General features: G+C 72.7%; 56 protein-coding genes and 1 pseudogene (2 of these 57 only partly in view). 20 read left to right on the forward strand and 37 right to left on the reverse strand.

Annotated features, from left to right (window positions below; genetic code table 11):
* Positions 1–953 carry the 5' portion of a glycosyltransferase family 2 protein gene (locus DEH69_RS08080; protein WP_181727318.1) on the reverse strand. Its footprint begins 778 nt before the window's first position, so only the first 953 of its 1731 coding nucleotides appear in the window; it begins with the start codon at positions 951–953; its stop codon lies off the left edge, out of view.
* Positions 954–1134: 181 nt separating this feature from the next.
* Positions 1135–1479 carry a DUF3817 domain-containing protein gene (locus DEH69_RS08085; protein WP_113686210.1) on the reverse strand — a complete coding sequence of 115 codons (345 nt, stop codon included), beginning with the start codon at positions 1477–1479 and terminating at the stop codon, positions 1135–1137.
* Positions 1480–1549: 70 nt separating this feature from the next.
* Between DEH69_RS08085 and DEH69_RS08090 the strand changes: the two genes are divergently transcribed.
* Complete coding sequence (locus tag DEH69_RS08090; RefSeq protein ID WP_113686211.1) at positions 1550–2029, forward strand: MarR family winged helix-turn-helix transcriptional regulator; 480 nt, start codon at positions 1550–1552, stop codon at positions 2027–2029.
* Between the two features lie 58 nt (positions 2030–2087).
* Here DEH69_RS08090 and DEH69_RS08095 read toward each other — a convergent pair whose 3' ends face one another.
* Both DEH69_RS08095 and DEH69_RS08100 read right to left on the reverse strand, forming a co-directional pair.
* Complete coding sequence (locus DEH69_RS08095; protein ID WP_113686212.1) at positions 2088–3659, reverse strand: cell wall metabolism sensor histidine kinase WalK; 1572 nt, start codon at positions 3657–3659, stop codon at positions 2088–2090.
* Complete coding sequence (locus tag DEH69_RS08100) at positions 3652–4320, reverse strand: response regulator transcription factor (protein ID WP_113686213.1); 669 nt, start codon at positions 4318–4320, stop codon at positions 3652–3654. Before DEH69_RS08100 ends, DEH69_RS08095 begins: the two co-directional genes overlap by 8 nt.
* Positions 4321–4446: 126 nt before the next feature.
* On the opposite strand from DEH69_RS08100, the gene DEH69_RS08105 reads away from it, so the two are divergent.
* Positions 4447–5256, forward strand: coding sequence for a PepSY domain-containing protein (locus DEH69_RS08105; RefSeq protein ID WP_181727319.1), 810 nt, complete (start codon positions 4447–4449; stop codon positions 5254–5256).
* Between the two features lie 228 nt (positions 5257–5484).
* Here the strand turns inward: DEH69_RS08105 and meaB are convergent, their stop codons facing one another.
* Positions 5485–6453: a methylmalonyl Co-A mutase-associated GTPase MeaB gene (gene meaB, locus DEH69_RS08110; RefSeq protein WP_258534527.1), complete on the reverse strand. Its 969-nt coding sequence runs from the start codon at positions 6451–6453 to the stop codon at positions 5485–5487.
* Positions 6454–6460: 7 nt separating this feature from the next.
* On the reverse strand, positions 6461–7669 hold the full coding sequence (locus tag DEH69_RS08115; protein ID WP_113686215.1) for an acetyl-CoA C-acetyltransferase: 1209 nt from the start codon (positions 7667–7669) through the stop codon (positions 6461–6463).
* A 113-nt stretch (positions 7670–7782) separates the two neighbouring features.
* Between DEH69_RS08115 and mce the strand changes: the two genes are divergently transcribed.
* The 7 genes from mce (at position 7783) to DEH69_RS08150 (ending at position 16862) form a co-directional block, all read left to right on the forward strand.
* Positions 7783–8235: a methylmalonyl-CoA epimerase gene (mce, locus tag DEH69_RS08120; RefSeq protein ID WP_113686216.1), complete on the forward strand. Its 453-nt coding sequence runs from the start codon at positions 7783–7785 to the stop codon at positions 8233–8235.
* 119 nt (positions 8236–8354) lie between these two features.
* On the forward strand, positions 8355–11675 hold the full coding sequence (locus DEH69_RS08125) for a hypothetical protein (protein ID WP_113686217.1): 3321 nt from the start codon (positions 8355–8357) through the stop codon (positions 11673–11675).
* A 241-nt stretch (positions 11676–11916) separates the two neighbouring features.
* A complete protein-coding gene (locus DEH69_RS08130) occupies positions 11917–12861 on the forward strand; it encodes a cellulose-binding protein (protein ID WP_113686218.1) in 945 nt (314 codons plus the stop codon).
* Positions 12862–12942: 81 nt separating this feature from the next.
* Positions 12943–13854 carry an ABC transporter ATP-binding protein gene (locus DEH69_RS08135; RefSeq protein WP_113686219.1) on the forward strand — a complete coding sequence of 304 codons (912 nt, stop codon included), beginning with the start codon at positions 12943–12945 and terminating at the stop codon, positions 13852–13854.
* Positions 13851–14624, forward strand: a complete 774-nt coding sequence (locus tag DEH69_RS08140) for an ABC transporter permease (protein ID WP_113686220.1) — start codon at positions 13851–13853, stop codon at positions 14622–14624. Before DEH69_RS08135 ends, DEH69_RS08140 begins: the two co-directional genes overlap by 4 nt.
* Positions 14625–14706: 82 nt before the next feature.
* Positions 14707–15930, forward strand: a complete 1224-nt coding sequence (locus DEH69_RS08145) for an ABC transporter ATP-binding protein (RefSeq protein ID WP_113686221.1) — start codon at positions 14707–14709, stop codon at positions 15928–15930.
* Entirely contained in the window at positions 15927–16862 is a 936-nt protein-coding gene (locus tag DEH69_RS08150) for an ABC transporter permease (protein ID WP_113686222.1), read from the forward strand. Before DEH69_RS08145 ends, DEH69_RS08150 begins: the two co-directional genes overlap by 4 nt.
* A 32-nt stretch (positions 16863–16894) precedes the next feature.
* On the opposite strand, the gene DEH69_RS08155 is transcribed toward DEH69_RS08150, so the two are convergent.
* On the reverse strand, positions 16895–17209 hold the full coding sequence (locus DEH69_RS08155; protein ID WP_113686320.1) for an ATP/GTP-binding protein: 315 nt from the start codon (positions 17207–17209) through the stop codon (positions 16895–16897).
* Between the two features lie 257 nt (positions 17210–17466).
* Between DEH69_RS08155 and DEH69_RS08160 the strand changes: the two genes are divergently transcribed.
* Positions 17467–18540, forward strand: a complete 1074-nt coding sequence (locus DEH69_RS08160; protein ID WP_113686223.1) for an LLM class flavin-dependent oxidoreductase — start codon at positions 17467–17469, stop codon at positions 18538–18540.
* Here DEH69_RS08160 and DEH69_RS08165 read toward each other — a convergent pair.
* A complete protein-coding gene (locus DEH69_RS08165; protein WP_113686224.1) occupies positions 18509–18901 on the reverse strand; it encodes an SCO5389 family protein in 393 nt (130 codons plus the stop codon). The genes DEH69_RS08160 and DEH69_RS08165 overlap by 32 nt on opposite strands.
* Positions 18902–19190: 289 nt before the next feature.
* On the opposite strand from DEH69_RS08165, the gene nucS reads away from it, so the two are divergent.
* Positions 19191–19868, forward strand: a complete 678-nt coding sequence (nucS, locus tag DEH69_RS08170; RefSeq protein WP_113686225.1) for an endonuclease NucS — start codon at positions 19191–19193, stop codon at positions 19866–19868.
* Between the two features lie 24 nt (positions 19869–19892).
* Here nucS and DEH69_RS08175 read toward each other — a convergent pair whose 3' ends face one another.
* The 4 genes from DEH69_RS08175 to DEH69_RS08190 form a co-directional block, all read right to left on the reverse strand.
* Positions 19893–22172, reverse strand: a complete 2280-nt coding sequence (locus DEH69_RS08175) for an ATP-binding protein (protein ID WP_113686226.1) — start codon at positions 22170–22172, stop codon at positions 19893–19895.
* Between the two features lie 113 nt (positions 22173–22285).
* Positions 22286–22579, reverse strand: coding sequence for an STAS domain-containing protein (locus tag DEH69_RS08180; RefSeq protein ID WP_113686227.1), 294 nt, complete (start codon positions 22577–22579; stop codon positions 22286–22288).
* Between the two features lie 197 nt (positions 22580–22776).
* The gene (locus DEH69_RS08185; protein ID WP_113686228.1) at positions 22777–23625 is read right to left on the reverse strand and encodes a 3-hydroxyacyl-CoA dehydrogenase family protein; all 849 of its coding nucleotides are present in this window, start codon (positions 23623–23625) and stop codon (positions 22777–22779) included.
* Positions 23626–23738: 113 nt separating this feature from the next.
* Positions 23739–24380 carry a TetR/AcrR family transcriptional regulator gene (locus tag DEH69_RS08190; protein ID WP_113686229.1) on the reverse strand — a complete coding sequence of 214 codons (642 nt, stop codon included), beginning with the start codon at positions 24378–24380 and terminating at the stop codon, positions 23739–23741.
* Between the two features lie 93 nt (positions 24381–24473).
* Here DEH69_RS08190 and DEH69_RS08195 point away from each other — a divergent pair, with 93 nt between their 5' ends.
* Complete coding sequence (locus DEH69_RS08195; RefSeq protein ID WP_113686230.1) at positions 24474–25046, forward strand: cob(I)yrinic acid a,c-diamide adenosyltransferase; 573 nt, start codon at positions 24474–24476, stop codon at positions 25044–25046.
* A gap of 21 nt (positions 25047–25067) precedes the next feature.
* Here DEH69_RS08195 and DEH69_RS08200 read toward each other — a convergent pair whose 3' ends face one another.
* On the reverse strand, positions 25068–25661 hold the full coding sequence (locus DEH69_RS08200) for a hypothetical protein (protein WP_113686231.1): 594 nt from the start codon (positions 25659–25661) through the stop codon (positions 25068–25070).
* Between the two features lie 149 nt (positions 25662–25810).
* Here DEH69_RS08200 and DEH69_RS08205 point away from each other — a divergent pair, with 149 nt between their 5' ends.
* From DEH69_RS08205 to DEH69_RS08240, 8 genes and pseudogenes are all read left to right on the forward strand, one after another.
* Positions 25811–26995 (forward strand): sensor histidine kinase, encoded by a 1185-nt coding sequence (locus DEH69_RS08205; RefSeq protein ID WP_113686232.1) that lies wholly within the window; start codon positions 25811–25813, stop codon positions 26993–26995.
* Positions 26992–27657, forward strand: a complete 666-nt coding sequence (locus DEH69_RS08210; RefSeq protein ID WP_113686233.1) for a response regulator transcription factor — start codon at positions 26992–26994, stop codon at positions 27655–27657. Before DEH69_RS08205 ends, DEH69_RS08210 begins: the two co-directional genes overlap by 4 nt.
* 149 nt (positions 27658–27806) lie before the next feature.
* On the forward strand, positions 27807–28055 hold the full coding sequence (locus DEH69_RS08215) for a gas vesicle protein (RefSeq protein WP_113686234.1): 249 nt from the start codon (positions 27807–27809) through the stop codon (positions 28053–28055).
* Positions 28056–28066: 11 nt separating this feature from the next.
* Positions 28067–28276, forward strand: coding sequence for a hypothetical protein (locus DEH69_RS08220; protein ID WP_113686235.1), 210 nt, complete (start codon positions 28067–28069; stop codon positions 28274–28276).
* Between the two features lie 2 nt (positions 28277–28278).
* Positions 28279–29034: a GvpL/GvpF family gas vesicle protein gene (locus tag DEH69_RS08225; protein ID WP_113686236.1), complete on the forward strand. Its 756-nt coding sequence runs from the start codon at positions 28279–28281 to the stop codon at positions 29032–29034.
* Between the two features lie 112 nt (positions 29035–29146).
* Positions 29147–29374, forward strand: coding sequence for a gas vesicle protein GvpG (locus DEH69_RS08230; protein ID WP_258534528.1), 228 nt, complete (start codon positions 29147–29149; stop codon positions 29372–29374).
* A pseudogene (locus DEH69_RS08235) lies at positions 29278–29520 on the forward strand (gas vesicle protein K); the annotation flags it as partial. The gene DEH69_RS08230 and the pseudogene DEH69_RS08235, both read left to right, overlap by 97 nt.
* Before the next feature lie 171 nt (positions 29521–29691).
* On the forward strand, positions 29692–30936 hold the full coding sequence (locus tag DEH69_RS08240; protein WP_258534529.1) for a glycoside hydrolase family 18 protein: 1245 nt from the start codon (positions 29692–29694) through the stop codon (positions 30934–30936).
* 142 nt (positions 30937–31078) lie between these two features.
* Here DEH69_RS08240 and DEH69_RS08245 read toward each other — a convergent pair whose 3' ends face one another.
* The 24 genes from DEH69_RS08245 to DEH69_RS08360 form a co-directional block, all read right to left on the reverse strand.
* Complete coding sequence (locus DEH69_RS08245; RefSeq protein ID WP_113686239.1) at positions 31079–31528, reverse strand: DUF2550 domain-containing protein; 450 nt, start codon at positions 31526–31528, stop codon at positions 31079–31081.
* Between the two features lie 72 nt (positions 31529–31600).
* Positions 31601–31984 carry a F0F1 ATP synthase subunit epsilon gene (locus DEH69_RS08250; protein ID WP_113686240.1) on the reverse strand — a complete coding sequence of 128 codons (384 nt, stop codon included), beginning with the start codon at positions 31982–31984 and terminating at the stop codon, positions 31601–31603.
* Between the two features lie 116 nt (positions 31985–32100).
* Positions 32101–33549 carry a F0F1 ATP synthase subunit beta gene (gene atpD / locus DEH69_RS08255; protein ID WP_113686241.1) on the reverse strand — a complete coding sequence of 483 codons (1449 nt, stop codon included), beginning with the start codon at positions 33547–33549 and terminating at the stop codon, positions 32101–32103.
* Positions 33550–33551: 2 nt separating this feature from the next.
* Entirely contained in the window at positions 33552–34481 is a 930-nt protein-coding gene (locus DEH69_RS08260; protein ID WP_113686242.1) for a F0F1 ATP synthase subunit gamma, read from the reverse strand.
* Positions 34482–34483: 2 nt separating this feature from the next.
* Complete coding sequence (gene atpA, locus DEH69_RS08265; protein WP_113686243.1) at positions 34484–36055, reverse strand: F0F1 ATP synthase subunit alpha; 1572 nt, start codon at positions 36053–36055, stop codon at positions 34484–34486.
* Between the two features lie 96 nt (positions 36056–36151).
* On the reverse strand, positions 36152–36976 hold the full coding sequence (locus DEH69_RS08270) for a F0F1 ATP synthase subunit delta (RefSeq protein ID WP_113686244.1): 825 nt from the start codon (positions 36974–36976) through the stop codon (positions 36152–36154).
* Positions 36973–37542, reverse strand: coding sequence for a F0F1 ATP synthase subunit B (locus DEH69_RS08275; RefSeq protein WP_181727329.1), 570 nt, complete (start codon positions 37540–37542; stop codon positions 36973–36975). The genes DEH69_RS08270 and DEH69_RS08275 overlap by 4 nt, the downstream gene beginning before the upstream one ends.
* A 43-nt stretch (positions 37543–37585) precedes the next feature.
* Positions 37586–37810, reverse strand: a complete 225-nt coding sequence (gene atpE / locus DEH69_RS08280) for an ATP synthase F0 subunit C (protein WP_113686246.1) — start codon at positions 37808–37810, stop codon at positions 37586–37588.
* A 99-nt stretch (positions 37811–37909) separates the two neighbouring features.
* Entirely contained in the window at positions 37910–38719 is an 810-nt protein-coding gene (gene atpB / locus DEH69_RS08285; RefSeq protein WP_258534530.1) for a F0F1 ATP synthase subunit A, read from the reverse strand.
* 226 nt (positions 38720–38945) lie between these two features.
* Entirely contained in the window at positions 38946–39371 is a 426-nt protein-coding gene (locus tag DEH69_RS08290; protein ID WP_113686247.1) for a hypothetical protein, read from the reverse strand.
* A 191-nt stretch (positions 39372–39562) separates the two neighbouring features.
* Positions 39563–40933 (reverse strand): MraY family glycosyltransferase, encoded by a 1371-nt coding sequence (locus DEH69_RS08295; protein WP_113686248.1) that lies wholly within the window; start codon positions 40931–40933, stop codon positions 39563–39565.
* A 101-nt stretch (positions 40934–41034) separates the two neighbouring features.
* Positions 41035–41694, reverse strand: a complete 660-nt coding sequence (locus DEH69_RS08300) for a protein-tyrosine-phosphatase (RefSeq protein WP_181727330.1) — start codon at positions 41692–41694, stop codon at positions 41035–41037.
* Positions 41695–41726: 32 nt separating this feature from the next.
* Positions 41727–42371 carry an L-threonylcarbamoyladenylate synthase gene (locus DEH69_RS08305; protein WP_113686250.1) on the reverse strand — a complete coding sequence of 215 codons (645 nt, stop codon included), beginning with the start codon at positions 42369–42371 and terminating at the stop codon, positions 41727–41729.
* Between the two features lie 31 nt (positions 42372–42402).
* Positions 42403–43272 carry a peptide chain release factor N(5)-glutamine methyltransferase gene (prmC, locus tag DEH69_RS08310; RefSeq protein ID WP_113686322.1) on the reverse strand — a complete coding sequence of 290 codons (870 nt, stop codon included), beginning with the start codon at positions 43270–43272 and terminating at the stop codon, positions 42403–42405.
* Between the two features lie 25 nt (positions 43273–43297).
* Positions 43298–44368, reverse strand: a complete 1071-nt coding sequence (gene prfA / locus DEH69_RS08315; protein ID WP_113686251.1) for a peptide chain release factor 1 — start codon at positions 44366–44368, stop codon at positions 43298–43300.
* 183 nt (positions 44369–44551) lie between these two features.
* Positions 44552–44776: a 50S ribosomal protein L31 gene (gene rpmE / locus DEH69_RS08320; RefSeq protein ID WP_113686252.1), complete on the reverse strand. Its 225-nt coding sequence runs from the start codon at positions 44774–44776 to the stop codon at positions 44552–44554.
* Positions 44777–44895: 119 nt separating this feature from the next.
* Entirely contained in the window at positions 44896–46020 is a 1125-nt protein-coding gene (locus tag DEH69_RS08325; protein ID WP_113686253.1) for an LCP family protein, read from the reverse strand.
* A 153-nt stretch (positions 46021–46173) separates the two neighbouring features.
* Complete coding sequence (rho, locus tag DEH69_RS08330) at positions 46174–48111, reverse strand: transcription termination factor Rho (RefSeq protein WP_113686254.1); 1938 nt, start codon at positions 48109–48111, stop codon at positions 46174–46176.
* Between the two features lie 400 nt (positions 48112–48511).
* Positions 48512–49438, reverse strand: a complete 927-nt coding sequence (thrB, locus tag DEH69_RS08335; protein WP_113686255.1) for a homoserine kinase — start codon at positions 49436–49438, stop codon at positions 48512–48514.
* Between the two features lie 289 nt (positions 49439–49727).
* Complete coding sequence (gene thrC, locus DEH69_RS08340) at positions 49728–50801, reverse strand: threonine synthase (protein WP_113686256.1); 1074 nt, start codon at positions 50799–50801, stop codon at positions 49728–49730.
* A 52-nt stretch (positions 50802–50853) separates the two neighbouring features.
* A complete protein-coding gene (locus DEH69_RS08345; RefSeq protein ID WP_113686257.1) occupies positions 50854–52215 on the reverse strand; it encodes a homoserine dehydrogenase in 1362 nt (453 codons plus the stop codon).
* A 210-nt stretch (positions 52216–52425) separates the two neighbouring features.
* Positions 52426–53820 (reverse strand): diaminopimelate decarboxylase, encoded by a 1395-nt coding sequence (gene lysA, locus DEH69_RS08350; RefSeq protein ID WP_113686258.1) that lies wholly within the window; start codon positions 53818–53820, stop codon positions 52426–52428.
* A gap of 25 nt (positions 53821–53845) precedes the next feature.
* Positions 53846–54595, reverse strand: coding sequence for a DALR anticodon-binding domain-containing protein (locus tag DEH69_RS08355; protein ID WP_258534531.1), 750 nt, complete (start codon positions 54593–54595; stop codon positions 53846–53848).
* Positions 54592–54829: the 3' portion of a response regulator transcription factor gene (locus DEH69_RS08360; protein WP_113686259.1), read on the reverse strand. It continues 197 nt past the right edge of the window; only the last 238 of its 435 coding nucleotides appear in the window; its start codon lies beyond the right edge, outside the window — the gene reads right to left on this strand; its stop codon occupies positions 54592–54594. The genes DEH69_RS08355 and DEH69_RS08360 overlap by 4 nt, the downstream gene beginning before the upstream one ends.

The following is a 54829-nucleotide window of genomic DNA, read 5'->3' on the forward strand; positions in this document are numbered from 1 at the left end:
AGCTCGAAGCCGGTGGCCATGTCCTCGGTGACGGAGTCAACGAGGCCGCCGATGTCCTTGAGCGCGCAGACGCGGACGGCGTTGTTGGTGCCGACGAGCATCGGCGAGCCGTAGCGGTTCCCGGCCCGCTGGACGAGGGCGTGGAAGAGGAACTGCTGGCTCTCCGCCGCCTTGGTGACCGGGGCGGTGTAGTTGCCGTAGACCTGGGGCCCGACGACGAACGCGACGTCGGGGTCGCGGAAGTAGCCGAGCATCCGCTCCAGGTAGTCGGGGAGCGGGACGTGGTCGGTGTCGACGGAGGCGAAGAAGTCGTAGTCGTCGCCGTGGGCGTCGAGCCAGGCGTTGTAGTTGCCGTGCTTGGTGCGGGCGCGGTGCGGCCCGGTGGGCTGGTTCCAGCGGGCGACGCCCCTGCGGCTGAAGTGGCGCACGCCGAGCTCGGCGCACAGCGCGCGGGCGGCCACGTCGTCGCCCTCGTCGAGCAGCCAGATGTCGAGCGGGCCCTGGTGCCGCAGCAGGACCGCGGCCTCAAGGGTGGCGCGCACCATGGAAAGCGGCTCCTTGCCCGGCACGAACGTCGTCAGGAACGCCACCCGCGTCCCGGTCTCGGGCACGACGGGCACCGGGTCGCGGGCGACCAGGGTGGCGTGCGCGACGGAGACGACGTTGACGAGCCGGAACAGCTCGACCAGGCCGACGCTCACGAGCATCACGGCGTCGGCGGCCAGCAGCCACCCGGGGGCCCCTTCCCTGTCGGTCCAGTGGTCGGGGTGGATCAGCCAGACGAGCAGCACCGCGGAGAGCAGCGGCGCGAGCGTCATCAGGAGGGCGGCTCGTATGTGGTGCGGCTCGCGCGAGATGAGGGTCCGGTACCCGACCCGGTAGCCGGGGCCCGGCTCGGTGAGGGGGCCCGCGAGGCGGCTGAACGTCTCGTAGTCGTAGGCCGGACGCCGCACGGTGCCCTCCTCGGACGGGTGCAGAAACGACAAAGGCCACGGAAGTGACGTCTCAACGACACGTCAGGGCCGTGGCTCTGTCGAACGGGAGGGGTCCGAGCGGGGGAGGGCGTCCGCTGCCCGGGGCAGGCGGCCGGGAGACGGGCCGCGTGTCAGCCTTCCGGGTCGGTGAAGGGCGGGGTCAGGCGTTGACGACGCCCTCGCGGCGGGCGCGCGCCGCGATGACCGCGTCCTCCTGCGCCCTCCGCAGCCGCCGCTCGGCGAAGAAGCCGCCGACGGGCAGGACGGACATCAGGAAGTACCAGGCCGCGGTCGGCAGCGGCCACTTGGCGCGGTTCCAGGCGTCGGCCCAGAACAGCACGTAGAGGATGAAGAGGAGGCCATGGATGGCGCCCATCACGGGGACGGCGTCGAAGTCGGTCGTCCGCCTGAGGACGGAGCAGACCAGGAGCACCAGGAAGGAAACCGCCTCGGGGGCGGACACCAGCCGGAGCCTGCGCAGGGCGGAGGCGGTCTTGAGGTCCATGGGTCCCGATTGTCGCAGCCCCGAAACGGATCAATCAGGGCGGGTCCCCGGCGTTGGCTAGAGTGCCGGTATGGACACGGAAAGCGGCACCACCCGCTGGCTCAGCGAGTCGGAGCAGCGCGCCTGGCGCACCCATCTGGAGGTCAGCAAGCTGCTCACGCACCGCCTCGAGCGCGATCTCCAGCCGTTCGGCCTGACCATGAACGACTACGAGATCCTGGTGATCCTCTCCGAGTCGGACGAGCGCCGCATGCGCATGAGCGACCTGGCCGCAGGGACGCTCCAGTCCAAGAGCAGGCTGTCCCACCAGATCACGCGCATGGAGCGCGCGGGCCTGGTCCGCCGCGAGGACTGCGACTCCGACAAGCGCGGCCTCTTCGCCGTCCTGACCGAGCGCGGCTGGGAGACGATGCGCGAGGTCGCCCCGCACCATGTGGCGTCCGTCCGCCGCCACTTCGTGGACCTGCTCACCCCCGACGACCTCCAGGCGCTGCGGCGCTCCCTGACCCCGGTGGCCGAGCACCTGCACCGCGAGCGCGGCCGCCTGTGAACGCTCCGGCGAGCGTCCGGGAGAACGTCCTGGAGAACGTCCTGGAGAACGCCCCGGCCTAGGCCGCCTCGCCCACGTCGTCGGGGTCGCCGCCGGGGCGCGGGGCCGCCGTGCCGAGGGGCAGGCGCAGGGCGAACAGCGCGCCGCCCTCGGGGGCGGCGCCCGCCGTGAGCGTTCCGCCGTGCCGCGTGGCCACGTCGCGGGCGATCGCCAGGCCGAGCCCCGCGCCGCCCTCGTCCCTGCCGCGGGCGTCGTCGAGGCGGACGAAGCGCTGGAAGATCCGCTCCCGGTCGGCCTCGGGCACCCCCGGCCCGTCGTCGGCGACCTCGAGCACCGCGTCGGCGCCCTCGGCGCGCAGTGAGACCCGCACGGCGGAGGCGGCGTGCCGCTGGGCGTTGTCCACCAGGTTGGCAAGGACGCGCGAGAGCTGACCGGCCGAGCCCGAGACGGTCGCCTCGCCCAGCTCGGCCAGGCGGACGGGGTGCCGGTCCCCGACGCGCTGGTCGAGCTCCTCGGCGACCAGCTCGGCGAGGCCGACCGTTCCGGCGAGCGGGCGCTCGCCCGCGTCGAGCCTGGCGAGCAGCAGCAGGTCGGCGGCCAGCGCCTGGAGGCGCACGGTGTCCTTGACCGCGCCCGGCAGGTCGAGCAGCTCGGGGTGGGCCTCGCCGACCTCGAGCTGGGTGCGGAGCGAGGCGATCGGGCTGCGCAGCTCGTGCGAGGCGTCGGCGACGAAGCGCCGCTGCCGCTCGACGGACGCCTCGAGCGCGGCGAGCGTCTCGTTGGTGGTGACGGCGAGGCGCCCGATCTCGTCCCTGGTCTCCGGCTCGGGAACGCGGCGTGAGAGGTCTTCGGAGTGGGTGATGGCCGCCATCTCGCGGCGGATTCCCTCGACCGGGCGGAACGCGCGGCGGGTCGTCAGCCACGTCACGCCGCCGACGACCGCGACCAGCGCGGGCACCCCGGCGAACATCGAGGTGCGGACGCTGTCCACGGCCGCCTGCTCGACGCTGAGCGGGGCACCGGCGAAGACGATGGCCTCCGTGCCGCTCGGCATCGTCACCTCGACCGCGGCGAAGCGGTACTCCTCGCGCTCGCCCCTGACGGTCGCGGCGCCGTTGATGAGACCGATCTCCTCGTCCATCTCGCCGGGCGGCAGGCCGTCCTCGCCGCCGTCCACCTCCTCGTCGTCGCTGTCGCTGTCGTCGCCGTCCTCGTCATCGTCGTCGTCGCTGGCGTCATCGTCGTCGTCGCTGGCGTCATCGTCGCTGGCGTCGTCGTCGTCGGCCCTGGCCGCGGCGGTGGTGACGGGCGGCGGCTCCTCGTCGACGTCGACGTCGGTGCTGCGTGTGCCCCAGATCGCGTCAAGCCCTTCGGTGACCGCGATGGCGGTGTCGTCCGAGCGGTCGATGACCTGCACGGGGCCGCGCAGCCCTTCGAGGCGCAGCTCCTCGGGGGCGACGCCGGTCCCCAGCTGCCCCGCGACGTCGCGGCCGTCGGCCTCGGCCTGGAGGTCGACGCGGTCGACCATCTCGCGCTCGAGGAGCGCCACCATCAGGATCCCCGCGGTGACCAGCGCGACGGCCACCACCAGGGTGGCGCCGAACGCGGCCCGCGCCCGCACGCTAGCCATGGGACGTCACCATCCGGTATCCGGCGCCGCGCACGGTGGCGATGAGCCCGGGGCCCAGCTTCCTGCGCAGCGCGCTGACATAGACCTCGACGATGTTGGGGTCGCCGTCGTAGGCGAAGTCCCAGCCGTGTTCGAGGATCTCCGCCTTGGAGACCACCTCGCCCGCGCGCGTCGCCAGATACTCGAGCACCGTGAACTCCTTGGCCGTCAGCCCCACTTCCGTTCCGCCCCTGCGCACCCTGCGGGTCGCGCGGTCGACCGTCAGGTCGCCCACGCGCAGCTCGGGGGACGCGCCCCTGCCGCCGCGCCGCCGCAACAGGGCCCGCACGCGCGCCACGAGCACCACATAGGAGAACGGCTTGGTCAGGTAGTCGTCGGCGCCCGTGTCGAGCCCCTCGGCCTCGTCGTACTCCCCGTCCTTCGCGGTGAGCATGAGGATGGGCGTCTCGTCGCCCGCGGCGCGCAGGGCGGCGCACACGCGGTAGCCGTTCATCCCCGGCAGCATGATGTCGAGCACGATCAGGTCGTAGGCGCCCTCGGTGGCCCGGTGCAGCCCGTCGGTGCCGGTGTGCACGACATCGACGGCGAAGCCCTCGGCGGTCAGTCCCTGGGCCAGGGACCGGGCGAGGCGCTTCTCGTCCTCAACAATCAGCACGCGCATGGAGCAAGCTTGGCAAATCCTTCCTGAAGAAGACTTCAGGGACCTTCAGCTCCGCTTCAGCAACGGTCGGACATGGTTGTTCCCGTCGGACAGCACAGAGCACGACAACACGGGAGGAACCCCATCATGACGCGCAACCTCATCATCGCGATCGTCGCGGCGGGCGCCGTCATCGGCGGCGGCACGCTGGCGGGCGCCGCGATGAGCTCGGACGACCAGGAGCCCGCGTCCGCCGCGCTGGACGACCTGAACGTCGCCGACGCGGCGAGCGGTGACGACGGCGCGGACGACACCGGGGGCGACGACGCCACCACGGACGACGGGGGCTCGGGCTCGGTCGCCGAGCAGGCGGTGGCCACCGCGGTCGCCGAGGTCCCCGGGGTCGTCACGGAGATCGAGCGCGACCACGACGACGGCAGGCGCGGCTGGGAGATCGACGTCTTCGGCGACGACGAGCAGTGGTACAAGCTCCTCGTCAGCGAGGACGGCACCGAGGTCGTGAACGCCCGGGCCGACGACGACGATGACGACGACGACCGGGACGACGACGACGGCCGGGACGGCCGGGACGACGACGACGGCCGGGACGACCGGGACGACGACGATGACGACCGCACGGCGGCCAGCAGCCTGCTCGCCGACGGCTCGCGGATCGACGCGGCGCAGGCGATCCGCCTGGCCGAGGAGCACACCTCGGGCACCCTGCGCGAGGCGGACGTGGAGAACGGGCACTGGAAGCTGGAGCTGCGCACGGACGACGGCGCGGAGCGCGAGATCCGCATCAGCCTGGCCTCCGGCGAGATCACGGACCAGGGGCATGACGACGACTGGGACGACGACGATGACGACGACGACGACCGGGACGACGACGACGGCCGGGACGACCGGGACGACCGGGACGACGACGATGACGACGACGACCGGGACGACGACTGACGCCCCGTGAGAACGGCCCGTCCCTTCACCTCCGCGAAGGGACGGGCCCCGTCATGCGCGAAGCAAGCGAAAAACAAGCCCACGAAGAGTAACCCTCGCCGGTAACCCACGGTCACCACCCCACCGAACGCCACAGGCAACCGCGCGCGAAGCGCGGCCACCGGCCCCACCACAACGCGCCCGCACGCGCCCCACAACCCCGGCCACAACGCGCGAAACCGCCGGAGGCTACCGCCTCAACGCCAACACCAGCTCGTCCGCCGCCGTGTACGGGTCCGTCGTGCCCGCGGTCACGCGTTCCGCCAGTGCCGACAGGCGCGCATCGCCGCGGATGTCGCCGATCCGTTCGCGCAGTGCCGTCACCGCGATCGTCTCGATCTCCCACGCCGCCCGCCGCGCCCGCCGCTCGGCCAGCACGCCGCGCTCCTCCATCCACGCCCGGTGCTTCTCCAGCGCCTCGACGACCTCGTCCATGCCCTCGCCGCGCGCGGCGACCGTCTTGACCACCGAGGGGCGCCAGTCGCCCGGCGCGCGGGCCTCGCCGAGCCCCAGCATGTGGTGCAGCTCGCGGACGGTGGCGTCGGCGCCGTCGCGGTCCGCCTTGTTCACCACGAAGATGTCGCCGATCTCCAGGATCCCCGCCTTCGCCGCCTGGATCCCGTCGCCCATGCCCGGCGCGAGCAGCACGACCGACGTGTCCGCCTGGGCCGCGATCTCGACCTCGGACTGGCCGACGCCCACCGTTTCCACGAGGACCACGTCGCAGCCCGCGGCGTCGAGCACCCGCACGGCCTGGGGCGCCGCCCAGGCCAGGCCGCCCAGGTGTCCCCTGGTCGCCATCGAGCGGATGTAGACGCCGGGGTCGGAGGCGTGCTCGCCCATCCGGATCCGGTCGCCGAGCAACGCGCCGCCCGAGAACGGCGACGACGGGTCGACGGCGAGCACCCCGACCCGTTTCCCCGCCCGCCGATAGGCGCTCACCAGGGCCGAGGTCGAGGTGGACTTGCCCACGCCAGGCGGGCCGGTCAGGCCCACGACATAGGCGTGCCCCGTGTGGGGCGCCAGCGCGGCCATCACCTCGCGCAGCCGCGGCGACGCCCCCTCGACCAGGGAGATCAGCCGGGCCACCGCCCTGGGCCGCCCGTCGCGCGCGCCCGCCACCAGCTCGGGCACCCCGGCCGTGCGCCACCGGCTCACCGGCGCGTCACCTCCGGGGCACGCGCAGGATCAGGGCATCGCCCTGGCCACCGCCCCCGCACAGCGCCGCCGCGCCCGTGCCGCCGCCGCGCCGCCCGAGCTCGAGCGCCAGGTGCAGCGCGAGCCTGGCCCCCGACATGCCGATCGGGTGGCCGAGCGCGATGGCCCCGCCGTTCACATTCACCTTTTCGAGGCCCACGCCCAGGTCCTTGGCGGACTGGACGACGACCGCCGCGAACGCCTCGTTGATCTCGATCAGGTCGAGGTCGTCCACGCCGATGCCCTCGCGGGCCAGCGCCTTCTCGATGGCGCGGGACGGCTGGGAGTGGAGGGAGGAGTCGGGTCCCGCGACGTTCCCGTGCGCGCCGATCTCGGCGATCCACGTCAGGCCGAGCTCCTCGGCCTTCGCCCGCGACATCACGACCACGGCAGCCGCACCGTCGGAGATCGGTGACGAGGAGCCCGCGGTGATCGTGCCCGCGCCGTCCACGGGGAACGCGGGGCGCAGCCGCGCCAGCGCCTCCTCGGTGGTGTCGGGGCGGAGGCCCTCGTCCGCCGAGAACACCACGGGCTCGCCCTTGCGCTGCGGGATGGTGACCGGGGCGATCTCGGCGTCGAACAGGCCGTTCTTCCGCGCCGCGGCGGCCCGCTGGTGCGAGGCGGCGGCGACCGCGTCCTGCTCCTGGCGCGTGATGCCGAGCCTGGTGTTGTACCGCTCGGTGGACGCGCCCATGGCGATGCCGTCGAACGAGTCGGTCAGCCCGTCGTGGGCCATCGAGTCGAGCACCTCGATCGCGCCGTACTTCGTGCCCTCGCGGGACGCGGGAAGCAGGTGCGGGGCGTTCGTCATGGACTCCTGGCCGCCCGCGACGACCACGTCGAACTCGCCCGCGCGGATGAGCTGGTCGGCCAGGGCGATGGCGTCGAGCCCCGAGAGGCACACCTTGTTCACCGTGAGGGCGGGGACGGTCATCGGGATGCCCGCCTTCACCGCGGCCTGGCGCGCCGGGATCTGGCCCGCCCCCGCCTGGAGGACCTGGCCCATGATCACGTACTGCACCTGCTCGCCCGTGATCCCGGCCCGCCCGAGGGCCGCCTCGATGGCGAAGCCGCCGAGCTCGGCGCCCGAGAACGGCTTCAGCGCGCCGAGCAGCCTGCCCATCGGCGTCCTGGCCCCCGCCACGATCACGGAGGAGTTACTGTCGGTCGCTACCATGGTGCTCCCTCTTCCCATTTCACGATACAGAGCGTGACGCCGCACGTCACCGGCGCGTTCTTGTGACTGTACGCACGTTGCGCGCGCCCCCTCAATGACGATGCACTAGGGGGATGTTGACGCGCATCGATCACATCGGGATCGCCTGCTTCGATCTCGACGCCACCGTCGAGTTCTACCGCGCCACCTACGGTTTCGAGGTGTTCCACTCCGAGGTCAACGAGGAGCAGGGCGTCCGCGAGGCCATGCTGAGGATCAACGGCACCGACGACGGCGGCGCCTCCTACCTCCAGCTCATCGAGCCGGTCCGCGAGGACTCGCCGGTGGCCAAGTGGATGGCCAAGAACGGCGAGGGCGTCCACCACATCGCCTTCGGCACCGCCGACGTGGACGGCGACTCGGAGGCGATCAGGGACAAGGGCGTGCGCGTCCTGTACGAGAAGCCGAGGCGCGGCTCGATGGACTCGCGGATCACGTTCCTGCACCCGAAGGACTGCCACGGCGTCCTCACCGAGCTCGTCACCTCGGCCACACCGGAACCATCCGGTGATCCTGAGGCCCACTGACGTGAGCTGCCCCGGCCGGTAGAGTGGCCGAGCCGGGGCTGCGGGCTTTTTCCGCGTCCCGTGTTCGGCCGATCACCGGATCTGCTTTTTCACGACCAGGGGACGGATGGGACCGCGCGGTGCCGGGCTACGACGCCTATCAGGCTGAGGACCACCTCTCGCAGTTCGAAGCCGAGATGGAGCGGCTGAAGAAGGAGCGGGACAAGGCGGTCGACCACGCCGACGACCTCGGCTACCAGGTCGAGGTGCTGCGTGCCAAGCTGCACGAGGTGCGCAGGGCGCTCGCCCTGCGCCCGGTCTACGGCGACATCGCGGGCCACGCCGAGCAGGTCCTGCGCACCGCACAGCACCAGGCCGACCAGATGCGCGTGGAGGCCGAGCGCGAGCTGCGCGACGCCAGAACGCGCTCCCAGCGGGTCATCCAGGAGCAGGCCGAGCACCGCGCCCGCATGGAGTCCGAGCTGCACGCCGAGGCCGTGGGGCGGCGCCAGCGCCTCGACGAGGAGCTGGCCGAGCGGCGCGCCACCGTCGAGTCCCACGTCAACGAGAACGTCGCCTGGGCCGAGCAGTTGCGGGCCAGGAGCGAGTCCCAGGCCAGGCGGCTGATCGAGGAGACCCGCGCGGAGGCCGAGCGGACCGTCGCCCAGGCCAGGACCGAGGCGCTGCGGCTGACCGACGAGGCGCGCCAGCGGATGGCGGCCGAGGCACAGGCGGCGCGGGCCGAGGCCGACGAGCTGGTGCGCAGGGCGCGGGCGGACGCCGAGCGGCTGCTGACGGCGGCGTCGGCGCAGGCCCAGGAGGCGACCGAGCACGCCGAGCGGCTGCGCAGCACCACGGCCCAGGAGACGGACAGCGGGCGCCGCGAGGCCGCGGCGCTGGTCCGCAAGGCGGAGGAGCGGGCCCAGGAGGCGGCCACCGCGCTGCGCACCGCGCGCGACGAGGCCGAGCGGCTGCTCGCCGAGGCCACCGCCGAGGCGGACAAGCGCAGGGGCAGCGCCGAGACGGAGTACGAGCAGCGCACCGCGACCGCCAAGGCCGAGGTCGCGCGCATGGTCTCTGAGGCCACGCGGGACGCCGAGAGCCGCAGGACCGAGGCCCAGCACGTGCTCGACGAGGCGCGGGCGCGGGCCGAGCGCATCGCGTCGGAGGCGGCCGAGGAGGCCAGGTCCAAGTCGGCCGAGGAGTACGCCGCGCAGCTCGCCGAGGCGGCCCGCACCGCCGAGGACGTGCTGACCAGGGCCGCCGAGGAGGCCAAGGCCACCACAAGGGCGGCCACCGAGGAGGCCGAGCGGCTGCGCGCCGAGGCCGAGGCTGAGGCGGACCGGCTGCGCGCCGAGGCGCACGACGTCGCCGAGCAGCTCAAGGGCGCGGCGCAGGACGACACGAAGGAGTACCGCGCCAAGACGGTCCAGCTCCAGGAGGAGGCGCGGCGGCTGCGCAGCGAGGCCGAGCAGGCGCGCGCCGATGCCACCGAGGAGGGCGAGCGCGTCAGGGCGGACGCGCGCCGCGAGGCGGTCGCGCAGATCGAGCAGGCCGCGGCGAGCGCCGAGGAGCTGCTGACGCAGGCGAAGGCGGACGCCGAGGAGCTGCGTTCCTCCGCGTCGGCCGAGAGCGAACGCGTGCGCACCGAGGCCATCGAACGCGCCACCACCCTGCGCAACCAGGCCGAGCAGGCGCTCAAGAAGGCCAGGGCCGAGGCGGAGCAGCAGCGCGCCGAGGCAGGGCAGCACGCCGAGCGGACCACGCAGGAGGCCGAGGAGACCGCGCGCCGGATGCGCGCGGAGGCGCGCGAGGCGGCGAAGGCGGACCGCGAGGCGGCGACGGCCGAGCTTGAGCGGCTGCGCACGGAGGCCGAGGGGCGGGTCGCGGCGGCCGAAGAGGCCGTGGCGGCGGCGCGGGCCGAGGCGGAGCGGCTGCGTTCGGAGGCCAACGCCGAGGTCGAGCGGCTGCGGGCCGAGGCGGGCGAGCGGATCAGGGCGCTCACCGAGCAGGCCGAGCGGTCCGCTCAGGAGGTCAGGGAGGAGGCCGCGTCCGACGCGGCCAGGTTCAGGGCCGAGGGCGAGGAGCTCGCGGTCAGGCTGCGCGGCGAGGCGCTGGCCGAGGCGGACCGGCTGCGCGAGGAGGCCGCGTCGGCGGCCGACCGGGTGCGGGCGGACGCGGGCGCCGCTGCGGAGCGCACCGCCGCCGAGGCGGCGGGCACGCTGGCGGCGGCGCGCGAGGAGGCGGCGCGCCTGCGGTCCGAGGCCGACGCGTTCCTCGCGGACGCGCGCGACGCCGCGCACCGGGAGCGGGCGCAGGCGCGGGAGAAGAGCGACGAGCTGCTCGCGGCGGCCAGGGCCAGGATCGACGACGCCGAGCGCAGGGCCGAGACGCTGGTGGCCGCGGCCGAGCACAAGGCGCAGCAGGTGCGGGACTCCGTCAGCGGGCTGCGCGACGAGGCCGAGGCGGAGATCGCCACGCACCGCGCGGAGGCGGAGCGCGAGGCGGCCCGCGTGCTGCGGGAGTCGGCCGAGGAGAAGGAGGCCGCGGCCGCGCTCGCCGAACGGACCGTCAAGGAGGCCATCGCCGAGGCCGACCGGGTGCGGGCCGCCGCCGAGGAGGCGGCGGAGCGGACGCGCGCGGAGGCCGACGCCCTCCAGGACAGGGCCCGCAGGGAGGCCGCCCGCAAGCGCGGCGACGCCGCGGCGCAGGCCGACGAGCTGCTGGCGAAGGCTCAGGAGGAGGCGCTGCGCATGGCGTCGGCCGCCGAGGAGCAGTCGGACACGATGGTCGCGGCCGCCCGCAAGGAGTCGAGCCGCATCATCGGCGAGGCCCAGGAGGCGGCCGGCGAGCTGGTCGAGAGGGCCCGCGTGGACGCCAACCAGCTTCTCGAGGAGGCCCGCAGGGACGCGGCGGCGATCCGCGAGCGCACCGAGCGGCAGCGCACCAGGGTCGAGGCGGAGATCGAGGAGCTGCACGATCGGGCGCGGCGCGAGTCGGCCGAGCAGGCGAGGACCGCGGGCGAGCGCGTCGACAAGCTGATGAAGGCCGCGGAGGACCAGCGCGCCGAGGCGAACGCCGCGGCCGACAAGCTGCTCTCCGAGGCCAACTCCGAGGCGAGTAAGGTACGTATCGCCGCGGTGAAGAAGGCGGAGGCGCTGCTCAAGGACGCCGAGCGGCAGCGTTCAGTGGTGCTGCGCGAGATCCAGCAGATGCGCGCCGACGCCGAGCGGGAGGCCAAGCGCACGGTGGAGGAGGGCAAGCGTGAGCTGGAGAAGCTGGCCCGCAGGCGTGCGGACATCAACGCCGAGATCTCCCGGGTACAGGACGTGTTGGAGGCCCTCGAGTCGTTCGAGGCGCCCAAGCCCGGCAAGGGCGCGGGGGCCAAGGGCGGCGCCAACGGCACCGTCGCGGCGGGCGCCGGGGCCAGCAGGCCGGGCGGGAAGCGTTCGGGCGGCTGACGCGGAAAGGCGACTGGGCCATTCGCCTGAACACCGGCTTGAGGGTAATGAGCGGAAGAGGCGAACATTCTCCACGGAGAAGCCGGATCCGCTCGAAGACACGCCGGTTCGCCCCCTAGGATGATGCCCCCGAGGGCATGGACCCGTCTCCATCGAAGACTGAGGAGCTCGACCTCGTAGCGCTGAACGCCCAGGCCCATCACTTCAACTCACTCACCCGTCTGATTTCGACAGGAACCCCATGAGCGACACATCCTCCCCCTTCGGCTTCGAGCTCGTGCGGCGCGGGTACGACCGCGGTCAGGTGGACGACCGCATCTCGAAGCTCGTTGCCGACCGCGACAGCGCACTTGCTCGTATCACCTCCCTGGAGAAGCGGATCGAGGAGCTCCACCTCGAGACGCAGAACGCCCAGGCCGCCATCTCCGACTCCGAGCCGTCCTACGCCGGCCTCGGCGCCCGGGTCGAGAAGATCCTGCGCCTCGCCGAGGAAGAGGCGAAGGACCTGCGCGAGGAGGCCCGCAGGGCCGCCGAGCAGCACCGCGAGCTGGCCGAGGGGGCGGCCCAGCAGGTGCGCAACGACGCGGAGTCGTACGCGGCGGAGCGCAAGGCCAAGGCCGAGGAAGAGGGCTCTCGCATCGTCGAGAAGGCCCAGGGCGAGGCGGCCGCCACCCGGGCCGAGGCCGAGAAGGACGCGCAGAACAAGCGCGAGGAGGCCGACGCCCTCTTCGAGGACACCCGCGCCAAGGCGGCCCAGGCCGCGGCCGACTTCGAGACGAACCTCGCCAAGCGCCGCGAGCAGTCCGAGCGCGACCTGGCCTCCCGTCAGGCCAAGGCCGAGAAGCGCCTCGCGGAGATCGAGCACCGCGCCGAGCAGCTGCGCCTTGAGGCCGAGAAGCTGCGCACGGACGCCGAGCGCCGGGCCCGCCAGACGGTGGAGACCGCGCAGCGGCAGGCCGAGGACATCGTGGCCGACGCCAACGCCAAGGCCGACCGGATCCGCAGCGAGTCCGAGCGCGAGCTCGCGGCGCTCACCAACCGCCGCGACAGCATCAACGCCCAGCTGACCAACGTCCGCGAGATGCTGGCCACCCTGACCGGCGCTCAGGTCGCCGCCGCCACCCTGGGCGACGACGACGCCGACGAGGGCCTGACCAAGGGCGTTCCGGCCCAGCAGTCCCGCTGACGGCCCCTCGGCTCACTCCACCGGCGCAGGGGCCGCCGCCTTCACCGGGCGGCGGCCCCGGCGCCGTTTTAGCGTCGGGCCATGATCGAGCTGGCTGGCCTGACGAAGCGGTACGGACGCACGACCGCGGTGGAGGATCTGACGTTCTCCGTGCGCCCCGGCGTGGTCACCGGCTTCCTCGGGCCCAACGGCGCGGGCAAGTCCACCACGATGCGCATGATCCTCGGGCTCGACCACCCGAGCGCGGGTCAGGTCCGCATCGACGGGCGGCGGTACCACCAGCTCGCCGACCCGCTCACCCACATCGGGGCGCTGCTCGAGGCCAAGGCCGTGCACCCGGGGCGCACCGCCTACCACCACCTGCTGTGCCTGGCGCAGAGCAACGACATCCCGCTGCGCCGCATCGACGACGTGCTCGACCTGGTGGGCCTCTCGGCGGTGGCGAAGAAGCGGCCCAAGGGCTTCTCGCTCGGCATGGGCCAGCGCCTGGGCATCGCGAGCGCGCTGCTCGGCGACCCGCGGATCCTGATGTTCGACGAGCCGGTCAACGGGCTCGACCCCGAGGGCATCCAGTGGATCCGCACCCTGATGAAGCAGCTGGCCGCCCAGGGGCGGACGGTGTTCGTCTCCAGCCACCTGATGAGCGAGATGGCGCTGACGGCCGACCACCTCGTGGTCATCGGCCAGGGCAGGCTGCTGGCGGACACGTCGATGGCGCGGTTCATCGAGGAGAACGCGCGGACGTTCGTCCGGGTCCGCTCCCCCGACCACGAGCGGCTGCGCGAGGCGCTTTCGCGGGCGGGCGAGCGGCCGCGGCCTTGCCCCGACGGCAGCCTGGAGATCGAGGACGTGTCCGCCGCAAGGGTGGGCGAGCTCGCGGCCGAGAACGGCGTGGTGCTGCACGAGCTGAGCCATCAGCAGGCGTCGCTCGAAGAGGCGTTCATGCGGCTGACGCACGAGTCCGTCGAGTACCACGCGAGGGTCGGGCGATGAGCGCCGGGAACGCCCGCCGCGCGCTGCTCTCGGAGTGGACCAAGATCAGGTCGGTGCGCTCGACGCTGTGGACGCTGGTGACCGCGATCGTCGTCACGGTGGCGCTCGGGATGCTGATCAGCGGGCTCATCGGGCACAACTTCGACGAGCTCTCCCCCCATGAGCGCATGACGTTCGACCCGACGTTCATCAGCTTCGCGGGCACGTCGCTCGGCCAGCTCGCGCTCATCGCGTTCGGCATCCTGGTGGTGTCCAACGAGTACAGCACCGGCATGATCCGCGCCTCGCTGACCGCGGTGCCGGTGCGCGGGGTGCTGATGGCGGCCAAGCTCGCGGTCGCCGCCGCGCTGGCCCTGGTGGTGGGGATGGTCACCAGCTTCCTGGCGTTCTTCCTCGGCCAGTCGGTGCTGGGCGAGCACAGCACCGACATCGGCCAGCCAGGCGTGCTGCGCGCGGTGTTCGGCGGGGGCCTGTACATGGGGCTGATCGCGCTGTTCGCGATGGGGGCGGCGTGGACGCTGCGCAGCCCGATGCTGTCGTTCGGGATCCTCATCCCCTTCTTCTTCCTGATCTCCGGGATCCTGGCCAACGTGCCCGCCACGGAGAAGGTGGGCCACTACCTCCCCGACCAGGCGGGCTCGCGCGTCATGCGGGTCATGGACGACGGCGAGCAGCCCTACGGGCCTTGGGCCGGGCTGCTGATCATGACGATCTGGGTGGCGGGCGCGCTCGTCGCGGGCTATGTCGTCCTGCGGAAACGGGACGCCTGACACCCGCGCCCCGCGAAGCCGATAGGGTCTGGGCCCATCGGGGACGGGTTTTCGGCCATGACGGGGACACACGGGTGACAACATGATCGAGGCAGTCGGCCTGACCAAGAGCTATGGCGCGAAGACGGCCGTGTACAACCTGACCTTCAGGGTCCAGCCGGGCAAGGTGACCGGCTTCCTCGGCCCCAACGGCGCGGGCAAGTCGACCACCATGCGCATGATCCTCGGGCTCGACCACCCGACGGGCGGCAGCGTGACGATCGGCGGGTATCCGTACCGTCAGCTGCCCAACGCCCCGCGCCAGGTGGGGGCGTTGCTCGACGCCAACGCCAAGCACGGGGGCCGCAGCGCGCGGGCCCACCTGCTGTGCCTGGCGCAGCTGTCCGGCATCCCGGCCGCGCGCGTGGACGAGGTGCTCGGCGTGGTGGGCCTGTCGGATGTGGCGCGGCGGCGCAGCAAGGCGTTCTCGCTGGGCATGGGCCAGCGCCTCGGCATCGCGGCGGCGCTGCTCGGCGACCCGCAGGTGCTGCTGTTCGACGAGCCGGTGAACGGCCTCGACCCCGAGGGCATCCTCTGGGTCCGCACCCTGATGCGGCGGCTGGCGGCCGAGGGGCGGACGGTGTTCGTCTCCAGCCACCTGATGAGCGAGATGGCCCAGACGGCCGACCACCTCATCGTCATCGGCCGCGGCCAGCTGATGGCCGACCTGCCGGTGCGGGACTTCATCGCCGCCAACTCCACGGACTTCGCCCGCGTCCGCACCCCGGACGGCGAGGACGCGGCCCGCGAGGCGCTGGTCAAGGCCCTGGGCGAGGCGGGCGGCCAGGTGCACCCGGAGGCGGACGGCGCGCTCAAGGTCGTCGGCCTCGCGCTGCCGCGCATCAGCGACCTGGCGCACGAGGCGGGCACCAGGCTGTGGGAGCTCTCGCCGCACCAGGCGTCGCTCGAAGAGGCGTACATGCGGATGACGCAGGGCGCGGTGGACTTCCGCTCGACGGCGGACCAGCGCGTCGGCCTCGTCCAGCAGGCGCCCACGCCGGGGCACGCGCCCGGGTACCCGCCGGGCCACGCGCCGGGGTACGCGCCGCAGCAGCAGCCGTATGTGCCGACGCAGCAGCCCGTTCCGGCGCGGCCGCAGGCCGTTCCCGCGCAGCCGCCCGCCCCCGCGCCGCAGGCCGCGGGGGCGACGATGGCGCTCGGCGTTCCCGCCCTGCCGCCCCCGCCCCAGGGCGCGCCACCGCCGCCCGCCGCATCCCCCGAGCAGACGGCCGACTCCGTCCCTTCGAGCCCTCAGGACGCCCGATGACCGCCCCGATCCCGCTGCCCCCGCGGCAGCCCGCCCCCGCCTACCCCGCCCCCGCCTACCCCGCGCCGGGCTACACCGCGCCCGGCTACGCCTCGCCGATCCCCGTGGTCCGCACCCACATCGGGCACGCCATCGCCTCCGAGTGGACCAAGATCCGCACGGTGCGCTCGACGGTGTGGACCCTGCTGTGCATGTTCGTGGTCACCCTCGGCATCGGCACGCTGTTCGCGCTGTCGCTCAGCGGCGAGGACTACGTCGGGATGCCGCTGCTCGCGGGCGGCTTCTTCGGCCTGATGCTGGGCCAGCTCGGCATCATCACGCTGGGCGTGCTGGTCATCTCGTCCGAGTACGGCACCGGCATGATGCGCACGACGCTCACCGCGTGCCCGCGGCGCGGCCGGGTGCTCGCCGCCAAGGCGATCGTGTTCTTCCTGCTGGCGTTCGCGATGACGCTGGCCGCCGCGGTGCCGACGGCCCTGGTGCAGATGGCCGTGCTCTCCGACCAGGACGCCCCGAGCTACGCGGTGGACGACCCGGTGATGGAGAACTCGATCGTGGACGGCGAGGTCGTCGCGAGCACCGACCAGGTGCTCGGCGCGACCGTCGGGGCCGCGCTCTACGTCGCGCTGCTCGGCCTGCTCGCGCTCGCGGTGGGCGCGTTGCTCCGGCACTCCGCTGGCGCGATCACGACGATGCTGGGCGTCGTGCTGCTGCCACTGCTGACCGCGCTGTTCCTCTTCGGGGAGAGCCTCGCCGACCTGCGGGAGGCGCTGATCGAGTACTCCCCGCTCAACGGCCTCGCGTCGCTGTACGGCATCCCCATGATGGGCGACGAGCTCGACAGCGGCTGGCCGCTGCTCGGCCTGCTCGCGCTGGTCACGGGAGGGGCGCTGGCCGCCGCGTTCGCCCGGCTCAACGCGGGCGACGCCTGAACGCGCCGGGCGGCGGGGCCCGTTGACGGCGCTCAGTAACGGGGCGCGTTGCGCGATCGCAGAGGGCGGGTCCCCCTGCGATCGCGGGCGTTCCAGCAGGCGCCGTGCCAGTGGCGGCGGTCGTCCACCGCTCCCTCCCTCGGCCAGGAGACGACGTGCGGGACGCCGGGCGGGATCTCCTGGTCGCAGCCGGGGCAGCGGTAGTGCTTGGCCGCGGCGCCCCCGGTGACGCGGCGCACCACCCACTCCTCGCCGCGCCACGACTCCGTGTCCTGAAGGCCGTACTCGCCGCCTCGGCGGTCCTGCGGCTTCGCGGCGGCGCGGGGGCGGTTGCGGCGGGGGGACACGAGCACACCTCGGGGTCGGGAGAGGGCCTTCGGGGGGAGGGTCGGGGGCCAGGCGAGCGCCGCGATCCCGCCGTCGAGTGTACGCAGCGGCGTCGCGCGCACCGTCGTCGATCGTCCGCCGCCCCGTCGTCGATCATCGGAAAACTTCTCGCGCGACCGTGCCCCTGGCACGTGTCCCGCGTTAATGCCAATGGGTGAACGGCGCAGATCCGGTCCCCCAAGGACCACGGTGAGAGGGGCGACAAGCAGTGCGACCGATGCGGATGGGCACATTTGTGCTGGCCGGTCAGTATCCCGGGCAGAGCGACGCCGAGTCGCTGCGGCGGGCGATCCGGTGCGCCGAGGTGGCCGACGAGGTGGGGCTCGACGGGGTGTGGGTGGCCGAGCACCACTTCGTGCCGTACGGGGTGTGCCCCTCCGCGGTGACGCTGGCGGCCCATCTGCTGGGCCGCACCCGGCAGATCGGCGTGGGCACGGCGATCAGCATCCTGACCACGGCGCACCCGGTCGCGCTCGGCGAGCAGGCCGCGCTGCTGCACCTGGCGTCCGAGGGCCGGTTCACGCTGGGCGTCGGCAGGGGCGGCCCCTGGGTGGACCTCGAGGTGTTCGAGTCGGGCGTCGATGAGCTGACGCACGGCTTCCCCGAGTCGCTCGACCTGCTGCTGCGCTGGCTGAACGATTCGCGCGTGGGCGCCGAAGGGCCGCGTTACCGCTTCCGCGAGGTGAACGTAGTGCCGCGCCCCGAGTCGCAGCCGCCCATGGTGGTCGCGTGCACCTCGCCCACCACCGTCAGGCTGGCCGCGGAGCGCGGGCTGCCGATGCTGCTGGGGATGCACATCGGCGACGAGGAGAAGGCGGAGATGGTCGCCCTGTGGCGCTCGGCCGCCGCGGCGGCGGGCCACTCCCCCGAGGGCGACCATGTGTCGGCGGGCGTGGTGCAGGTCGCCGACAGCCATAGCGAGGCCGTCGAGACGCTGCGGCGCGCCCTTCCCGGCTGGCTGCGGCGGGGCCTTGGCGCGCACCAGACGCTGGACGGCGGGCCGCGCCGGATGCGCGACCCGCTGACCTACACGGAGCTGCTGTGCGAGCTGCACCCCGTCGGCGACGCGCGGTTGTGCGCTGACCGGCTCGCGGCCACCAGCGAGCGCACGGGGATCACCCGTTTCGCGCTGCTGGCCGAGGGCTCGGGGGACATCGCGCTCACCGAGCTGAACGTCAGGCGTCTCGCGGGCGAGGTGCTGCCGCTCCTGCCACACCGCCCAGGAGCGGCGGCGCGAGCGGCAGCACCCGGGACCGCGATCAGCAGTCCCGCAGCTCCGGCGACTGGTTGAGGATCTGGCTGCGGACCGAGGTGAACCGGGTGTGCGGCGCGTCGGACGCGGCGCCCAGCGGGAAGACCGCCACCCGGTGGCAGTTCTGGAAGGCCAGCTTCACCCCGAAGTGGCGCTCGAGGGCGCCCCTGATCGAGTCGCTGGCCAGGGCGCGCAGCAGCTGGCCACGCGCGTGCTCGTCGGGCGGAGGCGTGGTGTTGTCGGCGAAGTCGCCGCCGTCGACCTTGAGCCGGGCGACCAGGTTGCTGATCATGTCCCAGGCGAACGGCAGCGATGTTCGAACGCAGTCGACGAACTCGGCTTCGTCGACCTCGCCTCGCTCGGCCTGTTCCAACAGCGCCGGTGAGACGTCGAGCGACATGGTTTCTCCTCTCGCGACCCGGGCCAGGGGTCTCGCGGACGGGCCCGAGAGCATCGCCACCGCACAAGTCACCGCGCATTCTGTCCAGTTGGTTGAACGTCGGCGACGCCCCCGACCCACGTTAGGCCGCCGAGCCAGTACATGTCAGGGGAACGGGCGCATATCCGGCCACATCCGGATCCCTCCCGCCCCGCGCGTTCCAGGCGCGCCCGGCGTCCCGCGCGTCGCGCGGCCCAGGGCCCGCTTTCGGCCGGTCGGAGCTGTCGGTGTCAGCCTCTAGGCTGATCCCATGCGTCTCGTCATCGCCCGCTGCTCGGTCGACTACGCCGGACGGCTCACCGCCCATCTGCCCCTGGCCCCGCGGTTGATCCTCGTCAAGGCCGACCAGTCCGTCTCGGTCCACGCCGACGACCGGGCCTACAAGCCACTGAACTGGATGTCGCCCCCGTGCACGCTCAAGGAGAGCGCGCCGGACGAGGGCGAGGGCGCGGTGTGGACCGTGCAGAACAAGGCGGGCGAGAAGCTCATCATCACGATGGAGGAGATCCTGCACGACTCGTCGCACGAGCTGGGCGTGGACCCCGGGCTGATCAAGGACGGCGTGGAGGCGCACCTCCAGGAGCTGCTGGCCGACCGCATGGAGACCCTCGGGGACGGCTGGTCGCTGATCCGCCGCGAGTACCCCACGGCGATCGGGCCCGTCGACATCCTGGGCCGGGACGCCGAGGGGGCCACGGTCGCCGTGGAGATCAAGCGGCGCGGGGAGATCGACGGCGTCGAGCAGCTGACGCGCTATCTGGAGCTGCTGAACCGCGACCCGCTGCTCGCGCCCGTGTCCGGGGTGTTCGCGGCCCAGGAGATCAAGCCGCAGGCCAGGACGCTGGCCACGGACCGCGGCATCCGCTGCGTGACGCTTGACTACGACGCGCTGCGCGGCGTCGATGACGACAAGCTGCGCCTGTTCTGACGCCCGTCCCCGGGGGCCGCCGCTCTACGCGAACGGCTCCCAGGACGTCGTGCCCGTGCTGGCGCCCGCCGAGGGGCTGGCGCTCGCGGTGCCCTCGGTGGTCTCGGCGCCGCCCTCTTCGCCGCCACCGCCCTCCTCGCCGCCGCTCTGGTCTCCGCCGCCTTCCTCGGCGCCGCCGTCCTCCGTTCCGCCGTCTTCCGTGCCACCCTCCTCACCGCCGATAGCGCCGTCCTCCTCGCCACCACCGCCCTGCTCGGCGCCGCCCTCCTCGCCGCCGGGGTCGCCGTTGGTGCCGCCGCTCGACGAGCCGTTCGTCGGGGGGTCGTCCGGTGGGTCATCGGAGCCACCGGTCGAGCCACCGGTGGCGGTGCCGCCGCCCGAGGCGCTCGTGGCCGGGTCGGGCGGGGGGTTCTCGTCGGGGCTGTCGGGGGGTTCGGGGCTCTCGGACTCCTCGGCCGAGTCGGAGGGCGACGGGCTCTCGCTCTCCTCGGGCGACTCACTCGGCGACTCGGCGGGGTCGGTGTCGTCGTCGGTGGGGGTGTCGTCGAGCCGGGACGGCGTGGTGCGGCGGCTGTCGTCGGGCTCGGCCTCGTCGGAGTCGCCCCCGCCGATGCCGAGGGCCACAACGGTGCCGAGCGCGGCGAGCAGCAGCGCGCCCGCCGCCGCGGCGACCGCGTTGCGCCGGGGGCCCGCGGGGGCGGCGGGCTCCTTCGCGCCCGCGCGGTGGAGCATCTGGGTGGGGGTGTCGTCGGGCCCGAACGGTGGCGCCGGCGCCTTGGACACCGGGGGTATGCCCTCGGGTGGGGTGTGGGCGCGCGGCGAGGCCAGGTCGTCGACCAGCGCGAGGGCCCGGCGGCCCGACACCGCGCCGCGGGCGTCGGAGAGCACGCTGCGCAGCGTCGTCGACGCCTCCAACTCCACGCGGGCGCGGTCGAGTTGGCCCTGGACGATGGCGAGGACGCCCAGCTCGTGGTGGAAGTACGCCTGGTGGGCCACGTCGCCAGCGGCACGCGCCGCCTCCTGTCCGCTGCGCAGCACGCGCTCCCAGGCGCCCCAGCGCAGCGAGGCGGCGAGCGGCGGGGCCGCGGCGCGGGCGAGCGCGGCGACGGCGGCGGTGTGGCCCGCGCGCTGCGCCGATCCGACGGTGGCGAGCAGGGCTTCGGCCTCGGCGGCGACCGCGGCCTCGGTGGCCTCGGGCAGCGCGAGCCACCACGTGTAGTGGCGGGCGGCGGCCAGGGCGCGGTCGGCCGAGCCCTCGCCCATGCCGTCGGCGAGCAGTTCGCCCAGGAGGGCGGCGGGCACCCGGTGGCCCCGGCCGAACGGCGTGAGCAGCCCCGAGCCGAGCAGCACGTCGTGGTCGGCGGCGGTGACGGGGTGGCCCGTGAGGGCGGGCAGGCGCGCGGGCTCCGGGCACGCGCCGCCGAGCGCGACGGCGTGGCGCAGGATCTCGCGGGCGCCGTCGGGGAGCGCCCTGACGAGGGTCGCGGTCAGGGTGGCGGCGTCGGGCAGCGGCGTCACCGCGCCTTCGCCCCTTGCGCCGAGCACGGCGGCGGCCTGGACGAAGCGGAGCGGCAGCCCGTCGGTGTCGAACCACAGGTCGGCGGCCCAGTCAGTCTCGGCCTCGTCCAGCGGGCGCTCGATGGCGAGTTCGACGAGCTCGAGGGCGGCGGTGCGGCTGATGCCGCCGATGAAGACCTCGTCGAGGCGGGACTCGGAGACCGGCGGGGGAACGGTCGGCTCGGCGGCGATGAGGAACGCGCACTCCGGGGTGGCGTCGAGCAGTTCGTCGAGGGCGGCGCCGCCGAACTCCAGGTCGTCGAGGACGACGACGGCGCCGATCTGGCGCAGCGCGGCGGCCAGCTCGGGCCCGCCGGGGCGGTGGGCGGGGGCGTGGTGCACGGCGGAGTACAGCTCGTGCGACAGGTCCTGGGGCGTGCGGCGGTGGCCGTCGAGCCGTATCACGCCGTCGGGCGCCAGGTCGGCGCAGTCGCGCGCGACGGCGGCGAGCAGGGCGCTGCGGCCCGCGCCCGAAGGGGCGGTGACGCGGACGGAACGGCCGCGCGCCAGCAGGCGGTAGAGCCTGGCGCGTTCCTCGTCGCGCTCCAGCAGGGGCGCCGTGGGCGGCGCGTCGCCGTCCTGGCGCGCGAGCGCGCGGCGCGGGGTGAGGGGGCGGCGGCCTGGCGGGCAGGACTCGATCTCGCTGCCGTCCACCGGGTTGACGGTGAGCAGGAAGTCGCCCGCGACCAGCTCGACAACGCGCGCGGGGCCGTCATCTGCGGTCCCCGCGGGGGAGTTGAGGTCCATGGTCAGTGTCTCTCGGAGGCGGTGCGGCCGGGCGGCCGGTGGTGCCCACGCTACCGCCGCGTGTCACACACCCGGCGGCCGGAGCCACCCAACCCGCCCTTGTCTTCCGAGGATTATGAGGCGAAGGTGAGAATGCGGTGCAGGCGGGTGGCCACCAGCACGCGCCGCATCCGGGGCGGCACGTCGCGTAGCACCAGGCGGCGGCCGCAGCGGCCCGCCCTGCGGTGCGTGCCCATGATCACGCCAAGGCCCGTGGCATCCCACGAGTCCAGCTCCTTGAGGTCGAGTACGAGGTCCCCGTTGCCCGAGTCGACGGCGTGGTGCAGGGCCAGCCTGGCGTCCGCGGCACTGCGCACGTCCAGTCGCCCGCCGACGACCAGCTCCGCGTGGTCGCCCTTGATGTGCATAAACGCTCCCCGCTGCCCATGGGGCGACTGTTGACGACTGTGTCCCACCGTTAAAAGTGACAGTTCTCTTGGTCGTGAGTTGCTGGCTGTGTTCAAACCGATACCGAAATCACCCGTGGAGGTGATCAGGGGCGATCGGTGGGCGTGCCGCGCCGGGCCGTTCAGCGGGCGGGTCAGCGGGCGGGTCAGTAGGCGGGTCAGTAGGCGAAGAAGCCCTTGCCGCTCTTGCGCCCCAGATCCCCCGCGTCGACCATGCGGCGCATGATCTCGGGTGGCGCGAACTTGCCGTCGGCGGACTCGGTGTGGATGTTCTCGGTGGCGTGCATGAGGATGTCCACCCCGGTGAGGTCGGCGGTGGCGAGCGGGCCCATCGCGTGGCCGAAGCCCAGGCGGCACGCGGTGTCGATGTCCTCGGCTGTGGCCACGCCCGACTCGTAGAGCTTGACGGCCTCGACGACCAGCGCCGAGATGAGGCGGGTGGTGACGAACCCGGCCACGTCGCGCTCGACCACGATGCAGGTCTTGCCCGTGGACTCGGCGAACTCCCGTGCGGCGGCGAGCGTTTCGTCGCTGGTGCGGTGGCCGCGGACCAGCTCGCACAGGGCCATCACGGGGACCGGCGAGAAGAAGTGGGTGCCCACGACGCGCTCGGGGCGCGCGGTCGCGGCGGCGAGCTTGGTGATGGGGATGGCCGAGGTGTTGGAGGCCAGCACGGCGGTGTCCTTGACCAGCCCGTCCAGGGTGCGCAGCAGCTCCGCCTTGATGTCGAAGCGCTCGAAGACGGCCTCGACCACGATGTCGGCCTCCGCGGCGGCGTCGAGGTCGGTGGTCGTGGTCACGCGGCCCAGCGTCTCCTCGGCGAGCTGGGCCGTCAGCCCGCCCTTGGCCACGAACCTGCCGAGCGATGACTCCATGCCGGAGCGCGCCCTGGCCAGCGCGTCGTCCGTGAGGTCCCGCAGGGTCACCTCCCACCCGGCCTGCGCGGCGACCTGGGCGATGCCGGACCCCATGAGTCCCGCACCGATGACGGCGAGCTTCCTGGCCACGTGTGATCTCCTTCGATGCGCGGCGACCCGGACCCCGAAGCGTATCGATCCCGAGGGGCCGTCGGGTACGGAAGAGACGCGCGTCACGCCGTGGACACGTGGGGACACACGCGTCAGTCCCCCGCGGGGCGGCGGGCGTAGTCGAGCACGCGAGGGCTCATCAGCTCCTCGGCCACCGCCAGCTTCTCCAGCAACAGGGCGGCCGTCGCGTCGGGCGAGCGGCGTTCGAGCGCGCACGCGCCCGCCGTGCGGTAGAGGTCGGCCTGCAACGCCATCAGCTGCCCCGCGATCACCTCGGGAACGTGGTCGCCGCGCGCCGCCCCCGTCTCCTCGGCCAGCGTCTCCCTCAGCCGCTCGCCCGTCGCCTGCGTCATGCGCATGAACCGCGTCATCAGGGTCTCGGACCCCATGGCGACCCGCATGACCTCGTGGTGCCCCTCGTACAGGCCCACCCATGGCCTGCGGTCGACGATGTCGCGCCGCAGCCCGCGCAGCACGGCCTCGGCGGCCGACTCACCCCGCGCCCGGTGCCTGACCCAGCCGGAAGGGCGTTCGACGAGCGCGGCCTCGCGGTCGAAGAACAGCTCCTCCTTGGTCGGGAAGTAGTTGTAGACGGTGTTCACCGAGACGTTGGCCGCCTCCGCGACCTCGGCGACCGTGACCGCGTCGAAGCCGCGCTCCAGGAAGAGACCGGTGGCGACCTCCGAAATCTGTTGCCTGGTCTGGCGCTTCTTGCGTTCCCTGAGCCCGGCCATGACCTCATCGTAGCCATTCCTGACCAGCTCAGAACGTGAAACCCGGGGGACCTCGGGGCGCCACGCACCGCGCTCGGGCCCTACGCTCGGACCATGGTCAACCTCACCCGGATCTACACCCGTACCGGAGACACCGGCACCACGGCGCTGGGCGACATGAGTCGCACCGCCAAGACCGACCCGCGGATCGCCGCGTACGCCGACGCCAACGAAGCCAACGCCGCGATCGGCACCGCGCTCGCCATCGGCGCCCTCCCCGACGACGTGCGCGCCGTCCTGGTCCGCGTGCAGAACGACCTCTTCGACGTGGGCGCCGACCTGTGCACCCCCGTCGTCCCCGACCCCGAACACCCGCCGCTGCGCGTCGAGCAGAGCTATGTCGACCGGCTCGAGGCGGACTGCGACGCGTTCCTGGCCGGGCTGGAGAAGCTCCGCAGCTTCATCCTGCCGGGCGGCACCCCTGGCGCGGCCCTGCTCCACCAGGCGTGCACGGTGGTCCGCAGGGCCGAACGCTCCACATGGGCCGCGCTCGAGACCCATGGCGCGACGATGAACGCCCTCACCGCGACCTATCTCAACCGCCTCTCCGACCTGCTGTTCATCCTCGCCCGCACGGCCAACAAGGAGACCGGCGACATCCTGTGGGTCCCCGGCGAGAACCGCTGAACGCCCAGGCCCGCTGAACGCTCAGGCCCGCGACCGCCGTTCGGCCGCCGCCCCTTCGGCGGCCCCCTCGGCGGCCCCGCCCTCGGGCGCCTTCTTGGGCCACACCGTGTAGGTCAGGGCGATCAGCGCGTGAATGCCGAGGACGCGCAGGCCCGTCCACTGCCACGCGCGCAGCGCCTCGGTGCGGTCGGCGTCCGCGATGGCCCAGATCATCGTCTGGAGCGTCGCCAGCGCGATGACCACGGCGAGCAGCGTCATCGACCAGATCCGCCACTCGTGCGCCGCCCTGGCCGCGCCGTAACGCGGCGGCTTGGGCGGCCTCGGGGCGCCCGCGAAGCGGTGCGCGGCGTGCCCGTCCGCCCAGCGGATCACATAGCGCCCGTAGGCCACGGTGAACCCCAGGTACAACGCGGCCAGGCCGTGCGCCGCCGAAGGCTCGGCGCCGCGCGCCAGGTCCACCGAGGTGGCCGTCAGCAGCAGCACGTCGATCAGCGGCACGCACACCAGCAGCACGGCCCCGAGCCGCGGCCTCCGCAGCCCGTAGCGGGCCCCGAGCCCCGCGGCGAGCACCACCCAGAAGCCGACCTCGGCGGCGGCGATCAGTCCCACGATCATGGCGCGTCCTCCCTCGCTCCCCTCCACCCTGGCCGCTTCCCCGCCCCGCCACGTCGGCCCCCACGACGATTCGGGGGCGCGCGGCTGCACCGTTCGGACTACACCGTCCGACGGTGCCGCGCCCGGCCCCGACGTGCTGTGATGGAGCCATGTCCCGCCCCGCCCCGCCGCACCGCCACGACGTGTGGATCGCGCTTGCGGGACTGGCGGGCGGCCTGTTCGGGATCGCCTTCGGCCTGTACACCGTGAACCCCGGCCGCGACCACGGCCCCGCCGTGCTCGTCGGCCTGCTGATGATGTGCGGCGCCGAGCTGCTGCGCCGCACCGCGCCCGTGTGGGCGCTCGGCGTCGCCGTGGTCGCGCTGGTCCTCGACGTCGTCACGGGCGGCCTGCTCGCCGTGCTGGTGATGTTCACCGACGTGCTGTACGCCACGACGCTCTACGGCCCCTCCCGGGTGGCCAGGGCCCTGGCGCCCGGCAGCGTCGTCTTCTCCGTGGCCGCCACCGTGGGCACCCTCGCGTGGCTGCGCACGCCCGAGGCGCTGCTGCTCGGCGTGCTGGCCGCGGGGGTCACCGCGACGCCCGTGTGGACCGGGCTCATGCTCAGGCAGCACCGCGAGGCCGCGGCCGCCGAGCGGCTGCGCGCCGAACAGACCGCGCTGCTCGCCGAGATGGACCGCGCACAGGCGGTCGCCGCCGAGCGCTCCCGCATGGCGCGCGAGCTGCACGACCGCGTCGCCAACCACCTCTCCGCCATCGCCATCCACGCCACCGCCGCGCTGACCCTGGACGAGCGCGACGCCGCGCGCGACGCGCTCGGGGTGATCAGGGAGAACAGCACCCAGGGACTGGCCGAGATGCGCCGCCTGATCGGCCTGCTGCGCGAGGCGGGCGGCGGGCACGCCGTCGAGGCGTCGCCCAGCCTCGACGGCCTCGACGCGCTGCTGCGCCACGCGGAGCGAGCGGGCGCGGCGGGCGGCCTGACGTTCACGGGCCTGGACGAACGCCCACCGCGCGCCGCCCGGCTGTCCGCGCCCGTCGAGCTGGCCGCGTACCGCATCGTGCAGGAGGCGCTGGCCAACGCGGTCAAGCACGCCGCGCCCGGCGAGGTCACCGTGCTGCTGCGGCAGGACGCGAAGGCGCTCACGGTCACCGTCACCAGCCCGTTCCACGAGCGCACGCCGTCGCGCGCGCCCGGCGCGGGCGCCGGGCTCGTCGGGATGCGCGAGCGCGTCGACCTGCTCGGCGGCGCGTTCGCCGCGGGCCCCGCGGACGCGGACCGGTGGCGCGTCCACGCCGAACTGCCCCTGGGAGAAGGGAAGTCCCCCGCATGACCCCCATCAGGGTGCTGGTCGCCGAGGACCAGGCCGCCGTGCGCCTCGGCCTGGTGCTGATCCTGCGCAGCGCGCCCGACGTCGAGGTGGTGGGCGAGGCGGCGGACGGCGAGGAGGCGGTCCGCCTCGCCCGCGCGCTGCGCCCCGACCTCGTGCTGATGGACGTTCAGATGCCGCGGCTCGACGGCGTATCGGCGACCGCGCGCATCGCGGGCGACGGCCTTGCCGAGGTGCTCGTGCTGACGACGTTCGACTTCGACGAGTATGTCTTCGGCGCCCTGCGCGCCGGTGCGGGCGGCTTCCTGCTCAAGGACAGCGACGCGGCCGCCCTGCTCACCGCCGTCCGTGCGGTCGCCGCGGGCGATGGCCTGATCGCGCCCGCGGTCACCCGCAGGCTCATCGCCGAGTTCGCGCGCTCATCCCCCGCGCCCGCGCCCGCCGCCCCGCCGGGCGCCGACCGCCTCGCCGCTCTGACCCCGCGCGAGCGCGAGGTGCTCGCACAGGTCGGCGCGGGCCTGTCCAACGCCGAGATCGCCGCCCGGCTGTGGATGGCCGAGGCCACCGTGAAGACCCATGTCAGCCGCATCCTGCACAAGCTCGGGCTGCGCAGCCGAGTCCAGGCGGCCATCCTGGCCCAGGAGTCGGGCACCACCCCGGAGTGAGCGCCCCGAAGTAAGCGCCCCGAAGTGAGCGCCCACCTGGGCAACGCCCCGCCCCCACTCGGCCCATCACCGGGGGCGGCGCGCGCCGACGTCGCCACAGACTGAGGCCATGGCAGACCAGCACCAACGAAACGGCGGCCGCGCCTTCCGTGAGCGAACGCGGCTCCTCGGGCCCCCCGCCCGCGCGCGGCCCCTCGGGCGCGGCGCGCCGGGCGTGCAGACGCCTGGAGAAGCTGACGGGCCACCCGGTCGACGGCGTCTCGGCCGTGCACCGCGATAAGGACGGCTGGCGCGTGTGCGTCGACGTCGTCGAAGTGCCCCGCATCCCCGACACCACCAGCCAGATGGCCATCTACGAGGTCGAGCTGGACGAGGACGGGCGGCTGCGCCAGTGCTGAGGAGCAGCGCCATGACCGTTCCCACCGTCTACCGCCACGACGCGTGCCTCCCGCCGCGCACCGGCACCCTGTACGACGTCATCGAAGAAGAAGGCCGTGCGCGGCGCCGGTTCGAAGGTCAAGGAGGCCGTCACCGGCAAGGGGCGCAACGGCGGCAACGGGGCAACGGCGGCAACAGCGGCTCGAAAAGGAAGTCCCGCCACAAGGACGAGGAGGACTGAACGTGGCAGGTGCGCACGTGTACGTCTACGGCATCATCCGCGCGGGCCAGGAGCTGCCCCAGGGGCGGCAGGGCGTCGGCTCGCCCCCGGCCCGGCTGCGCAAGCTGTGCGAGCGGTCACTCGCCGCGGTGGTCAGCGAGGCGCCCGACAGCCTGCTGGCCCGCCGCCGCGACCTGCTGGCCCACCAGGAGACGCTGCTCGCGCTCGCCGATCAAGGGCCGGTGCTGCCCATGCGCTTCGGCGTGGTCTCCCCCGACGAGTCCTCGGTCGCCAAGCGGCTGGCCGAGGGCGAGCAGGAGCACTTGGACACGCTCGAACGCCTCGACGGGCGGCTCGAGATGAACCTCAAGGTGTTCTCGGTCGAGGACGGCCTGGCCGACCTGGTGCGCGAGGACGCCACCGTGCGCCGACTGCGCGAGGCCGCGCGGCGGCGCCCCGGATACGAGACCAGCGTCAGGCTCGGCGAGGCCGTGGCCGCTGGGCTCCAGCGCAGGGCCGCGGCCGCCGCGGCCGAGGCGCTGCGCGTGCTGACCCCGCTCGCCGAGACCACCGCGCCGGGACCCGACGTTCCCGGCTGCGTCCGGAGCGTCTCCTTCCTGGTGCCGCGGCACACCGTCGACGCGTTCCGCGCGGAGGCCACGCGCTGCGCCACCCGCCTGGTGGACCACGCCGACGTGCGGGTCAGCGGCCCGCTGCCGTGCTTCAGCTTCGTCCCCGCCACCGCCCACGACGGCGCGCCCGCCACCGCGGGGCACTGAAGGGGACTGCTCTCCGGCTGCTCCTGCTGCCGCCCGCGCGCGGTGTGGGCCGGGTGGCCAACCGCATCGCCGACGCCGCCGACCGCGAGTACCGCGCCCCCCGGGCCCGCCGATGGCGCGGCTCGCGGCGCTCCACCGCGAGCTGGAGCGCGGCGCGATCGACCAGGAGGAGTTCGAACGCCGGGAGGAGATCGTTCTCACCCGCCCTGAACGACTCCGCGAACAACTCCCCGCCGGAGAGACCAGCGCGTGCTGGCCGCGCTGGTGCTCACCGTGGTCGAATTGCTGCGCCAGCTCACCGAGCGGCAGGCGCTGCGCCGCGTCGACGCCGGTGACCTGACCGACGAACAGGTCGAACGCGTCGGCACCACGCTCATGCTCCTGGATGACCGGATGGGCCAGCTGCGCGAGCACTTCGGGCTGCGGCCCGAGGATCTCAACCTCGATCTGGGCCCGTTGGGGTCGCTCCTCCCGACGGACTCCTGACCGGCGACGGGGCCCGCGGCATCAATCATCCTTTGGTACAGACCTATTGACCCGTGGTCCAGACCACTCTACGCTCACGGCATCTGCAAGTGAGCGCGCCATGACAACACAGCGTGCTTACGGGCGGCGCAGATTTCCCCCCGATCTGTCCGACCGACCTCAGGAGCCTCCTTGTCGAGCCCCGCGACCTCCCCACGCTTCGGCCGCCTCTTCCGAAGAGTCGCCGCACTGCTGGCCGTGATCGCCCTTCCCCTCACCTTGGCGGCCCAGAGCGGCTCAGCCCAGGCCGCGGCCCAGCAGCCAGGTGAGCCCGTCAACCTCGGCTACTTCGCCGAGTGGGGCGTGTACGACCGCGGCTACCACGTCAAGAACATCGTCGACTCCGGTACCGCCGAGGACATCACCCACATCAACTACGCGTTCGGCAACGTCACAGGCGGTGAGTGCACCATCGGCGACTCCTTCGCCGCCTACGAACGCACCTACACCGCCGCCGAGTCCGTCAGCGGCCAGGCCGACACATGGGACCAGCCCCTGCGCGGCAACTTCAACCAGCTGCTCCAGCTCAAGGCGGCCTACCCCGACATCAAGGTGGTCTGGTCCTTCGGCGGCTGGTCGTGGTCCGGTGGCTTCGGCCAGGCCATGCAGGACCCGCAGCGGTTCGCCCAGTCCTGCTACGACCTCGTCAACGACCCGCGCTGGGAGGGCCTGTTCGACGGCATCGACCTCGACTGGGAGTACCCCAACGCGTGCGGCCTCACGTGTGACACCAGCGGGCCCGAGGCGTTCGAGGAGATGATGAGCACCTTCCGCGGCGTCTTCGGCGACCAGCTGGTCACCGCGGCGATCACCGCGGACGCCTCGGACGGCGGCAAGATCGACGCCGCCGACTACGCCGGAGGGGCCCAACACGCCGACCACATCGCGGTGATGACGTACGACTTCTTCGGCGGCTTCACCCCGGCCGGGCCCACCGCCCCGCACTCGCCGCTGACGTCCTACGACGGCATCCCCGCCGACGGCTTCAACAGCGAGGCCGCCATCGACAAGCTCATCGCCCAGGGCGTTCCCGCGGAGAAGCTGCTGCTCGGCATCGGCTTCTACGGCCGCGGCTGGACCGGCGTCACCCAGAGCGCGCCGGGCGGCACCGCCACGGGCCCCGCGCCCGGCACGTACGAGGCGGGCATCGAGGACTACAAGGTGCTCGTCAACAGCTGCCCGCCCACCGGCACCGTCGCGGGCACGGCCTATGCCCACTGCGGCTCCAACTGGTGGAGCTACGACACCCCCGAGACCATCGTCGACAAGATGGCGTGGGCCAACGACCGCGGCCTCGGCGGGGCATTCTTCTGGGAGCTCTCGGGCGACACCGCGGACGGCCAGCTGGTGAACGCCATCGAGACCGGGCTGGGCTGACCTCCCTCGTCACCCCACGCCCACGAACGGGCCGGACAGGCGGACCGCCCCCGCCTGTCCGGCCCTCGGCGTTTCCGGCCCTCGGCGTTTCCCGGGGCGTCGGGGCCGCGGCGGCTCAGGGGCCTCAGGGGCCTCAGGGGCCTCAGGCGACGTTGACCCGCTGCCCGGGAGGCGCGGCCTCAAGCCAGGCGAGAAAGCCGGTCAACGCGTCCTCGCTCATGGCCAACTCAACGTCGCGGCCGTCGTGCCGACAACTCAGCACGACGGCCCCTGGCAGCAGCGCCAGCTCCTCCTCACCCCGCGGGTGACGGCGGTTCCGCACCTGGATGCGGTCGCGCTGGAGCGAACAGCGCGGACGTGGCGCGTACGAGAAGACGCGGAACCACTCCACATGGTCGCCGTTGTAGCGGGCCACTCCGTAGAGCCAGCCCTTCCCCGGCGACTGCCCCGAGCGCGGCGGCGCGAACCGCGCGCTGCAGTCGAACGTCCCACCGGGGCGCTGGATCAGCCGCCGTCTGGCGCCGAAGGCGAAAAGGCCGAGGACGAGGGCGAGCAGCACCGAGCCGATCACCACGAACAGCGCGAGGACCATCTCGACCGACCTCCTCGCCTGTGGTGTCCCTGTGTGCCCGGTGCCGCGACCCTCTCCACGTCTCCGTGCGTGTCAGTGCCCCGCCGACACGGCCGCGAGCCGGACGCCGGCGCGGCGCTCGGCCGCCTCGTCCTGCTCCGCCCGCGCCTGCTCACGCGCACGCTCGGCGCGCTCCACGTCGATCTCCTCCGCCAGCTCGGCGATCTCCGCGAGCAGCGACAGCTTACCGTCCGTGTACGAAAGGAAACCGCCGTGCACCGCGGCCACGACGGTGCCATCGCCGGTCGCGCCCGTGGTGCGGATCGTCACCGCGCCGGGGCGGAGAACGGCGAGCAACGGCTGGTGCCCCGGCATGATGCCGATGTCGCCCGAGGTGGTGCGCGCGACGACCAGGCTGGCCTCTCCCGACCACACCTGACGGTCGGCGGCGACCAGCTCGACGTGCAGCTCAGCCACGATGGCTCCTCATTCCTGGGAGTGGTCCCTGTCTGATCGAAGGATAGTTGGCCTTCACACGCGCCCGGGGGGCGGGGTCGCATGACCCCGCCCCGCCGGGTACCGCGCTCGTGGCGTCAGGAAACGCCCAGCTTCTTGGCCTTGGCCTTGAGGTCGTCCAGGCCACCGCACATGAAGAACGCCTGCTCGGGGAAGTGGTCGTACTCGCCGTCGGCGATCGCGTTGAACGCGGCGATCGACTCCTCAAGCGGCACGTCCGAGCCGTCAAGGCCGGTGAACTGCTTCGCCGCGTGGGTGTTCTGCGACAGGAAGCGCTCGATCCTGCGGGCCCGGCTGACCGTGAGCTTGTCCTCCTCGCTCAGCTCGTCCATGCCGAGGATCGCGATGATGTCCTGGAGGTCCTTGTACTTCTGGAGGATCCCCTTGACGCGCGAGGCGCACTCGTAGTGGTCCTGCGAGACATACCGCGGGTCGAGGATGCGGGACGTGGAGTCCAGCGGGTCGACGGCCGGGTAGATGCCCTTCTCCGAGATCGGCCTTGAGAGCACCGTGGTGGCGTCCAGGTGGGCGAACGTGGTGGCGGGCGCCGGGTCGGTCAGGTCGTCCGCGGGCACGTAGATCGCCTGCATCGAGGTGATCGAGTGGCCACGGGTCGAGGTGATGCGCTCCTGGAGCACGCCCATCTCGTCCGCGAGGTTGGGCTGGTAGCCCACCGCGGACGGCATGCGGCCCAGCAGCGTGGAAACCTCGGAACCGGCCTGCGTGAAGCGGAAGATGTTGTCGATGAAGAACAGCACATCCTGCTTCTGCACATCGCGGAAGTACTCCGCCATGGTCAGGCCCGCGAGCGCGACGCGCAGCCGGGTGCCCGGCGGCTCGTCCATCTGCCCGAAGACCAGCGCGGTCTGCGGGAGCACGCCCGACTCGTCCATCTCCACGATCAGGTCGTTGCCCTCACGGGTGCGCTCGCCGACGCCGGCGAACACGGAGACGCCCTCGTGCAGCTTCGCCACACGCATGATCATTTCCTGGATGAGCACGGTCTTGCCCACGCCCGCGCCGCCGAACAGGCCGATCTTGCCGCCCTTGACATACGGGGTCAGCAGGTCGATGACCTTCAGACCGGTCTCGAACATCTCGGTCTTCGACTCGAGCTGGTCGAACGCCGGGGCCTGGCGGTGGATCTCCCACCGCTCGCCGATCTCCGACTCGGCCTCGGGCTCGTTCAGGATGCGGCCCAGGGTGTTGAACACCCGGCCCTTGGTCACGTCGCCCACCGGCACCGTGATGCCCGCGCCCGTGTCGGTCACCGGGGCCTGGCGGACCAGGCCGTCGTTGGGCTCGAGGGCGATGGTGCGCACCAGGCCCTCGCCCAGGTGCTGCGCCACCTCGAGGGTCAGCGTCTTGCTCTCGCCCTCGTGCGCCGGGTCGGCGATCTGCACATGGAGGGCGTTGTAGATCTCCGGCATGGTGTCGACGGGGAACTCCACGTCGACGACCGGTCCGATCACTCGGGCGACACGGCCCGTCGCGGCCCGTTCGGTGGCCGCCTCAGCAGTGGTCATGGTTAGCGTTCACTCCCCGCGCTCGCGTCGGCCAAGGCGCTCGCGCCACCGACGATCTCGGTGATTTCCTGGGTGATTTCGGCCTGGCGGGCCGCGTTGGCAAGCCGCGTGAGCGACCTGATCAGCTCCTCGGCGTTGTCCGTCGCCGACTTCATCGCCCGCCGCGTCGCCGCGTGCTTGGACGCGGCCGCCTGGAGGAGCGCGTTGTAGATGCGGCTCTCCAGGTAACGCGGCAGGAGCGCGTCGAGCACCTGCTCGGGCGACGGCTCGAAGTCGTAGAGCGGGTGGATGCCCGGGCCGTGCTCGAAGACCTCGGCGGAGTCCTCGGCGGACTTCTCCAGGGTCAGCGGCAGCAGCCTGCGCTCGACCGGGGTCTGGGTCATCATCGACTCGAACTCGGTGTACGCGATGTGGATCTCGTCCACGCCGCCCTCGTCCGTGTCGCGGCCCAGCGCCTCGATCAGCGGCGCGGCCACGCGCTTGGCGTCGGCGTACTCGGGGTTGTCGGTGAACCCGGTCCAGGACTGGGTCACCTTCCGCTCTCGGAACGACAGATAGGCCAGGCCCTTGCGGCCCACGACATAGCTGTCGACCTTGAGGCCGCGGCTGACCAGCTCGCCGGTGAGGTGCTCGTTGGCCTTGATGGCGTTGCTGTTGTACCCGCCGGCCAGGCCGCGGTCGGAGGTGATCAGCAGCACCGCCGCACGCCTGGGGCGCTCCGCCTCCGTCGTCAGCGGGTGCTTGACATCCGAGCCGTGCGCCACCGCCGTCACCGCGGCGGTCAGCTCGTCGGCGTACGGCTTGGAGGCCGCCACCTTGCGCTGCGCCTTGATGATGCGGGACGCGGCGATCATCTCCATCGCCCGCGTGATCTTCTTGGTGGCGGTGATGGACTTGATCCGGCGCTTGTAGATCCGAAGCTGAGCGCCCATCGTCAGCCCTCGCCCAGCAGCTTGCCGTCCGAGGTCTGGAACTGCTGCTTGAAGGAGTCGACCGCGGAACGGATGGCCTGGAGGGTGTCGTCCGACATCTTCCCGCCCTCGCGGATCGACGTCATCAGGTCCTTGTGCTCACGGTGCAGGTAGTCGAGCAGCTCGCGCTCGAAGCGGCGGATGTCGGAGACCGGGATCTCGTCCATCAGGCCGTTGGTGCCCGACCAGATGGAGACGACCTGGTTCTCCGTGGGGTACGGGCTGTACTGCTCCTGCTTGAGCAGCTCCACCATGCGCTGGCCGCGCGCCAGGGCCGACTTGGACGCGGCGTCCAGGTCGGAGCCGAACGCGGCGAACGCCTCGAGCTCGCGGTACTGGGCCAGGTCCACGCGGAGCGAACCGGTGATCTGCCGCACCGCCTTGTGCTGGGCGGAGCCGCCGACGCGGGAGACGGAGATGCCGACGTTCAGGGCGGGGCGCTGGCCCGCGTTGAACAGGTCGGACTCAAGGAAGCACTGGCCGTCGGTGATGGAGATCACATTGGTCGGGATGAACGCGGAGACATCGTTCGCCTTGGTCTCGACGATCGGCAGCCCGGTCATCGAGCCGCCGCCCATGTCGTCGGAGAGCTTGGCGCAGCGCTCAAGCAGCCGGGAGTGCAGGTAGAAGACGTCGCCTGGGTATGCCTCGCGGCCCGGCGGGCGGCGCAGCAGCAGGGAGACGGCGCGGTAGGCGTCGGCCTGCTTCGAGAGGTCGTCGAAGATGATCAGGACGTGCTTGCCGTCGTACATCCAGTGCTGGCCGATGGCCGAGCCGGTGTAGGGGGCGATGTACTTGAAGCCGGCCGGGTCGGACGCCGGGGCGGCGACGATGGTGGTGTACTCGAGCGCGCCCGCCTCCTCCAGCGCGCCGCGCACGGACGCGATCGTGGAGCCCTTCTGGCCGATCGCCACATAGATGCAGCGGACCTGCTTGTTCGGGTCGCCCGAGCGCCAGTTGTCGCGCTGGTTGATGATCGTGTCCACGGCGAGGGCGGTCTTGCCCGTCTGCCGGTCGCCGATGATCAGCTGGCGCTGGCCGCGGCCGATCGGCGTCATGGTGTCCACGGCCTTGTAGCCGGTCTCCATGGGCTCGTGCACCGACTTGCGCTGCATGACCGAGGGAGCCTGGAGCTCCAGGGCGCGGCGGCCCGCGGTCTCGATGTCGCCGAGGCCGTCGATGGGGTTACCCAGCGGGTCGACGACCCGGCCGAGGTAGCCGTCGCCGACCGCGACGGAGAGCACCTCGCCGGTGCGGCGCACCGACTGGCCCTCCTCGATGCCGCTGAACTCACCGAGAACGACGACGCCGATCTCCCGCTCCTCGAGGTTGAGGGCGAGGCCGAGCGTGCCGTCCTCGAAGCGCAGCAGCTCGTTCGCCATGGCCGAGGGCAGCCCCTCGACACGTGCGATGCCGTCACCGGCAACGCTGACCGTCCCGACCTCTTCCCGCGAGGCCGCGTCCGGCGCGTACGACTGGACGAAATTCTCCAGCGCGTCCCGGATCTCATCCGGCCGGATCGTGAGCTCCGCCATCTGGGTTCCCTGCTCTCCTTGTTGGGCCCGTAAGTTATGTCTACGGCCCCAGCCGGGCCGCTTGTCCTGCTTCTTCGATGTGGGGTGGCGCCGTGGTCAGCCCGCCATCCGGCGGGTCACCTCGTCCAGGCGGTCCGCGATGGTGCCGTGGATGACCTCGTCACCGATCCGGACGGAGATCCCGCCGAGGACCGCGGGGTCCACGTCGAGATTCAGCTGGATCTGCCTGCCGTACAGCCGACCCAGGGCGTCACCGAGCCGCTGTCGCTGCCGGTCACTGAGCGGTACCGCCGAGGTGACGACCGCGACGGAACGCCCCCTGCGGGCGGCGGCGAGACCGGACAGCGCGTCGAGTCCACCATCCAGGCTACGTCCTCGCGGACGTTGCACCAGCCTGACGACCAGCCGTTCCGTGGTGGCCTTGGCCCTGCCCCGCAGCAGGCTCCTGGCCAGCTCGGTGCGGGCGGCGACGGCGGGACCCTCGCTGTCTTTGGCGCTGAGCGCGGCGCGCAGCTCGGGCGAGGTGGCGACGATCCGGCCGAACCGGAACAGCTCGTCCTCCACCGAGTCCAGGGTGCCGTCCCGGTCCGCCGCGATCATGTCGGCGGTGTCGGCCAGCTCCTCGACGGCGTCCACCAGGTCACGGGACGCGGACCAGCGGGAGCGGACCATGCCGGAGACGAGGTCGACGGCCTCGCCGCCGACCTGCCCGCTCAGCAGCCGCCCGACCAGGTCCGCCTTGCCCTCGCCCGGCTGCGCCGGGTCGGTGAGCACCCGGCGCAGTGCGGTCTCGCGGTCGAGCAGCGCGGTGACGGCCGCCAGGTCGGCGGCCAGCGCGGCGGCGTCGACGCGCGTGTTGTCGGCCAGGGCGTCGAGCCGCTCACGCGCGGCGTCGAGCGCCTCACGACTCGCTCCGATCATCGGCCCGCCTCAAAACCCTGGCCCGCAGCCGGAACGCCGCCCTCGGCCTGCCGCTCCAGGTCGTCGAGGAAGCGGTCGATGGTGCGGCTCTGGCGGGCGTGGTCCTCGAGCGACTCGCCCACGAGCCTGCCCGCGAGGTCGATGGCGAGCTTGCCGACATCCTGCCTGAGCAGCTCGGCGGCCTGCTTGCGGTCGGCCGCGATCTGGGTGTGCCCCGCGGCGATGATCTCCTCGCGCTGACGCTGGCCCTCCTCGCGCATCTCCGCGATGAGCGCCGCGCCCTGCTCCTGCGCCTCCTGGCGCATGCGGGCCGCCTCGTGACGCGCCTCGGCCAGCTGCTCCTTGTAGCTCTCCAGCGTCTGGCGAGCCTCGGCCTGCACGGCCTCGGCCTTCTCCATGCCGCCTTCGATCGCCGCCCGGCGCTCCTCAAGCACCTTGTTGATGGAGGGGACGAGCTTCTTGTAGAAGACGAAGAAGATGACCCCGAAGCAGATCAGGCCGATGACGATCTCGGGCACCACCGGGACCACAGGGCTCTGCGGCTCTTCGGCTGCCAGTTCGATCAGCATGGTGGACCTTTCATCGGTAGGGCGTCTTCCGACGGCGTCGTCAGACCGCGAAGGCGAGCACGAAGCCCATCAGGGCCAGGGCCTCGACGACGGCGAAGCCGAGCAGCATGTTCTGCCGGACGATGCCGGCGGCCTCGGGCTGGCGGGCGATCGCCTGGACGCCGTTACCGAAGATGATGCCGATGCCGACACCGGGGCCGATGGCCGCGAGGCCGAAGCCGATGGTGTTGACGCTGCCTTCAACTGCGGCGAGAGTTGCGGACATGTCCGTTTGTTTCCTTATCTCTGATGAGCCGGTGGCGGTTTGTCCACCGGATTCTTGGGGTCAACAGGTCGGGGGCGGCGGCCGGATGCCCGCCGCGCGTCAGTGCGGCTCTTCCAGGGCCTGCGAGATGTAGGTCGCGGTCAGCACCGTGAAGACATACGCCTGGAGCGCCTGGATGAACAGCTCGAACAGGGTCAGCAGCAGCGTCATGACCAGCGAGGTGGCGGCGTAGAACGTGCCGACCACGCTGCCCAGGGTGTACCAGGTGCCGATGATGAAGACCAGCAGCAGCAGGTGGCCCGCGAACATGTTCGCGAAGAGCCGGACGGTCAGGGTCAGCGGCCGCACAAAGATGTTCGAGATGAACTCGATGGGCGTGAGGATCACATAGATCCCCTTGGGCAGCCCGCTGGGGACGCACAGGTTGCGGATGCCGCCGACGAAGCCGTGCGTCTTGAACGTCAGCGTCATGTACGTGGTCCAGACGACCAGGGCGAGCGCCGCCGGGTACGCGATGATCGAGGTCGCCGGGAACTGGGCGAAGGGGATGACCGCCCAGATGTTCATGATCCAGATGAAGAAGAACAGCGAGACCAGCAGCGGCACATACGCCTCGGCCTTCTTGCCGATCGTCTCCCGCGCGATGCCGCGGCGGACGAACTCGTAGCCCGCCTCGGCGATCATCTGGAACTTGCCCGGCACGACGTCTGGCTTGGAGAACGCCTTCCAGAAGAACCCCAGGACGATCAGGGTGCTGAGGACGACCAGCGCCATCGGCTTGTTGACCTCGAAGGAGCCGATGGTGAACAGCGGCTCGAAGAGGAAGGAGAACTCCGAGGGCGAGGGGAACCCGCAGTCGTTGAACAGATGGCAGTCGGTCTCGAAGGCGAGCACCTGGTCGTTACTCACCGCGAACTCCCTCGGCGTGACGCATGGATACGGCTACCTCGATGTGTCGGCGTGGCGGACGACCACGGAGCGGCACTGGACGGAATGGGCGGGAGGAGAAACCGGTCATCGTTCACGTGGCTGTCCCGCGCAGCACGCGAACCGGCAGCGGTCCGGCCTTCCGGCGAGGGACGATAGCAGCCCCGCGCGGCGCCCCGTATACAGCCCCCGCCCCGATCGGCACCGGTCATGGCCGACCGCCGGGGGACACGGAGGTCGGATCCGGCTCCACGTAGAGCGTCTTGAGCTTGCCGTGCGCCCGCACCTGGCCGCCGAGCCAGGCGGCGGTACCGGCCAGCACTCCGGCGGCGAAGGCCCGTCCGTCGAGGAACGACGCGTCGCGCAGCAGGAGGAGCAGCCCGAGCAGGAACCCCATCTGCGTCGTGTAGATCAGGAAGGCGGCGCCGAAGAACGTCTCGGGCCAGCGGCGGCCGACATACCCGAGGGAGAGCTGGCCACCGCCGAAGAACACGGCGGCGACGAGCACGCCGAGGGCGACCCCGCCCGCGCCGTCCACCCCGGCCGTCACGGCTCCGATGGCCACGGCGAGAACGCCGACCACGGCAGTGGGGATCGCGGCGCCACGGATGATCCGGGCGTCGTTGGACTGCATCGAAGTGCTTCTCCGCGTGCTTCGGGGACGGTCGTCATTGACGGGAGCGGGGTCCGGCGCGTGAGCTCGGCGCCGGGTTTCGTGAACGGTATCACAAACTATTTGGCGAGGTCTTTACCCGTTCGTGTGGAGACCCTCACACGGTGGGAGTAGCTGTGGCGTTGCGCCGATGACCTGCGGGGTCGCATGTGTTAGGAGCGGCTGTCGATCTTGCGGCGGACCGCGAAGCGGTGCCGGTCGCCGACCGCGGTGGCGCCGTTCAGGCCACTCAGCGAGGCGGGCGAGGAGGGCGGTGGCGCGTCCTGCGAGGCGGTCGCCGACGCGGTCTCGGCGCCGGGCTCGCCCTCCGTGCCCGGCGCGCGCCGATCCTCGGGCGCCTGCGCGCGCGCCCCCACCCGGTCGCGGTAGCGCGGCGGCACGAGGCGCTGCGCCCACGGCGGCACGCGGGGGGTGAAGCGCGGCAGCAGCAGCACCACGAGGCCGATGGCGCTCAGCAGCATCACGACGGGCACGAGCACGGCGTTGGCCGACTGCACGGAGTAGGCGACCGCGCCGAAGGCGATCAGCGCGGACCAGAAGTACATGATCAGCACGGCCCGGCTCTGCGAGTGGCCGATCTCCAGGAGCCGGTGGTGCAGGTGCCCGCGGTCGGCCGAGAACGGCGAGTGGCCGTTCCAGGTGCGCCGCACGATCGCCAGCACGAGGTCGGCGAACGGCACCGCGATGATCGTCAGCGGCAGCAGCAGCGGCATGTAGACCGGGACCATCTCGAACACGGCGTTCCTGATGGAGCCCGAGAACAGCCGCATCGCGTCGGGGTCCACCTGGCCCGTGACCGAGACCGCGCCCGCGGCGAGCACCAGGCCGAGCAGCATCGAGCCCGAGTCGCCCATGAAGATCCGCGCGGGGTGCAGGTTGTGCGGGAGGAAGCCAAGGCACATGCCCATGAGCACCGCGGCGAAGAGCGTCGCGGGGGCGGCAGCCTCGATGCCGTAGCCGTACCAGATGCGGTAGGCGTACAGGAAGAACGCCGCGGCGGCGATGCAGACCATCCCGGCCGCGAGGCCGTCGAGGCCGTCCACGAAGTTCACGGCGTTGATCGTGATCACCACGAGCGCCACCGTGAGCAGCGTGCCCTGGAGCGGGGTGACCGCGACCAGTCCGACCGTGGGCACGGGCAGCCACAGAATGGTCAGGCCCTGAAGCACCATGACGCCCGCGGCGATCATCTGGAGGCCCAGCTTGATCAGCGCGTCCACGCCGTACTTGTCGTCGAGCACGCCGATCAGCCAGATCAGCCCGGCGCCGGAGAGCAGCGCCCTCGGCTCGTCGGAGATCCGGAACACCTCGCCGACGTTGGTCAGCTGCGACGCCACGAGCAGGCCCGCGCACAGGCCGCCGAACATCGCGATGCCGCCAAGGCGCGGCGTCGGCTCGCGGTGCACGTCACGCGCTCTGATGGCGGGCATCGCGCCCCACGCGATGGCGAACTTCCGCACCGGCCCCGTCAGCAGATAGGTGACCGCCGCAGCGACGCAGAGCGTCAGCAGGTACTCGCGCACAAGATGCCCCAGAGGTCTCGCAGGACTACCGCGCAACACCCTCTCATGCCCGCGCGCGCCCGCGCCGACCGGTGTCACGTCGTTACCGCCCGGCCACCAGGTTAAAGCAGCGCGTGAGGGGCCAGCACCCCGCGGGGGGGCACCCCGGTCAGCGCGGTGACGACGGGCTCGAGCGCGACCCTGATCTCCTCGGCGACGGACCTGAAATAGGGCAGCGGGGCGCCATAGGGATCCTGCACCTCGTCCGCCTCGGCGTTGGGCGCCAGGAGCCAGCCGCGCAGCGCGGCGGCGGCCCTGGCCAGCGCCCTGGCGCGCTCGACCAGCTCCTCGGGTGACGCGGCGGCGGGCAGGGTCGCCATGTCGATCGCCCGCACCAGCCGCGTGAACTCCTTGAGCGTGAACGTCCGCAGCCCCGCCGAGTGCCCCATGGAGATGACCTGCGCCCTGTGGTCGCGGGTCGCGGTCAGCACGAGGTCGGCGTGGATGACGTGCTCGTCCAGCAGCTCGCGCCCGGTGAACCCCCGTGCGTCGACGCCGTATTCGCCGAGCAGCTGCGCGGCGTGCGCCTCCATGGGCGCGCCTTCGTGGCCCCATGTCCCCGCGCTCTCCACCACCAGCCCCGCGGCCCGCTCCCCCAGCCGGTCGGCCAGGGCATGGCGGGTGAGCCGTTCCGTGATGGGGGAACGGCACACGTTGCCGGTGCTGACGTGGAGGATGCGGAACACCTGCCGGGGCGGCGCCGAGCCGCCGCGCCGAGGTATGCCGACGTCCGTGGGGCCACCCGAGGGCGGGGTCACGCGGTCTCCAGATCGGGAACGACCTTGCGCAGCTCCTCCTCGCTCACCGCCCCGGCGCGCAGCAGCACCGGGACCGCGCCGGTGACGTCGACGATCGAAGAGGGAACGGTGTCGGGCGTCGGCCCGCCGTCCAGGTAGACCGAAACGGAGTCCCCCAGCATGTCCTGGGCGCCGTCGCAGTCCTGGGGTGGCGGCTGGCCCGTCAGGTTGGCGCTCGAGACGGCCATCGGGCCGAACTCCTTGAGCAGCTCGAGCGCGACGGGGTGCAGCGGCATGCGCACCGCCACGGTGCCGCGGGTCTCCCCCAGGTCCCAGGTGAGCGACGGCTGGTGCCTGGCGACCAGCGTCAACGCGCCGGGCCAGAACGCGTCCACGAGCTCCCACGCGCGTTCGGAGAAGTCGGTGACCAGGCCGTGCAGCGTCGTGGGCGAGCCCACGAGCACGGGTGAAGGGACGCCCCTGCCGCGGCCCTTGGCCTCGAGCAGGTCGGCGACGGCCGTGCTGTTGAAGGCGTCCGCGCCGATGCCGTAGACGGTGTCGGTGGGCAGCACGACCAGGTCGCCGCGCCTGACGGCCGCCGCCGCCTCGCGCAGGCCGGTCTTGCGGGTGACCACGTCGGAGCAGTCGTAGCGCCGTGCCATGACGGAATGTCCTCCTCTGTCGCCGCGCCCGCTACCGGGCGACGCGGCGGGCGGTGGCGAATCGGGGCCTGTTGTTGAGGTCGGGGTGGTCGGCGGCGTCGGCCCAGCCGCGGTCCTCGGTGAAGATCCAGGGCACCTGCCCCCCCTGGGTGTCGGCGTGCTCGACCACCACCATGCCACCGGGCCGCAGCAGCCGGTGCGCCGCCCTCTCCAGGCCGCGGATCACATCGAGGCCGTCCTCCCCCGAGAACAGCGCGATCCCCGGGTCGTGATCGCGGGCCTCGGGCGCCACGTACTCCCATTCGGTGAGCGGGATGTAGGGCGGGTTGGAGATCACCAGGTCGGCCTGGCCCGACAGTTCGGGCAGCGCGGTGCGGGCGTCGCCGTGGTGCAGCACGACGCGGCTGCCCTCGGCGTTCTTCCGCGCCCAGCCGAGCGCCGTCTCGTCCAGCTCGACCGCGTGCACGCGCGAGCGCGGCACCTCCTGGGCGAGGGCGAGCGCGATGGCGCCCGAGCCCGTGCACAGGTCGACGATCAGCGGCTCGGCGACGTCCATGGCGCGGACCGCGTCTATCGCCCAGCCGACGACGGACTCGGTCTCCGGGCGCGGCACGAACACCCCTGGCCCGACCTGGAGTTCGAGGTAGCGGAAGAACGCCCGCCCCGTGATGTGCTGGAGCGGCTCGCGGGCCTCGCGGCGGGCGACCGCCTCCCAGTAGCGCGCGTCGAAGTCCGCGTCGGGCACCGAGTGCAGCCGGGAGCGCTCCGTGCCGTGCACGAACGCGGCCAGCTCCTCGGCGTCGAAGCGCGGCGATGGCACCCCGGCGTCGGCGAGCCGCTGCGTGGCCCTGGCGACCTCGGCGAGCAGAAGGGAACGGGACGACCCGGAAGACGCAGTCACATCGTCCACCCTACGCACCCGGCCATCAGCCCGCCGCCGCGAGCTTGGCGGCCGAATCGGCGTCCACGCACGCCTGGATGACCGCGTCCAGGTCGCCGTCGAGCACCTGGTCGAGGTTGTACGCCTTGAAGCCCACGCGGTGGTCGGAGATGCGGTTCTCGGGGAAGTTGTAGGTGCGCACGCGCTCGGAGCGGTCCACGGTGCGGACCTGGCTGCGGCGGGCGTCGGACGCCTCGCGGTCGGCCTCCTCGCGGGCGGCGGCGAGCAGCCTGGCGCGCAGGATGCGCAGCGCCTGCTCCTTGTTCTGGAGCTGGCTCTTCTCGTTCTGGCAGGAGACGACGATGCCGGTGGGCAGGTGCGTGATGCGCACGGCCGAGTCGGTGGTGTTGACCGACTGGCCGCCGGGGCCGGACGAGCGGTAGACGTCGACGCGCAGGTCGGCGGCGTTGATCTCGACCTCCACGTCCTCCGCCTCGGGCAGCACGAGCACGCCAGCGGCCGAGGTGTGGATGCGGCCCTGCGACTCGGTGGCGGGCACGCGCTGCACGCGGTGCACGCCGCCCTCGTACTTGAGCCTGGCCCACACGCCCTGGCCCGCGGGGGGGCTGCCCTTGCTCTTGACGGCCACGGAGACGTCCTTGTAGCCGCCGAGGTCGGACTCGTTGCCCTCGATGATCTCGGTCTGCCAGCCGACGCGTTCCGCGTAGCGCAGATACATGCGCAGCAGGTCCCCGGCGAACAGCGCGGACTCGTCGCCGCCCTCGCCCGCCTTGATCTCCAGGATGACGTCCTTGTCGTCGCTGGGGTCGCGCGGGACCAGCAGCAGGCGCAGCTCGTCGGTCAGCTCGTCGCGCCTGGCCGTCAGATCCTTGACCTCACCAGCGAAGTCCGGGTCCTCGACGGCGAGTTCGCGGGCGGTCTCGATGTCGTCGCCATAGCGCTTCCAGGCGCGGTAGGCGGTGATCACCGGGGTGAGCTCGGCGTAGCGCTTGCCGAGCCGGCGCGCGGTGGCCTGGTCGGCGTGGACAGCGGGGTCGGCCAGCCGCCGTTCGAGGTCGGCGTGCTCGCCGACGAGTTCCTCGACCGCCTCGAACATCTTCTGTGCTCCTGGGGGGGTGGCTGCTGGATGACGGCCGCCTGAGGGCTGGCCGCGACGGGACGTAAGGCAACGGGACGCAAGGCAACGGGACGGGGACGCGAAAGACGCCGGGTCGCGGCCGCCCCCGCCGCCGCGCGTACGCGGTGCGGAAGGGCGGCCGACCCGGCGCCGTCGGGGTCGCTACTTGCGGTTCGACCCGGCGTTCTTGCCGAAGCGCGCCTCGAAGCGGGCCACGCGGCCACCGGTGTCGAGGATCTTCTGCTTGCCGGTGTAGAAGGGGTGGCACTCGGAGCAGATGTCGGCGCGGATGCTGCCGGTGCTCACGGTGCTACGGGTGGTGAACGACGCGCCACAGGTGCAGCTGACCTGGGTCTCGACGTACTCCGGGTGGATGTCGCGCTTCACGGTCTCTCCTAGATTCGGGAGGGCACCGGGTCGGCGCGCGGGCGCGCGCCGTGAACCGGGGCCGACGCTCCAGTCTGCCAGGACCGGGCGTGCCCGCCAAAACGAGGTCGGGCGACCCGTTATTCCCCGTGCGGCGCCCGCCCCGGAATGGCCACGGGGGTGCCGCCGCCGTTCTCGCCGGTCCGGTCGTCGGTGGCCGAGCGCGGCACCCGGCGGTCCTCGCGCAGGGCGTTCCAGACCTGCCGTGAGCGGTCATCGACGGGCGCGACGCGATTGGGGTCCTCGGGGTCGCGCTCCACGGGGAGCGTGACCATCCGGAGGTCGTCGGGGCCGATGTCCCGCATGCTGCGCCCGAGCCCCGCGAGGTCGCGCACCGAGCCGAGCGAGGAGTCCGTGGTGACGGCCGAGGTCGCGACGTCGGCGAGGTCCCACAGGCGCTTGGGGTTGGTCATCAGGCCGACGCCGCTGACCTGGTCGGCCAGCGCGCGCACGAACTGCTGCTGGAGCTCTATGCGGCTGAGGTCGCTGCCGTCCCCGACGGCCTTGCGCGTGCGCACGAGCGCGAGGGACTGCTCGCCGTCGAGGGTGTGGGTGCCCGCGGGCAGGTCGAGGTGGCTGTCCTCGTCGTCGATGGACCGGGTGGTGGTGATCTCGACGCCGCCCAGGGTGTCGATCATGTCGGCGAAGCCGCGGAAGTCGATCTCGATGAAGTGGTCCATCCGCAGCCCGGTCATCTCCTCGACGGTCTTGACCGAGCAGACGGGACCGCCCACGGTGTATGCCTCGTTGAACATCGAACGCTCCCGCGCGGGCGTCTTCGAGCCGTCGTCGCGCTCGCACGCGGGCCGTTCGACCATCGTGTCGCGCGGGATGGAGACGACGGTCGCGGCGTCGTGGCCCTCGTGGACGTGCACGATCATCGCGGTGTCCGCGCGGGCGCCCTCCTGGGCGTCCTCGCCACCGTACGCGCCGTTCACGCCGGCGCGCGAGTCGGAGCCGAGGACGAGGATGTCGAGGGAGTCGTGCGGGGCGTCCTCGGGGCGGTCGGGGCCGAGGGCGCCGTCGATGTCGATGTGCGCGATGTTCCGGTCGAGCTTGGCGTAGAGCGCGGTGGCCCCCACGCCCGTGACGACGACCAGCAGGGCGAGCCCCAGGACGGCGAACCGCAGCAGCCTGCGGCGGCGGGCCCGGCCGCCCGCGCGGGGGTGATCCGGCGGTCGCTCTCCGTCCAATGGGGGGCCCATTCACCCATTGTGCCCCGCTTTATCCGATCCCGCTTGTCGAACGGTGCACGCCCGGCGTTCACCCGGGCGACACCCTCCGTTCATGCGACGCGGAACGGCCCCGGCCACCGCTCGCCGGTGGCCGGGGCCCTCGCGTGCTGTGCCGTCCCCGGGTCAGTCGCCGTTGCCGGGGGCCGGGGTCGTCTTCTGGATCTGGAGCAGGAACTCGGCGTTCGACTTCGTCTGCTTCATCTTGTCGAGCAGCAGCTCGATCGCCTGCTGCTGATCCAGCGCGTGCAGCACCCGGCGGAGCTTCCAGACGATGGCCAGCTCCTCGCTGCCCATCAGGATCTCCTCCTTGCGCGTGCCGGAGGCGTCGACGTCGACGGCGGGGAAGATGCGCTTGTCGGCGAGCTTCCTGTCGAGCTTGAGCTCCATGTTGCCGGTGCCCTTGAACTCCTCGAAGATCACCTCGTCCATGCGCGAGCCGGTCTCGACGAGCGCGGTGGCCAGGATGGTCAGCGAGCCGCCGTCCTCGATGTTGCGGGCGGCGCCGAAGAACTTCTTCGGGGGGTAGAGCGCGGCGGAGTCCACACCACCGGACAGGATCCGGCCCGACGCGGGCGCGGCCAGGTTGTAGGCGCGGCCGAGACGGGTGATGGAGTCAAGCAGCACGACCACGTCGTGGCCGAGCTCGACGAGCCGCTTGGCGCGCTCGATGGCGAGCTCGGCGACCGTGGTGTGGTCCTCGGACGGCCGGTCGAAGGTCGAGGAGATGACCTCGCCCTTGACCGAGCGCTGCATGTCGGTGACCTCTTCGGGCCGCTCGTCGACGAGGACGACCATGAGGTGGCACTCGGGGTTGTTGCGGGTGATGGCGTTGGCGACCGCCTGCATGATCATGGTCTTACCGGTCTTCGGCGGGGCCACGATCAGCCCGCGCTGGCCCTTGCCGATCGGCGAGACCAGGTCGATGATGCGGGTCGTCAGCGCGCCGGGGTCGCTCTCAAGGCGCAGGCGCTCCTGCGGGTAGAGCGGGGTCAGCTTGTTGAACTCGGGCCTGCCGCGCCCGGATTCGGCCGCCGTGCCATTGACCGAGTCGAGGCGGACGAGGGCGTTGAACTTCTCGCGCCGCTCGCCGTCGCGCGGCTGGCGCACCGCGCCGGTGACGTGATCGCCCTTGCGCAGGCCGTTCTTCCTGACCTGGGCGAGCGAGACATACACGTCGTTGGGCCCCGGCAGGTAGCCGGAGGTGCGCACGAACGCGTAGTTGTCGAGGATGTCGAGGATGCCCGCGACCGGGATCAGGACGTCGTCATCGGCGATCTGCGGCTCGGTGACCTCGTCGCGCCCGCGGCGCCCGCGGCGGTCGCGGTAACGGCCCCTGCGGCCCCTGCGGCCGCCATCGAAGTCGTCGTCGCGGTCCCCGCCGCGGCTGGAGTCCCTGCGGCCGCCGTCGTTCTTGCCCTGGCGGTCCTGCTGCCCCTGGCCCTCGCTCTTCTGGCCCTGGGCCTGGCGGTCCTGCTGGGCCTGGCCCTGGCCGCCCTTGCCGCCGCGGCGGTCGCGCTCACGCTTGCCCTGGCGGTCCTGCTGGCCCTCGCCGCCCTTGGCGGCCTCGGTCACGGCGGCGGCGTCCTGCGCGGCGTCCGAACGCTCGCGGTCCTGGCCCTCGCCCTTGCCCGCGGTGCCCGCGTCGGCGGGCGCGCCCTTGGTCTCGGCGGCCTGGCCCGGGATCTCGATCTGCGCGGCGGCGGCCTGCTCACCGGTGCGGGCCCGTGAGGTCGCGCGGCGCTTGGGCTTGTCCGCGGGGGCGGCGGCCTCGGCCTGCTTCGCCTCGCCGTTCGCCGCCGCGCCGGGGCTTCCGGCGCCTGCGGCCTGCTTCTCCTTGATGACCTCGATCAGCTGGCTCTTGCGCATCCGCGCGGTGCCCCTGATCCCCAGCCTGGAGGCTACCTGCTGCAACTCGGCGAGAACCATGCCGTCGAGGCCGGTGCCCGAGCGCCGGCGACGCGGCGCGGCGGCAGGAGCGTCCGTGGTGGACGCGGTGGCAGCACCGGCAGTCTTGGCGGCGGTGTCGGCACTCACGCCCATCAGATCGGTGGTGTCGCTCACGTAGGGTCCTTCCCTGGAGCGGACGTCGGCCTGTCTGGCTCGGCGACCGGTCGTGCTCTCCGGCTGCGGCCCCGTGCGGCGGACCGGCCGGTGCGGTGATCCGCCTGCTCATCGCGGCGGAAGATCAATTCAAGAGGTGTGGTGCGGTGAGGATCGAGGAGGATTCGACGAACCGTCTCGCACCGCTTCCGGAGCGGGCTCGGCACTGCCAGGCAGGCTGCTCGGGCAGATGAGTGGAGGCTCCCGGAAGAAGAGGTGGTCCCAGGAGGTGGGACCCCGGAATTCCGCACGGCGTCCAGCGGGACGGTACGTGCAGACTTGAGGTTAACACTACCGGATCCTGCCTTCATTCCCCCTCATCCATGTTCTCCGGCGACCGTTCTTCGGTGTCTTTCGGCGATCACTGACCGGTCCCGGTCAGTGGCAGAACGCAGGCGCCCGCCGTGTCCAGGGCCAGCCTGTTGGCCGTCCAGCCGTCACCGGCCAGCCGGGCCACCTTCTCCGCCTCGCCGTCCTCCGCGAACGCCAGGACCGTGGGCCCCGCGCCCGAGATCACCGCGGGCACTCCGTCAGCCCGCAGTCGGCCGACCAGGTCCATGGACTCCGGCATCGCGGACGCCCGGTACTCCTGGTGCAGCCGGTCCTCGGTGGCGGGCAGCAGCAGCTCGGGGCGCCGGGTCAGCGCCTCCACGAGCAGCGCGGCGCGGCCCGCGTTCGCCGCCGCGTCGACGTGCGGCACCGTGCGCGGCAGCAGGCCGCGCGCGGTGTGGGTGGCCAGCGGCCTGGCGGGCACGAACACCACGGGGACGACCGTGGGCGCCGGATCCATCCGGATCGCGCGCACCGCGCCGTTCTCGCCCCAGGCCAGCGTGAAGCCGCCGAGCAGGCACGCGGCGACGTTGTCCGGATGCCCCTCCATCTCGGCGGCCAGCTCGAGCATCGTCGCGTCGTCGAGGCGGGCCTCGCCGCCCGAGGTCACCGCGCGGGCGGCCACCAGGCCCGCGCAGATCGCGGCCGACGACGAGCCGAGGCCGCGGCCGTGCGGAATGCGGTTCGCGCACACGACCTCGAGACCGCGCGGCTGCCCGCCGAGCGCGTCGAACGCCGTGCGCAACGCCCTGATCAGGAGGTTCCGCTCGTCGCGCGGCAGGGTGTCGGCGCCCTCGCCCGCGAGATCGACGTGCAGCCCCGACTCCGCGACCCTGACCACCACGTCGTCGTAGAGCCCCAGGGCCAGGCCGAGCGCGTCGAAGCCGGGACCGAGGTTGGCGCTGGTCGCGGGCGTACGCACCCGCACGGCTGCGGCGCGGAAGGCGGGATGGGCCATCGCTCGATGACTCTCCTTGGTGAGATGTGCGGCAAGTCCTCGACGGGCGTGCGGCGCCGGCATGAGAGGCGCGAGCCCTGCCTCGCGCGGGCGACTGCGAGCGTTACACCACTTCGGGACGAATACCAGCCTATCGAAGGAAGGTTCATGCGCGATACAGGGCGGGTCGGTGTCGTCATCAGCCGGGCGTAGACCGGCGTTTGCCCCGGCGCGCGCCCGCTCCGCACCCCGCGGGCGCGCGCCCGCCGCGCGCCGCCCGCCCTACGCCCCCGTACCCCGTGCCCCGCGCTCAGGCGAGGTCGAGGCGTTGGGCCGCCGCGTCCGCGTCCACCGGGACCGTCACCGGGCGGGGGGCGCCCGAGACCGCCCACTCCGTGTCCTTGAGCCCGTTGCCGGTGACCGTGCACACGATGACCTGGCCCGGGTCGACCTCGCCGTCCTCCGCGGCCTTGAGCAGACCGGCCACGGACGCGGCCGAAGCGGGCTCCACGAAGACGCCCTCGCCCGCCGCCAACAGCCGGTAGGAGGCCAGGATCTGGCGGTCGGTCACCGCGTCGATGCGCCCGCCCGACTCGTCCCTGGCGCGCTCGGCCGACGCCCAGGACGCGGGGTTGCCGATGCGGATCGCCGAGGCGATGGTCGAGGGGTCCTTGACCGGCTCGCCGCGCACGATCGGCGCCGCGCCCGACGCCTGGTAGCCCCACATGCGGGGGGTGCGGGTGGCCGGGCCTTCGGCGGCGTACTCCCGGTAACCCCGCCAGTACGCCGTGATGTTCCCGGCGTTGCCCACGGGCAGGACATGCAGGTCGGGCGCGTCGCCGAGCATGTCGACGATCTCGAACGCGGCCGTCTTCTGGCCCTCGATGCGCACGGGGTTCACCGAATTGACCAGCGCCACCGGGTACTTCTCCGAGAGCTGGCGGGCCAGGGTGAGGCAGTCGTCGAAGTTCCCGTCGACCTGGAGGATGCGGGAGCCGTGCACGAGCGCCTGGCCCATCTTGCCCAGCGCGATCTTGCCCTGGGGCACCAGCACGGCGCACACCATCCCGGCGCGCACCGCGTAAGCGGCCGCGGAGGCCGAGGTGTTGCCCGTCGAGGCACAGATGACGGCCCGCGCGCCCTCGGCCTTGGCCACCGAGATGGCCATGGTCATGCCGCGGTCCTTGAACGACCCCGTGGGATTGGCCCCCTCGACCTTGAGATAAACGTCACACCCGGTGCGTTCGGAGAGGACCCCCGCGGGGACCAGCGGCGTGCCCCCCTCGCGCAGCGTCACCACCGGGGTGTCGGGCGTGACCGGAAGCCGGTCGCGATACTCCTCGATCACCCCGCGCCACTGTCGGCTCGTGCCGGTGACAGACATGCCTGCTGCCTCTCCTGTTCGGGCCCGCGGCCGTTCGCCCCGGGCCGCGGACCTATTCGCCTTCCACCCGCATGGTGCTCGCGACGCCGTGCACGGTGTCAAGGCTGCGCAGCGCCTCGACGGTCGCGCCGAGCGCGGCGTCGGGCGCCCTGTGGGTGACGACGACGAGCTTGGCCTCGCCGCCCCTGCCCTCCTGGCCTTCCTTGCTGCCCTGGAAGCCGCTCTTGAGGCCGCCCTGGCCGGTCTTGCTCCCCTTGCCGGTCTGCCGCACGGTGTCGATCGAGACCCCGTGGTCGGCGAAGACCGCGGCGCACTGGGCGAGCACGCCCGGCTTGTCCACCACGTCGAGACTGACGTGGTAGCGCGTGGTGACCTCGCCCATCGGGCTCACCGGGAGCTGGGCGTAGGCGGATTCGCGCGGCCCGAGGCCGCCCGTCAGGCGGTTGCGACAGGCGGCGACGAGGTCGCCGAGCACGGCGGACGCGGTCGGCGCGCCCCCCGCGCCCTGCCCGTAGAACATCAGCCGCCCGGCCGCCTCCGCCTCGACGAACACGGCGTTGTACGCCTCACGCACCCCCGCGAGCGGGTGGCTGAGCGGGATCATCGCCGGGTGGACGCGTGCGGTCACCGAGCGGCCGTCCTCGGCCCGTTCGCAGATCGCGAGCAGCTTGACGGCGTGCCCCATCTGGCGCGCGCCCGCGATGTCGGCCGCGGTGATCTCGGTGATGCCCTCGCGGTGCACGTCGTCGAGGCGCACCCGCGTGTGGAACGCGATCCCGGCCAGGATCGCCGCCTTCGCCGCCGCGTCGAACCCCTCGACGTCCGCCGTCGGATCGGCCTCCGCGTACCCGAGCGCGGTCGCCTCGTCCAGCGCCTCGCCATAGCTGGCGCCGCTGGACTCCATGCGGTCGAGGATGAAGTTGGTCGTGCCGTTGACGATGCCGAGGACGCGGTCCACCTTGTCCCCGGCAAGGGACTCGCGCAGCGGGCGCAGCAGCGGGATGGCACCGGCGACCGACGCCTCGAAGTAGAGGTCGGCCGCGTGCTTCTCCGCCGCGGCCGAGAGCGCGGGGCCCTCCCCCGCGAGCAGCGCCTTGTTGGCGGTGACGACGCTCGCGCCGCTCTCGAAGGCGGCGTTGATCAGCGAACGGGCGGGCTCGATCCCGCCGATCAGCTCGACCACGACGTCGATGTCGCCCCGGGTGACCAGGGACTCGGCGTCCGTGGTGACCAGCGCGGGGTCGATGTCGCCGCGCGCCCTGCCGAGGCGGCGCACGGCGACCCCGGCCAGCTCGACGGGCGCCCCGATGCGCGCGGCGAGGTCACCGGCGTGCGCCGTCATCAGGCGGGCCACCTGCGAGCCGACGACCCCGCAGCCGAGCAGCGCCACCTTCAGCGGACGCGTGCGCACCATTCGACCTCGCCTCTCCGTGTGTCCCTTGATCCCTCGAGCCTCAGACGCCATCAAGTCTCACGCACCCGCGCGCGAGCCCCGCCCCGCGTTCACCATACGGACGCGGAACGCCCGGCGCGTGCCGTTCGCGCCGCGCGCTCTTCGCCCGGCGCGCCGTTCGGCCTGTGGCGCCGTTCGGCCAGCGCGCCGTTCGCTCAGCGCGCCGTTCGCTCAGCCGACGTCGAGGCGGAGCAGGTCGTCCTCGGTCTCCCGCCGCACGATCTCACGTGCCCGCCCGTCGGCCACGGCGATCACGGGCGGGCGGGGCGTGTGGTTGTAGTTGCTCGCCATCGAGCGGCAGTACGCGCCGGTCGCGGGCACCGCGAGCAGGTCGCCAGGCGCCACGTCGGCGGGGAGGTACGCGTCGCGCACGACGATGTCGCCGCTCTCGCAGTGCTTCCCGACCACGCGCGCCAGCATGGGCGGCGCGGAGGAGGAGCGGGAGGCGAGCACCACGGAGTAGTCGGCGTCGTAGAGCGCCGTGCGGATGTTGTCCGACATCCCGCCATCCACGCTGACATAGGTGCGCAGACCGGTGAGCGGCTTGACCGTGCCGACCTCGTAGAGCGTGAACGCGCCAGGCCCGACGATCGCGCGGCCCGGCTCCACGGAGAGGCGGGGCACCGTGAGCCCCGCGGCCTCGCACTCCTTGGCGACGATCTCGCCGAGCGACTTGCCGATCTCGTGCGGCTCGCTCGGGTCGTCCTCCGCGGTGTAGGCGATGCCGAGGCCGCCGCCGAGGTCCACCTCGGGCAGCTCGATCCCGTGCTCGTCCCTGACGGCGGTGAGCAGCCCGACGACGCGGCGCGCGGAGACCTCGAAGCCCGCCATGTCGAAGATCTGCGAGCCGATGTGCGAGTGAATGCCGACGAGTTCGAGGTCGTCGCCGAGGCGCAGCACGCGCCTGACGGCCTCGGCCGCGGTGCCGTCGGCCAGCGCGAGGCCGAACTTCTGGTCCTCGTGCGCCGTCGCGATGAACTCGTGCGTGTGCGCCTCGACCCCGACCGTGACGCGGATCTGCACCCGCTGCCGCGTGCCGTGCCGCCTGGCCGCCGCGGCGACGCGTTCGATCTCCTGGAACGAGTCCAGCACGATCCGCCCCACGCCCGCCTCGACGGCGCGGGTGATCTCGGCGACCGACTTGTTGTTGCCGTGCAGGGCGATGCGCTCGGGGGGCATGCCCCCGGCCAGCGCGGTCGCCAACTCGCCGCCCGAGCACACGTCGACGTTGAGCCCTTCATCGGCGAGCCAGCGGACCACGGCCCGCGACAGGAACGCCTTGCCCGCGTAGAAGACGTCGGCGCCCGCGCCGAACGCCTCGCGCCAGGCCCGGCAACGCGCCCTGAAGTCGGCCTCGTCGAGCACATACGCGGGCGTCCCGAACGTCTCGGCCAGCTCGCGCACGCCGATCCCCGCGACGGTGAGGGCGCCTTCGGCGTCGCGGGTCACGGTGCGCGACCAGACCTTGGGCTCGATGGCGTTGAGGTCGACGGGCGGCGCGGCGTAGTGGCCCTCGGGCAGCACATCGGCGTGGCGGGGGCCTGCGGGGTGGGCGGAACGGCTCATGGGAAGTCCTCTGTATGTCCTGGTCTCACAGGTGGTCGGGCGCGCTGATGCCCATCCGGTGCAGGCCGTCGGCGAGCACCGCCCCGGCGGCCTGGGCGAGCGCGAGCCGGGCGCGGTGGACGGCCGAGGGTTTCTCGTCGCCCACGGGCAGCGTGGGCCGCTCCCGCTCCGCCCTGAGGAACGCGTCGGCGACGGCGAGCAGTCGGCGGACGTTGCCGACCTGCTCGCCGAGCGCGGTGAGGAGCGCGCGCTCGGGCGCCGCGGGCGCGTCGTCGAACCGCGCTCCGTGCGGATCGGGGCGCACGCCCAGCGCGTGCGCGCCGCGCGCCAGCGCGCGGCTGCGGGCGTGCGCGTACCGCACGCGGAAGAGTGGGTTCTCCTCGCGCTGGACGAGCAGCGCCTCCCGCGCTCCCCCCGCCGCCTCGGCCCAACGCGCCACGTCGCGCTCGGGGTCGTCGAACAGCGGGGCGGGCACGGGGCGTTGAAGGATCTCGGCCAGCAGCGCGGCGTCCGCGTCGGCGCCGAGCTCGATGGTGAGGAAGCCGCGCGCGCTGACCTCGACGGCGTGCACGCCGGGCGCGTTCACCAGGCGCGCACGCAACGCGCGCGCCACCTCGACCGCGGTCACGCCCGCGGGCCCGGCCAGGCGCAGCGCGATCCCGGTGCCCCACGCCCGCGCCCCGCGCGGCGCGAGCCGCACCCCCCCGGGCACGTCGGGCACGCCGAGCTCGCTCGCTGAGCTGAGCACGGCCCGGGTGAGCTGGGCTGGGGTCACGGAGCCAGCGTACGAGAGGGACACCGGCGCTCGGCCAGCGGTTTCGCCAGGTGGACGGCCCGCTTGCGCGCCCGCTCGCACAGCGCCCGCACCAGGCCGACCAACTCGGCGGGCTCGAACGGCTTGGCCAGCACGGCGTCGACCCCGACCGGCACCTCGGGCGCGGCGGAGGCGCTGACGAGCACCAGCGGGATCTGGGCGGTCCGCGCGTCGACCCGCAGCCGCCCCACGGTC

This window comes from Streptomyces sp. PT12 (assembly GCF_003311645.1).
Lineage (GTDB): Bacteria > Actinomycetota > Actinomycetes > Streptomycetales > Streptomycetaceae > Streptomyces.

What these genes read in the sequence shown, in the direction of transcription:
- DEH69_RS08200 (WP_113686231.1), bottom strand. Translation starts at nt 25,661, where the DNA reads ATGATCGTGGGACTGATCGCCGCCGCCGAGGTCGGCTTCTGGGTGGTG.
- DEH69_RS08085 (WP_113686210.1), bottom strand. Translation starts at nt 1,479, where the DNA reads ATGGACCTCAAGACCGCCTCCGCCCTGCGCAGGCTCCGGCTGGTGTCC.
- DEH69_RS08100 (WP_113686213.1), bottom strand. Translation starts at nt 4,320, where the DNA reads ATGCGCGTGCTGATTGTTGAGGACGAGAAGCGCCTCGCCCGGTCCCTG.
- DEH69_RS08160 (WP_113686223.1), top strand. Translation starts at nt 17,467, where the DNA reads ATGCGGATGGGCACATTTGTGCTGGCCGGTCAGTATCCCGGGCAGAGC.
- thrB (WP_113686255.1), bottom strand. Translation starts at nt 49,438, where the DNA reads ATGGCCCATCCCGCCTTCCGCGCCGCAGCCGTGCGGGTGCGTACGCCC.
- prfA (WP_113686251.1), bottom strand. Translation starts at nt 44,368, where the DNA reads ATGTTCGAGGCGGTCGAGGAACTCGTCGGCGAGCACGCCGACCTCGAA.
- DEH69_RS08175 (WP_113686226.1), bottom strand. Translation starts at nt 22,172, where the DNA reads ATGGACCTCAACTCCCCCGCGGGGACCGCAGATGACGGCCCCGCGCGC.
- DEH69_RS08140 (WP_113686220.1), top strand. Translation starts at nt 13,851, where the DNA reads ATGAGCGCCGGGAACGCCCGCCGCGCGCTGCTCTCGGAGTGGACCAAG.
- DEH69_RS08145 (WP_113686221.1), top strand. Translation starts at nt 14,707, where the DNA reads ATGATCGAGGCAGTCGGCCTGACCAAGAGCTATGGCGCGAAGACGGCC.
- DEH69_RS08230 (WP_258534528.1), top strand. Translation starts at nt 29,147, where the DNA reads ATGGCGCGGCTCGCGGCGCTCCACCGCGAGCTGGAGCGCGGCGCGATC.
- nucS (WP_113686225.1), top strand. Translation starts at nt 19,191, where the DNA reads ATGCGTCTCGTCATCGCCCGCTGCTCGGTCGACTACGCCGGACGGCTC.
- DEH69_RS08195 (WP_113686230.1), top strand. Translation starts at nt 24,474, where the DNA reads ATGGTCAACCTCACCCGGATCTACACCCGTACCGGAGACACCGGCACC.
- atpA (WP_113686243.1), bottom strand. Translation starts at nt 36,055, where the DNA reads ATGGCGGAGCTCACGATCCGGCCGGATGAGATCCGGGACGCGCTGGAG.
- atpD (WP_113686241.1), bottom strand. Translation starts at nt 33,549, where the DNA reads ATGACCACTGCTGAGGCGGCCACCGAACGGGCCGCGACGGGCCGTGTC.
- DEH69_RS08135 (WP_113686219.1), top strand. Translation starts at nt 12,943, where the DNA reads ATGATCGAGCTGGCTGGCCTGACGAAGCGGTACGGACGCACGACCGCG.
- DEH69_RS08245 (WP_113686239.1), bottom strand. Translation starts at nt 31,528, where the DNA reads ATGGTCCTCGCGCTGTTCGTGGTGATCGGCTCGGTGCTGCTCGCCCTC.
- DEH69_RS08325 (WP_113686253.1), bottom strand. Translation starts at nt 46,020, where the DNA reads ATGGGCCCCCCATTGGACGGAGAGCGACCGCCGGATCACCCCCGCGCG.
- mce (WP_113686216.1), top strand. Translation starts at nt 7,783, where the DNA reads ATGTTGACGCGCATCGATCACATCGGGATCGCCTGCTTCGATCTCGAC.
- DEH69_RS08305 (WP_113686250.1), bottom strand. Translation starts at nt 42,371, where the DNA reads ATGGCACGGCGCTACGACTGCTCCGACGTGGTCACCCGCAAGACCGGC.
- DEH69_RS08095 (WP_113686212.1), bottom strand. Translation starts at nt 3,659, where the DNA reads ATGGCTAGCGTGCGGGCGCGGGCCGCGTTCGGCGCCACCCTGGTGGTG.
- DEH69_RS08290 (WP_113686247.1), bottom strand. Translation starts at nt 39,371, where the DNA reads ATGCAGTCCAACGACGCCCGGATCATCCGTGGCGCCGCGATCCCCACT.
- DEH69_RS08165 (WP_113686224.1), bottom strand. Translation starts at nt 18,901, where the DNA reads ATGTCGCTCGACGTCTCACCGGCGCTGTTGGAACAGGCCGAGCGAGGC.
- DEH69_RS08105 (WP_181727319.1), top strand. Translation starts at nt 4,447, where the DNA reads ATGACGCGCAACCTCATCATCGCGATCGTCGCGGCGGGCGCCGTCATC.
- atpE (WP_113686246.1), bottom strand. Translation starts at nt 37,810, where the DNA reads ATGTCCGCAACTCTCGCCGCAGTTGAAGGCAGCGTCAACACCATCGGC.
- DEH69_RS08090 (WP_113686211.1), top strand. Translation starts at nt 1,550, where the DNA reads ATGGACACGGAAAGCGGCACCACCCGCTGGCTCAGCGAGTCGGAGCAG.
- DEH69_RS08210 (WP_113686233.1), top strand. Translation starts at nt 26,992, where the DNA reads ATGACCCCCATCAGGGTGCTGGTCGCCGAGGACCAGGCCGCCGTGCGC.
- DEH69_RS08130 (WP_113686218.1), top strand. Translation starts at nt 11,917, where the DNA reads ATGAGCGACACATCCTCCCCCTTCGGCTTCGAGCTCGTGCGGCGCGGG.
- DEH69_RS08150 (WP_113686222.1), top strand. Translation starts at nt 15,927, where the DNA reads ATGACCGCCCCGATCCCGCTGCCCCCGCGGCAGCCCGCCCCCGCCTAC.
- DEH69_RS08180 (WP_113686227.1), bottom strand. Translation starts at nt 22,579, where the DNA reads ATGCACATCAAGGGCGACCACGCGGAGCTGGTCGTCGGCGGGCGACTG.
- thrC (WP_113686256.1), bottom strand. Translation starts at nt 50,801, where the DNA reads ATGTCTGTCACCGGCACGAGCCGACAGTGGCGCGGGGTGATCGAGGAG.
- DEH69_RS08190 (WP_113686229.1), bottom strand. Translation starts at nt 24,380, where the DNA reads ATGGCCGGGCTCAGGGAACGCAAGAAGCGCCAGACCAGGCAACAGATT.
- DEH69_RS08220 (WP_113686235.1), top strand. Translation starts at nt 28,067, where the DNA reads ATGACCGTTCCCACCGTCTACCGCCACGACGCGTGCCTCCCGCCGCGC.
- DEH69_RS08115 (WP_113686215.1), bottom strand. Translation starts at nt 7,669, where the DNA reads ATGGTAGCGACCGACAGTAACTCCTCCGTGATCGTGGCGGGGGCCAGG.
- lysA (WP_113686258.1), bottom strand. Translation starts at nt 53,820, where the DNA reads ATGAGCCGTTCCGCCCACCCCGCAGGCCCCCGCCACGCCGATGTGCTG.
- DEH69_RS08260 (WP_113686242.1), bottom strand. Translation starts at nt 34,481, where the DNA reads ATGGGCGCTCAGCTTCGGATCTACAAGCGCCGGATCAAGTCCATCACC.
- DEH69_RS08345 (WP_113686257.1), bottom strand. Translation starts at nt 52,215, where the DNA reads ATGGTGCGCACGCGTCCGCTGAAGGTGGCGCTGCTCGGCTGCGGGGTC.
- DEH69_RS08270 (WP_113686244.1), bottom strand. Translation starts at nt 36,976, where the DNA reads ATGATCGGAGCGAGTCGTGAGGCGCTCGACGCCGCGCGTGAGCGGCTC.
- DEH69_RS08205 (WP_113686232.1), top strand. Translation starts at nt 25,811, where the DNA reads ATGTCCCGCCCCGCCCCGCCGCACCGCCACGACGTGTGGATCGCGCTT.